This is a genomic window from Nonomuraea sp. bgisy101 (assembly GCF_057708945.1).
This window is the reverse complement of the sequence record NZ_JBYITD010000004.1, coordinates 1-55,489: the sequence shown is the minus strand read 5'-3', so window position 1 is coordinate 55,489 and position 55,489 is coordinate 1. Positions and strand designations below refer to the sequence as shown.

The 55,489-nt window shown below is 71.1% G+C and carries 55 protein-coding genes and 1 pseudogene (1 of these 56 cut by a window edge); 17 read left to right on the top strand and 39 right to left on the bottom strand.

The features are described from left to right. Positions 1–513 carry the start of an ATP-binding protein gene (locus AC3EO4_RS08845; protein WP_431894762.1) on the bottom strand. 1,857 nt of this gene lie to the left of the window's left edge, so only the first 513 of its 2,370 coding nucleotides appear in the window; the start codon lies at positions 511–513; its stop codon lies off the left edge, out of view. Positions 514–661: 148 nt separating this feature from the next. On the opposite strand from AC3EO4_RS08845, the gene AC3EO4_RS08840 reads away from it, so the two are divergent. Then, positions 662–1,024, top strand: a complete 363-nt coding sequence (locus tag AC3EO4_RS08840) for a metalloregulator ArsR/SmtB family transcription factor (RefSeq protein WP_431894760.1) — start codon at positions 662–664, stop codon at positions 1,022–1,024. Next, positions 1,021–1,527 carry an SRPBCC family protein gene (locus tag AC3EO4_RS08835; protein ID WP_431894758.1) on the top strand — a complete coding sequence of 169 codons (507 nt, stop codon included), beginning with the start codon at positions 1,021–1,023 and terminating at the stop codon, positions 1,525–1,527. The genes AC3EO4_RS08840 and AC3EO4_RS08835 overlap by 4 nt, the downstream gene beginning before the upstream one ends. A gap of 61 nt (positions 1,528–1,588) precedes the next feature. On the opposite strand, the gene AC3EO4_RS08830 is transcribed toward AC3EO4_RS08835, so the two are convergent. Continuing rightward, complete coding sequence (locus tag AC3EO4_RS08830) at positions 1,589–2,311, bottom strand: DUF4097 family beta strand repeat-containing protein (RefSeq protein ID WP_431894757.1); 723 nt, start codon at positions 2,309–2,311, stop codon at positions 1,589–1,591. A 111-nt stretch (positions 2,312–2,422) separates the two neighbouring features. Beyond that, positions 2,423–2,557 (bottom strand): hypothetical protein, encoded by a 135-nt coding sequence (locus tag AC3EO4_RS08825; protein ID WP_431894756.1) that lies wholly within the window; start codon positions 2,555–2,557, stop codon positions 2,423–2,425. A 255-nt stretch (positions 2,558–2,812) separates the two neighbouring features. On the opposite strand from AC3EO4_RS08825, the gene AC3EO4_RS08820 reads away from it, so the two are divergent. Further along, positions 2,813–5,059, top strand: a complete 2,247-nt coding sequence (locus tag AC3EO4_RS08820) for a M20/M25/M40 family metallo-hydrolase (RefSeq protein WP_431894754.1) — start codon at positions 2,813–2,815, stop codon at positions 5,057–5,059. 246 nt (positions 5,060–5,305) lie between these two features. Here AC3EO4_RS08820 and AC3EO4_RS08815 read toward each other — a convergent pair whose 3' ends face one another. Continuing rightward, complete coding sequence (locus AC3EO4_RS08815) at positions 5,306–5,797, bottom strand: MarR family winged helix-turn-helix transcriptional regulator (protein WP_379577552.1); 492 nt, start codon at positions 5,795–5,797, stop codon at positions 5,306–5,308. A gap of 81 nt (positions 5,798–5,878) precedes the next feature. Here AC3EO4_RS08815 and AC3EO4_RS08810 point away from each other — a divergent pair, with 81 nt between their 5' ends. The 4 genes from AC3EO4_RS08810 to AC3EO4_RS08795 all read left to right on the top strand — a co-directional run bounded on the left by AC3EO4_RS08810 (position 5,879) and on the right by AC3EO4_RS08795 (position 9,603). Beyond that, a complete protein-coding gene (locus AC3EO4_RS08810) occupies positions 5,879–6,907 on the top strand; it encodes a hypothetical protein (protein WP_431894753.1) in 1,029 nt (342 codons plus the stop codon). 261 nt (positions 6,908–7,168) lie between these two features. Continuing rightward, positions 7,169–8,005 (top strand): MEDS domain-containing protein, encoded by an 837-nt coding sequence (locus AC3EO4_RS08805; protein WP_379577548.1) that lies wholly within the window; start codon positions 7,169–7,171, stop codon positions 8,003–8,005. After that, on the top strand, positions 7,995–8,810 hold the full coding sequence (locus AC3EO4_RS08800) for an ATP-binding protein (protein ID WP_431894751.1): 816 nt from the start codon (positions 7,995–7,997) through the stop codon (positions 8,808–8,810). The genes AC3EO4_RS08805 and AC3EO4_RS08800 overlap by 11 nt, the downstream gene beginning before the upstream one ends. 343 nt (positions 8,811–9,153) lie before the next feature. Next, positions 9,154–9,603: a VOC family protein gene (locus AC3EO4_RS08795; protein WP_431894749.1), complete on the top strand. Its 450-nt coding sequence runs from the start codon at positions 9,154–9,156 to the stop codon at positions 9,601–9,603. Between the two features lie 89 nt (positions 9,604–9,692). On the opposite strand, the gene AC3EO4_RS08790 is transcribed toward AC3EO4_RS08795, so the two are convergent. Then, positions 9,693–10,109 carry an ester cyclase gene (locus tag AC3EO4_RS08790; protein WP_431894747.1) on the bottom strand — a complete coding sequence of 139 codons (417 nt, stop codon included), beginning with the start codon at positions 10,107–10,109 and terminating at the stop codon, positions 9,693–9,695. A 140-nt stretch (positions 10,110–10,249) separates the two neighbouring features. On the opposite strand from AC3EO4_RS08790, the gene AC3EO4_RS08785 reads away from it, so the two are divergent. Together AC3EO4_RS08785 and AC3EO4_RS08780 are read left to right on the top strand one after the other, a co-directional pair. Continuing rightward, complete coding sequence (locus tag AC3EO4_RS08785; RefSeq protein WP_379577541.1) at positions 10,250–11,491, top strand: ATP-binding protein; 1,242 nt, start codon at positions 10,250–10,252, stop codon at positions 11,489–11,491. Between the two features lie 94 nt (positions 11,492–11,585). Further along, the gene (locus AC3EO4_RS08780; RefSeq protein ID WP_379577539.1) at positions 11,586–12,554 is read left to right on the top strand and encodes a TIGR03557 family F420-dependent LLM class oxidoreductase; all 969 of its coding nucleotides are present in this window, start codon (positions 11,586–11,588) and stop codon (positions 12,552–12,554) included. On the opposite strand, the gene AC3EO4_RS08775 is transcribed toward AC3EO4_RS08780, so the two are convergent. The 9 genes from AC3EO4_RS08775 to AC3EO4_RS08735 all read right to left on the bottom strand — a co-directional run bounded on the left by AC3EO4_RS08775 (position 12,551) and on the right by AC3EO4_RS08735 (position 24,106). Next, the gene (locus AC3EO4_RS08775) at positions 12,551–13,873 is read right to left on the bottom strand and encodes a serine hydrolase domain-containing protein (protein ID WP_431894745.1); all 1,323 of its coding nucleotides are present in this window, start codon (positions 13,871–13,873) and stop codon (positions 12,551–12,553) included. The genes AC3EO4_RS08780 and AC3EO4_RS08775 overlap by 4 nt on opposite strands. Positions 13,874–14,203: 330 nt before the next feature. Further along, complete coding sequence (locus tag AC3EO4_RS08770) at positions 14,204–16,192, bottom strand: S9 family peptidase (protein WP_431894744.1); 1,989 nt, start codon at positions 16,190–16,192, stop codon at positions 14,204–14,206. Positions 16,193–16,231: 39 nt separating this feature from the next. Further along, positions 16,232–17,218 (bottom strand): ABC transporter ATP-binding protein, encoded by a 987-nt coding sequence (locus AC3EO4_RS08765; protein WP_379577534.1) that lies wholly within the window; start codon positions 17,216–17,218, stop codon positions 16,232–16,234. Next, a complete protein-coding gene (locus AC3EO4_RS08760; protein WP_379577532.1) occupies positions 17,215–17,946 on the bottom strand; it encodes an ABC transporter ATP-binding protein in 732 nt (243 codons plus the stop codon). The genes AC3EO4_RS08765 and AC3EO4_RS08760 overlap by 4 nt, the downstream gene beginning before the upstream one ends. Further along, positions 17,943–18,821 (bottom strand): ABC transporter permease, encoded by an 879-nt coding sequence (locus AC3EO4_RS08755; RefSeq protein WP_379577530.1) that lies wholly within the window; start codon positions 18,819–18,821, stop codon positions 17,943–17,945. Before AC3EO4_RS08755 ends, AC3EO4_RS08760 begins: the two co-directional genes overlap by 4 nt. Beyond that, positions 18,818–19,786 carry an ABC transporter permease gene (locus AC3EO4_RS08750; protein WP_379577528.1) on the bottom strand — a complete coding sequence of 323 codons (969 nt, stop codon included), beginning with the start codon at positions 19,784–19,786 and terminating at the stop codon, positions 18,818–18,820. Before AC3EO4_RS08750 ends, AC3EO4_RS08755 begins: the two co-directional genes overlap by 4 nt. A 1-nt stretch (position 19,787) precedes the next feature. Then, positions 19,788–21,440 (bottom strand): ABC transporter substrate-binding protein, encoded by a 1,653-nt coding sequence (locus tag AC3EO4_RS08745; protein WP_431894740.1) that lies wholly within the window; start codon positions 21,438–21,440, stop codon positions 19,788–19,790. 25 nt (positions 21,441–21,465) lie between these two features. Beyond that, positions 21,466–23,046 (bottom strand): hydantoinase/oxoprolinase N-terminal domain-containing protein, encoded by a 1,581-nt coding sequence (locus AC3EO4_RS08740; protein WP_431894738.1) that lies wholly within the window; start codon positions 23,044–23,046, stop codon positions 21,466–21,468. Next, the gene (locus AC3EO4_RS08735; protein WP_431894736.1) at positions 23,033–24,106 is read right to left on the bottom strand and encodes an S-methyl thiohydantoin desulfurase family protein; all 1,074 of its coding nucleotides are present in this window, start codon (positions 24,104–24,106) and stop codon (positions 23,033–23,035) included. Before AC3EO4_RS08735 ends, AC3EO4_RS08740 begins: the two co-directional genes overlap by 14 nt. A gap of 76 nt (positions 24,107–24,182) precedes the next feature. On the opposite strand from AC3EO4_RS08735, the gene AC3EO4_RS08730 reads away from it, so the two are divergent. Then, entirely contained in the window at positions 24,183–25,679 is a 1,497-nt protein-coding gene (locus AC3EO4_RS08730) for a PucR family transcriptional regulator (protein ID WP_379577522.1), read from the top strand. A gap of 6 nt (positions 25,680–25,685) precedes the next feature. Here the strand turns inward: AC3EO4_RS08730 and AC3EO4_RS08725 are convergent, their stop codons facing one another. The 15 genes from AC3EO4_RS08725 to AC3EO4_RS08655 all read right to left on the bottom strand — a co-directional run bounded on the left by AC3EO4_RS08725 (position 25,686) and on the right by AC3EO4_RS08655 (position 39,404). After that, positions 25,686–27,176 (bottom strand): amidohydrolase, encoded by a 1,491-nt coding sequence (locus AC3EO4_RS08725; protein ID WP_431894734.1) that lies wholly within the window; start codon positions 27,174–27,176, stop codon positions 25,686–25,688. Continuing rightward, a complete protein-coding gene (locus AC3EO4_RS08720; protein WP_379577518.1) occupies positions 27,173–27,793 on the bottom strand; it encodes an FMN-binding negative transcriptional regulator in 621 nt (206 codons plus the stop codon). Before AC3EO4_RS08720 ends, AC3EO4_RS08725 begins: the two co-directional genes overlap by 4 nt. Before the next feature lie 101 nt (positions 27,794–27,894). Then, positions 27,895–28,158 (bottom strand): styrene oxide isomerase, encoded by a 264-nt coding sequence (locus tag AC3EO4_RS08715; protein WP_431894732.1) that lies wholly within the window; start codon positions 28,156–28,158, stop codon positions 27,895–27,897. Between the two features lie 2 nt (positions 28,159–28,160). After that, positions 28,161–28,520, bottom strand: a complete 360-nt coding sequence (locus AC3EO4_RS08710; RefSeq protein ID WP_431894731.1) for a hypothetical protein — start codon at positions 28,518–28,520, stop codon at positions 28,161–28,163. Positions 28,521–28,693: 173 nt separating this feature from the next. Further along, on the bottom strand, positions 28,694–29,071 hold the full coding sequence (locus AC3EO4_RS08705; RefSeq protein WP_431894729.1) for an STAS domain-containing protein: 378 nt from the start codon (positions 29,069–29,071) through the stop codon (positions 28,694–28,696). After that, the gene (locus AC3EO4_RS08700) at positions 29,068–30,294 is read right to left on the bottom strand and encodes a SpoIIE family protein phosphatase (protein ID WP_431894728.1); all 1,227 of its coding nucleotides are present in this window, start codon (positions 30,292–30,294) and stop codon (positions 29,068–29,070) included. The genes AC3EO4_RS08705 and AC3EO4_RS08700 overlap by 4 nt, the downstream gene beginning before the upstream one ends. Then, positions 30,291–31,070: an alpha/beta fold hydrolase gene (locus AC3EO4_RS08695; protein ID WP_431894726.1), complete on the bottom strand. Its 780-nt coding sequence runs from the start codon at positions 31,068–31,070 to the stop codon at positions 30,291–30,293. The genes AC3EO4_RS08700 and AC3EO4_RS08695 overlap by 4 nt, the downstream gene beginning before the upstream one ends. A gap of 169 nt (positions 31,071–31,239) precedes the next feature. Further along, the gene (locus AC3EO4_RS08690; RefSeq protein WP_379577506.1) at positions 31,240–31,983 is read right to left on the bottom strand and encodes an SDR family NAD(P)-dependent oxidoreductase; all 744 of its coding nucleotides are present in this window, start codon (positions 31,981–31,983) and stop codon (positions 31,240–31,242) included. A gap of 123 nt (positions 31,984–32,106) precedes the next feature. Then, positions 32,107–33,057, bottom strand: coding sequence for a carbohydrate kinase family protein (locus AC3EO4_RS08685; RefSeq protein ID WP_431894724.1), 951 nt, complete (start codon positions 33,055–33,057; stop codon positions 32,107–32,109). Between the two features lie 30 nt (positions 33,058–33,087). Beyond that, positions 33,088–34,209, bottom strand: a complete 1,122-nt coding sequence (locus AC3EO4_RS08680) for an ABC transporter ATP-binding protein (RefSeq protein ID WP_379577502.1) — start codon at positions 34,207–34,209, stop codon at positions 33,088–33,090. A 10-nt stretch (positions 34,210–34,219) separates the two neighbouring features. Further along, the gene (locus AC3EO4_RS08675) at positions 34,220–35,059 is read right to left on the bottom strand and encodes a DeoR/GlpR family DNA-binding transcription regulator (protein WP_431894722.1); all 840 of its coding nucleotides are present in this window, start codon (positions 35,057–35,059) and stop codon (positions 34,220–34,222) included. Positions 35,060–35,063: 4 nt separating this feature from the next. Then, positions 35,064–36,077: an NAD(P)-dependent alcohol dehydrogenase gene (locus AC3EO4_RS08670; protein WP_431894720.1), complete on the bottom strand. Its 1,014-nt coding sequence runs from the start codon at positions 36,075–36,077 to the stop codon at positions 35,064–35,066. Positions 36,078–36,087: 10 nt separating this feature from the next. Next, the gene (locus AC3EO4_RS08665) at positions 36,088–36,996 is read right to left on the bottom strand and encodes a carbohydrate ABC transporter permease (RefSeq protein ID WP_379577496.1); all 909 of its coding nucleotides are present in this window, start codon (positions 36,994–36,996) and stop codon (positions 36,088–36,090) included. Further along, complete coding sequence (locus AC3EO4_RS08660) at positions 36,993–37,928, bottom strand: carbohydrate ABC transporter permease (RefSeq protein ID WP_379577494.1); 936 nt, start codon at positions 37,926–37,928, stop codon at positions 36,993–36,995. Before AC3EO4_RS08660 ends, AC3EO4_RS08665 begins: the two co-directional genes overlap by 4 nt. After that, on the bottom strand, positions 37,929–39,404 hold the full coding sequence (locus AC3EO4_RS08655) for an extracellular solute-binding protein (protein WP_431894718.1): 1,476 nt from the start codon (positions 39,402–39,404) through the stop codon (positions 37,929–37,931). A 170-nt stretch (positions 39,405–39,574) separates the two neighbouring features. Between AC3EO4_RS08655 and xylB the strand changes: the two genes are divergently transcribed. After that, a complete protein-coding gene (gene xylB / locus AC3EO4_RS08650) occupies positions 39,575–40,975 on the top strand; it encodes a xylulokinase (protein WP_379577490.1) in 1,401 nt (466 codons plus the stop codon). A gap of 105 nt (positions 40,976–41,080) precedes the next feature. Here the strand turns inward: xylB and AC3EO4_RS08645 are convergent, their stop codons facing one another. Both AC3EO4_RS08645 and AC3EO4_RS08640 read right to left on the bottom strand, forming a co-directional pair. Further along, the gene (locus AC3EO4_RS08645) at positions 41,081–42,562 is read right to left on the bottom strand and encodes a mannitol dehydrogenase family protein (RefSeq protein ID WP_431894717.1); all 1,482 of its coding nucleotides are present in this window, start codon (positions 42,560–42,562) and stop codon (positions 41,081–41,083) included. Between the two features lie 211 nt (positions 42,563–42,773). Next, complete coding sequence (locus AC3EO4_RS08640) at positions 42,774–43,700, bottom strand: TetR/AcrR family transcriptional regulator C-terminal domain-containing protein (protein ID WP_379577486.1); 927 nt, start codon at positions 43,698–43,700, stop codon at positions 42,774–42,776. A gap of 140 nt (positions 43,701–43,840) precedes the next feature. On the opposite strand from AC3EO4_RS08640, the gene AC3EO4_RS08635 reads away from it, so the two are divergent. Next, on the top strand, positions 43,841–45,046 hold the full coding sequence (locus AC3EO4_RS08635; RefSeq protein ID WP_379577484.1) for an FAD-dependent monooxygenase: 1,206 nt from the start codon (positions 43,841–43,843) through the stop codon (positions 45,044–45,046). A 180-nt stretch (positions 45,047–45,226) separates the two neighbouring features. Here the strand turns inward: AC3EO4_RS08635 and AC3EO4_RS08630 are convergent, their stop codons facing one another. The 3 genes from AC3EO4_RS08630 to AC3EO4_RS08620 form a co-directional block, all read right to left on the bottom strand. Then, entirely contained in the window at positions 45,227–45,583 is a 357-nt protein-coding gene (locus AC3EO4_RS08630; protein WP_431894714.1) for an isoamylase early set domain-containing protein, read from the bottom strand. Between the two features lie 230 nt (positions 45,584–45,813). Further along, positions 45,814–46,485: a haloacid dehalogenase type II gene (locus AC3EO4_RS08625; RefSeq protein ID WP_379577481.1), complete on the bottom strand. Its 672-nt coding sequence runs from the start codon at positions 46,483–46,485 to the stop codon at positions 45,814–45,816. 4 nt (positions 46,486–46,489) lie between these two features. After that, a complete protein-coding gene (locus tag AC3EO4_RS08620) occupies positions 46,490–47,083 on the bottom strand; it encodes a TetR/AcrR family transcriptional regulator (RefSeq protein ID WP_431894713.1) in 594 nt (197 codons plus the stop codon). 40 nt (positions 47,084–47,123) lie between these two features. On the opposite strand from AC3EO4_RS08620, the gene AC3EO4_RS08615 reads away from it, so the two are divergent. After that, positions 47,124–47,432 carry a hypothetical protein gene (locus tag AC3EO4_RS08615; RefSeq protein WP_431895123.1) on the top strand — a complete coding sequence of 103 codons (309 nt, stop codon included), beginning with the start codon at positions 47,124–47,126 and terminating at the stop codon, positions 47,430–47,432. A gap of 13 nt (positions 47,433–47,445) precedes the next feature. On the opposite strand, the pseudogene AC3EO4_RS08610 reads toward AC3EO4_RS08615, so the two are convergent. Both AC3EO4_RS08610 and AC3EO4_RS08605 read right to left on the bottom strand, forming a co-directional pair. After that, positions 47,446–47,640 (bottom strand): annotated as a pseudogene (locus AC3EO4_RS08610) (DUF998 domain-containing protein); the annotation flags it as partial. 96 nt (positions 47,641–47,736) lie between these two features. Further along, a complete protein-coding gene (locus AC3EO4_RS08605) occupies positions 47,737–48,225 on the bottom strand; it encodes a DUF3995 domain-containing protein (protein WP_379577476.1) in 489 nt (162 codons plus the stop codon). Positions 48,226–48,626: 401 nt separating this feature from the next. Here AC3EO4_RS08605 and AC3EO4_RS08600 point away from each other — a divergent pair, with 401 nt between their 5' ends. Together AC3EO4_RS08600 and AC3EO4_RS08595 are read left to right on the top strand one after the other, a co-directional pair. After that, the gene (locus AC3EO4_RS08600; protein WP_431894711.1) at positions 48,627–49,283 is read left to right on the top strand and encodes an RNA polymerase sigma factor; all 657 of its coding nucleotides are present in this window, start codon (positions 48,627–48,629) and stop codon (positions 49,281–49,283) included. Continuing rightward, positions 49,280–49,747, top strand: a complete 468-nt coding sequence (locus AC3EO4_RS08595) for a hypothetical protein (RefSeq protein WP_431894709.1) — start codon at positions 49,280–49,282, stop codon at positions 49,745–49,747. Before AC3EO4_RS08600 ends, AC3EO4_RS08595 begins: the two co-directional genes overlap by 4 nt. A gap of 219 nt (positions 49,748–49,966) precedes the next feature. On the opposite strand, the gene efeB is transcribed toward AC3EO4_RS08595, so the two are convergent. The 3 genes from efeB to efeU are packed head-to-tail and all read right to left on the bottom strand — an operon-like array spanning position 49,967 to position 53,234. Next, positions 49,967–51,241, bottom strand: coding sequence for an iron uptake transporter deferrochelatase/peroxidase subunit (gene efeB / locus AC3EO4_RS08590; protein WP_431894708.1), 1,275 nt, complete (start codon positions 51,239–51,241; stop codon positions 49,967–49,969). Between the two features lie 11 nt (positions 51,242–51,252). Beyond that, entirely contained in the window at positions 51,253–52,395 is a 1,143-nt protein-coding gene (efeO, locus tag AC3EO4_RS08585; RefSeq protein WP_431894707.1) for an iron uptake system protein EfeO, read from the bottom strand. Between the two features lie 14 nt (positions 52,396–52,409). Then, positions 52,410–53,234: an iron uptake transporter permease EfeU gene (gene efeU, locus AC3EO4_RS08580; RefSeq protein WP_431894706.1), complete on the bottom strand. Its 825-nt coding sequence runs from the start codon at positions 53,232–53,234 to the stop codon at positions 52,410–52,412. Positions 53,235–53,661: 427 nt separating this feature from the next. Between efeU and AC3EO4_RS08575 the strand changes: the two genes are divergently transcribed. Together AC3EO4_RS08575 and AC3EO4_RS08570 are read left to right on the top strand one after the other, a co-directional pair. After that, complete coding sequence (locus AC3EO4_RS08575; RefSeq protein ID WP_379577464.1) at positions 53,662–54,693, top strand: 2,5-dihydroxypyridine 5,6-dioxygenase NicX family protein; 1,032 nt, start codon at positions 53,662–53,664, stop codon at positions 54,691–54,693. A 17-nt stretch (positions 54,694–54,710) separates the two neighbouring features. Further along, the gene (locus tag AC3EO4_RS08570; protein WP_379577462.1) at positions 54,711–55,463 is read left to right on the top strand and encodes a maleate cis-trans isomerase family protein; all 753 of its coding nucleotides are present in this window, start codon (positions 54,711–54,713) and stop codon (positions 55,461–55,463) included. Positions 55,464–55,489 lie beyond the last annotated feature (26 nt).

Here is a 55,489-nt window from a genome sequence, read left to right as displayed (position 1 = left end):
CAGGGACAGCGGAGGTACGGCCAGCGTCTGCTCGCCGGTGAATCCGAGCACCTGCCGGCTGGTGGCGAGGATCCGCAGCTCGGAAGCGGAACGAACCAGGGTCTGGGCCAGCACGGCGCAGTCGTCCACGAGGTGCTCGCAGTTGTCCAGGACCACCAGCGCCTGCTTGTCGCGCAGGTGGTCGACGAGCACCTCGATCGCCGGCCGCGAGGAGCGATCCCCGATCTCCAGGGCGTCGATCAGGGATCGGACGAGCAGGTCGGGGTTCTGGAGCCCGGCGAGCTCCACCAGCCACACGCCGTCGGGGAAGGCCCTGCGCACGTCGGCGGCCACCCGCAGGGCCAGGCGGGTCTTGCCGACCCCGCCCACACCGGTGAGGGTCACGACCCTGCCTGTCGTGAGCAGGCGCTTGACCTCGGCGACCTCGTGGCGCCGCCCCACGAAACTGGTCACCTCGATGGGCAGCCGCGGCACCTCTCGCCGTCTCGAGCTGGTCGATGTCACCACATTCATCACCCCGAGCCGACTTCGACCGGCGGATCACCGGGATCGAGCCGACAGCCCCAGGTTATGCTCCGCCGTCCCGCACGTCGCCGACGGCATACAGGGCACGTCCGGTCTCCCCTTACGTAACGCGTAACCTGTAGGTTACGCTTTTCGTGTGGACGAGGTAGCCGGTGCGATCGCGGACCCCGTGCGACGGACCATCCTGACGATGCTGCGGAACTCGCGGCTCTCCGCCGGAGAGATCGCCGACCGCTTCATGATCAGCAGGCCCGCCGTGAGCCGCCACCTGCGCGTACTCAGGGAGAGCGGTCTGGTTCGCGACGAACTCGTCGGCAGGCGGCGGTTCTACGTGCTCGACGCCGGCCCGTTCACCGAACTCGTCGAATGGCTCGGCCAGTTCGTCCGGCCCTCGGGTCTGGAGCACCGACTCGACGCACTGGAGACAGAGGTCTACCGGACCCGCCGCGAACGCCGTACGCGGGACCTGGCGGAGCGAGAAGAGGAGAACACGGCATGAATCCCAGACCCACCGGTCGCCTGTTCCGCACCGGCGACGGAAGCGACCTCGTCATCACGCGGACGTTCCGCGCGCCCGCCGAGGACGTGTGGGCCAGCGTCACCGAGTCCGAACGCACCGCCCGCTGGTTCGGCCCGTGGGAGGGCGACGCCGCGCCGGGCCGCACCATCAAGGTGCAGCTGGTATTCGAGGAGCAGGCGCCCTGGACCGACGTGCTCATCGACGCGTGCGACCCGCCGCGCCGGCTGGCCCTGTCGACGAGCGACGAGTCCGGCACCTGGCGGATGGAGCTGCTGCTGTCCGAGTCGAACGGCTCGACGGAGCTGCGGCTGGTGCACCACCTCGAAACCGAGGACGGGATCGGCGAGGTCGGCCCCGGCTGGGAGTACTACCTCGACATGCTCGTGGCCTCGCGCGACGGCTCACCGCGGCCGGACTTCGACGACTACTACCCGTCGATGAGACCGTATTTCGTCGACCTGGGCACGCGAGCCGACGACTGACCACCCGCCCGGCCGCCTCCCCTCCACGAAGCCTGGCGGATCCGGGCTCCGGGCCTGCTCGCTAACGCGACGGGCCGGCAGCCAGTTGCTCAAGGATCAGGTCCCCGGAGTCGCTGGACACCTCGATCGTACGCTGGGCCGATGGTGCGCTCGCGGCCTTGATGTCCTTGTTGCCGGAGTCCGTCCTGGCCACGATGTTGTACGGCCCCTGTGGCACGTGGATCACGGTCCTACCTGAATCCGTGGTGGTCGTGACGTGGTCGGGTCGCGCGGCGAAGGCCAGGTCCATGTCACCCGAGCCGGTTTCCGTGACAACGCGCCTGCCCGTCAGCCCGGTGGCCTCGATCGCCCCGGAGTCGGTGACGGCTTCCACGTCGCCGGACAGGTTCTTCAGCGTCAGGGCCCCGGAGTCGGAGCCCACCCTGACACGGAGTCCCTCGGGCACCTCCACCCGGTAGCTCACGTCGCAGGACATGCCGATGGCGCCCCACCCCCACGTGGCGGGACAGGTGAACCTCAGCCGCAGCGTGTCACCCTGCGCCTCGTGCCTGGTCTCCGGCTTGTTCTTACGCCAGCTCAGCCGCTCCGTCACGCGGATGCCGCGACGGTCCGACTGGACCACCTCGACGGTCCCTGAGTCGGCTGCGACGTGCAGCGCCGCCACCTTGTCGGTGACGTCGTACGATACGGCGGCCTCATGCAGCGGTTCTCCGGTGCCGCACCCGGACAACACCGCCACGAGCCCGGCAAGGCCCGTGATCACCGCCGTTCTCCGCATGTTCATGATGTCCAATTCTGAGCGATCCGTCCGAACAAGACTTGATGATCCCTGGAATCGCCCCAGGGACCCCCTTCCTGGACCGGTTCCTGTGGTGAGACCAACGACGTGCCTCCGTCAGGCGGCGGCGAACTCCTTGGCCACCTGCGGCAGGGCCTTGCGCACCGACAGGTTGTGGTCGACGTCGCCGGCACCGCCTGCCCGGTCGAGGCGAACGGCAACGCCGGACGTCAACAGTCGTGCGATGTTCATGGGGAAGACCCTAGAAACCCGGGTGAGCGGCGACATTGCCGCTGGCACGCCACTCGTTGGTAGTGCCTGCCCCACCCTTACGGGATGTCCCCGAGGCCCGTTCCACTCCCAGCGTGCCAACGGTCCCATCCGGCGGTACGGCAGGATCCGGTCACGGCCAGGCGCGCGAGCGACGAACGGTAGTCCGTTCGATGTACGGGGAAGTCGTCCTGGGGAGCGAAAGGCGGGGCCGCATGGCGGCCTAGCGTGATGCGCATGGCACGGAACGCAGTGCTCGGGTTGCTCGCGCTCGCCGCGCTCATCGCCGTCACCCTCCTCGATCTCGCACCACCGGCCCCGCTGCCGAAGGACGCCCCCTCCGGCTCCTTCAGCGCGGCGCGGGCCTTCGCCCACGTCGAAGACATCGCCAGAGCGCCGCACCCGATCGGCTCCGCCGAGCACGACCGCGTGCGCGAGCACCTCGTGTCACGGCTGCGCGACCTCGGGCTCGACACCAGGGTCCAGGAGGCCGTCGGCGCGCTCCCGATCGCCTACGACGGCGTCGTCCCGGTGGGCAGGGTGCGCAACATCGTGGCCGTACGGCATGGCAGCGCCCCGACAGGTCGCGTGGTGCTGGCGGCCCACTACGACTCGGTGGCCGCGAGCCCCGGCGCCGCCGACGACGGAGCGGGCGTGGCCACGCTCCTGGAGGTGGCCAGGGCGCTGCCCGCTTCGACGAGGAACGACGTGGTCTTTCTCATCACCGACGGCGAGGAGCCTGGGCTGCTCGGCGCCGAGGCGTTCGTCCGCGAGGACCCGGCGGCGAAGGGCACGGTCGTCGTCCTGAACAACGAGGCGCGCGGCACCCGAGGCACCGTGACGGCGTTCAGGGCCTCCCCGGGCGACGGTCCGCTGATCGACGTGTACGGCTCGGCCGCCCCGCACCCGTCCGCCGACTCGGGCTTCGCCGCTCTGATGGGCCTGCTGCCCAACAACACCGATTTCCACGTCTTCGGCGCGGCGGGCTGGCTCGGTCTCGACGCCGCCTTCACCGGAGGCGGCGCCCATTACCACACGCCGCTCGACGACCCCGCCCATCTGGATCAGGGCACGCTCCAGCAGATGGGCGACAACACGCTGGCCGTCACCAGGGCGCTGGCCTCCGCCGACCTGGCCGCCCTCGGGCCGGGGGCGGAGTCCATCCACTTCACCGTCCCCGGCCTGCTGGTGCGCTACCCCGCCTGGCTCGAACTGCCGGTCGCGCTGGCCGGACTGGTCGTGGCAGGGTGGCTGGTCGCGACCCTGCGCGGGCGCTGCGGGATCGTCCGCCCTGGGTCGCTCGCCGCCGAGGGGGTGGCCTCACCGGATGCCGAGGTCGTCACCGTGCCGCGGGTTCTGGCCGCCGCGGGACTGGCGCTGCTGCCGGTGCTCGCCGCCGGGGCCGCAGGGTACGCGCTGTGGCCGCTGCTCGGCGTCCTGCGGCCTGAGTACACGCAGATGTTCACCGGCGACCCGTACCGCCCCTGGCTCTACCAGGCGGCGCTGGTGTCGGTCACGGCCGCTGTCGTGCCGGCCTGGCGGCTGCTCGCGGGGCGGCTGTCCGGGCGGCGCCTCGGGCCTGCCTCGCTCGGCGCGGGCGCGCTGCTGCTGGTGGCCGTGCTCGGGGTCGCCGCGGCGGTCGTCCTGCCGCGCGGCTCCCATCCGATGGCCTGGTCCGCGCTCCTGGCCGCGGCGGGCGGTGTGGCCGCGCGGCGCGTCCCCGCCGCATGGCGGCCCGTGGTGCTGACCGTGGGCCTCGCGCCCACGGCGATCCTGCTCGGCGCGAGCGCGATCAGCTCTCTCGACATCGGACTGCGGCTCGGCGGTCCGGCGTCCGCACTGAACCTCGCCCTGCTGATGCTGCTCCTGCTCCCGCTGGCCGAGCCACTGTGGTCGCGGCGGGCCGCGGCTCTGCTGCCTGCGGTGGCGGTGGTGGCGAGCGCGGCGCTCGTCGCGGGCGGTCTGGCCGCGGACCGGTTCGACGCCGCCCACCCCCGGCAGACACGCCTCGTCTACGCCATGGACGAGGCGACGGGCACGGCGGTGTGGGGTTCGGCCGACGGGGAGCCGAGCGCCGAGAGCGCGCACTACTTCGGCGAGCCCCACTGGGCGGTACGGCCGGCCCGCCCGGCCCCGATGCGGCCCCCGGGGCTGACGGTCGTCGACGACACGACCTCGGGCGCCCTGCGCACGCTGACCCTGCGCCTGACACCGACGGCGGGCGCGCCGATCACCGGACTCAGCGTGGAGGAGGGAGCCGTGCCGATCACGGTCGGTGGCAGGGACCTGGGGGAGAGGCGCGGGTTCGCCTTCCACGCTCCGCCGGGGGCGTTGACGGTCACGCTGGTCCTGCCCGGGGGCAGGGCGCGGATCCGCGTGTTCGAGCAGCGCCACGACCTGTCCGCGGTGCCGGGCTTCACTCCCGCCGCCGACACCGTCCACATGGGCCCGCTGGCCACGGTCTTCCGCGTCCACACGCTGTGAGCCGGCCGGCGGCCCGCGACGGGACCTGGAGCCGCGCGCGGGCCCCGGCGGTCAGCCGGTGAAGACGTCCCTGCGGGTGAACGGCGCGGCGGCGAAGCGGAAGGCGATCTTGGCGGGCGTGCCCGGGGCTGAGCAGCCCCGCCGTCACCCCCTCGGGAGCCTCCGCGGCCAGCGACCTGGTCAGGTGACCGACCGCGCGCTTGGTGGTGCCGTAGTCACCTCCACCGCCGGTGATGACGATCGAGGTCATGCGGGCTCGTCTCCTTGTCCGGCCGGGTGGTGCTCCTCGCGGGCGGCGACGGTGGCCTCGATGCTGCGCGTGAGGAATTCTCCGATGATCCGCCTCTCCTCCGGGCCGAACGCGTCGATCGTCGTGGTGAGGTGCCGGCCCAGCGGGGCGAAGAACCGCCCGGCCAGGTGGACGGCCTGCTCGTTCATGACCACCTCGATCTTGCGGCGGTCGGTCGCGCTGCGCCGCCGCTCGACATGCCCGGCCTGTTCGAGCCGGTCGATCAGGGCGGTCGTGGCGGGAGGGCTGAGGTTCAGCGCGGCACCGAGCCCGCCCGGCGTCAGCGGGCGGCCTGCGCCGAGGGCGTCAAGGATGACCACCAGGGCGTTCAGGTCCGTGCGGTGCAGTCCGTGCGTGGTGGCGAACCGCTCGACGAACCTGTCGCTCTCCACGTTCAGCCTGCGCATCAGGATCATCAATTCGTAGGCGCTCACGGTGTCCTGCGTCACGCTGCTCCCCGGCTTTGCGGCCCTCTGAGATGGTCGCATAATGTTTCCATGGTGGAATTATTCTACGATGGAAAAACTTCCTTGGAGAAGTTGAGGCCGGGAGCGGCGCTCGCCCTGGGGGTGGCGGCCGGTGCCGTCCTGACCGGGCTGATCTGGCTCCTCGGGCAGCGGCTCCACAGCGTCATCCTCCTGCCCGACCGGGGCGCCTCCTGGTACTACTGGAAGCTGCCCGAGCCGACGGTGTGGACCAGGCTGTCGGCCTGGGCGGGATACGCGGGTCACCAGCTCGCGTTCTGGTGGATGATCTACTACGCGCAGACCAGGGTCCGCCGGTACGCCAAGGGCCTGCACCCGATCAACATCGTCGCGCTGGCGGTGAACGCCGGATTCGTCGCCCTGCACACGCTGCAGACGCACCTGTTCTACGACGGCCTCGCCCAGGACGTGTCGATCTTCAGCTCGCAGGGTTCGGTCGTCATCCTGCTGGTCGCCGTCCTGCTGATGGAGAACAGGCGGCGCGGGTTGTTCCTCGGCAGGCCCGCGCCCATCAGCGGGCAGATCGTGGACGTCGCCCGCCGCTACCACGGCTACCTGTTCAGCTGGGCGGCGGTGTACACCTTCTGGTATCACCCGATGGAGTCCACCACCGGACACCTGATCGGTTTCTTCTACATGTTCCTCCTGCTGGTGCAGGGGAGCCTCTTCCTCACCAGGGCGCACACGAATCGATGGTGGACGCTGACCCTGGAGCTGACGGTCGCGGTGCACGGCACCCTGGTCGCCGTCATGACCTCAGGCCCCGACGGGGCGTGGCCGATGTTCCTGTTCGGCTTCCTCGGCGTCTTCGTCATCACCCAGATGCACGGTCTCGGGCTCTCGCGCGCCGTGCGCTGGATGCTGGCCGCCTGCTACGCAGGCTCCGTCCTGGCCGTGTATGGCATGCGGGACGACCTCGGCGGTGCGGCGGGCGAGGCCGTCAGGATCCCGGCGATCGAGTACGTCCTGGTAGGGGTGCTGGCCGTGTTGCTCTGGCTGGCGCTGCGGACCGCCAGGCTGTTCCGCGGACGCCCTGCGGCCGCCGAGGAGGCGGGGCCGGCGCCGCGACCGTGAAGGACGCCCTGCCTTCCCAGGTTCCCCGCAGGTGAGGCGGGCCGATTGAAGGGTAAGGAGCGGGTCTGCCCGCGAGTGCGGTCACGCGTTTCGGGGGGAGCCCGGAGGCCGAGGTGAGAGCACGTGGAACTGTGCGACATCGGTACTCTCACGGCGCCAGCTGATCACTATCCTTGGGTGTTCGACGGTGCGGCTCGCGGCCACGGCCGCGGTGGGGACGGTGGCGTGGTGACGTTGGATGCGGATACGCAGATCACGGACTTGAGACTCAACGATCACGCCTGCCTCACCTTCGGCGAGTCCGAGGAACTGCTCGATCTCACCGCCGCCTACATCCGGGACGGACTGGCCGCCGGCCTGAGGGTCGTATGGTTGAGCGAGGAGCCGCAGGGAGCGCTGATCGAGCTGAGCCGCCGGGGGATTGCCGTGGATTCCACAGCCGCCACGGGACGGATGGAGATCGCGGCCTGCCAGGACGGACTGCTCGCCGGCCAGAATTTCGCGGTCGATCACGCGATGGGATGGCTGCGCTCCCAGATGGCGGTGACCGAAAGGGAGGGATACTCCGGCCTGCGGGTCGCCCTCGACATGAGCTGGGCACTACGGCCGATCAGCGGGATCGAGCAACTCCCGGTGTTCGAGGAGGAGATCGCGGCGGCGCTGTCGGGTACCAGCGCGTCGGTCCTCTGCCAGTACGACCGCGACCGGTTCGACCCCGTGACGTTGGCGTCGGTGTCCGCGTTCCACACGCGCTCCGTCGCCGCGGCCACCTACCACTTCGACCCTCTCCTGCGGATCTGCCGCCAGTACGCGCCACCGGGCATCCGGCTGGCCGGCCAGATCGACCGGACGGCCGAGGACTCGCTGGCCCTGGCACTGGCCGAAGCCATCCGGGTCGACGGTGACATCATGGTCAACATGGTCGAGCTGTCGTTCATCGACCTTCCCTGCATCCGGATGATCGTTGACGCCGTCCGAAGCGTCGCCCCCGCCCGCAAGGTCGTCCTGCGCTGTAACAGCGCGGTGGCCGCGAGATTCGTCCTGCTCGGTGCCACCACCGTTCCCGGCGTCAGTCTGGTGACCGTTCATGACCGGTGACGAAGACCTGAACAGCCCACCGGTGACGACGGGCCGGCGGGGGGAGATCCCTGACGGCACGCCGCCGGTACTGGACCAGATGTTCGACGGCGATTCGCTGTACGCGCTACGGGCGACCCTGGAGGCGCACGCCTCGCAGGCCGGGCTGCCCGAGGGCCGAGCCGGTGATCTGGTCATCACCCTTCACGAACTGGCCACCAACGCCGTCCTGCACGGTGCGGGGGCCGGACGGGTGAGGATCTGGAAGCACGCCGCGGCGCTGCACTGCCGGGTCGAGGACAGCGGACCGCCCAGGTCGGACGCGCAGCCCGCGGCGAAGTGGCCGTACGAGCATGGGCACGGCCTGTGGATCGCGCGCTACCTGTCCGACGGGATGAGCGTGAGCTCCGGCCCGTCCGGGACCGCCGTCACGGTCGTCTTCGCCCTGCCCGTCAATGATCATTTCACCTCGTTCAGCCTGGTCCGGCACGCGAGGAACGCCCACGTCGTCCTCTCGCTGACCGGCGGCCTCGACCAGCCGGCGGCTCAGGAGCTCGGTGCCGCCGTCAGGGCCCTGCTGTCCGAGCATCCCGCGCCGCGGCTGGTCCTGGACCTGACCGGCGTCACCTTCTGGGACGCCATCGGCATCGCCGCCCTGGTGACGACACAGCAGCGCATCGACGAGACCTCGGCGGGAGTGATGTTCGTGACCGGGTTGTCCGACGAGTTCAGGAAGAGGCTGACCTCGCTCAGCCCGACTCCTTTCACTTTCAGCGACACCCTCGACCACGCGGTCCAGCAGCTTCCTCCCAGCACGGGCGCGTAGGGCCCTGCGCCGCCGAAAACGTCCTCGGACCGGCCCGGCCTGCGACGGCGCGGCGTGTCCCGTTTCCCGTGCGGGAGAGGCCACGAGTAGGGCGTATCGGCCGGTAGCGATGCTCGGAGGCTTGACGACGGTCGAGCCGGTTCTCGCGTCCACAGTGGAGCCGGACCGCACGGTTTCGGAGAACACCGTGGCGGGGAGGGCCACAGCAGCGGTTGTCATGAGGAGCGAGATCGGCCGCGTGCGGGCCAGGTCGATGCCGCCACCAGAGGCATCGTCACGACGCGGCACGCCTGGGGTCGGCATCGCTCCCTCGAAAACAGGAATCGAACGATGGGAGGCCGGCATGCGGCACGAAGATCTCCCGGCCCCGCAGACCGGGATCCTGCTCACGCACTTCCTCACCGTGGCCGACGTGGCCCGCTCGCGGGCCTTCTACACCGATGTACTCGGTGGCGAAACGGTACTCGACGAGAACCCGTGCATCGTCAAACTCGCCAACGCGTGGATCATCATGAACCCCGGCGGCGGTCCCACTCCGGACAAGCCCGATGTCACTTTGCATCCGCCCTCCGATCCTGGCACCGCGACCAGCTTCCTCAACATCCGCGTGGCCGACATCGACAGCTGCTACCAGGAGTGGAGCGCCAAAGGGGCCCGATTCCTCACTCCACCGATCGACCGCAAGGCCGAGTTGCGCTGCTACATGCGCGACCCCGACGGCTACCTCATCGAGGTCGGGCAGTCCACCGGCCTCCTTCACGGCATCCTGGCCGATCCGCCCGCCAAAGGCTGACTACGGCCCCGCCGCCCGTCAGCCCGCGGAAAGCTGGACCGCGACGCTCAGCCGCGATCCGCCATCGGCCCTGCCACGAGGCGCCGCTCCTAGAAGGCAGGGATCGGTTCGGGGACGAGACCCGCTTGACGGAGTAGCCCATACAAGTCGGTCTCGCCCCAGAACTCGACAATCTTGCCGTGTTGAAGTCGGTACGACTTGATCCCCGTCATTGTCAGGTCCCGGCCCGTGCGGTCGTGCGCATAGGTCAACGTGAAAGCCACGGTCACCCGGTCCCCGGCGGCGAACAGATCGTCGATGCGCACCCGGCAGTCCGACAAGCCAGGGGTCATCATCGCCCCTTCGGTGTGATGCCGTCCCCGCACGTGCCGGCCCGCTCCATGAATGAGTACATTCTCGGCCATAAGATTCTCAAGGTCGGCTATCTGGCAGGTCTCGAAGATCCGAAGATAGCGACGAACGACCTCGGCGTTGCGCTCGGCGATGGACTTGATCGCATCTGGCATGCGATGACTCTATTCGGCGGGTACACAGATCACTCGATCATTCGCCCCTGCCGGTGGTGCCTTTTCCGTGAGCCTGTCGCCGCCTAATCTGGGCATTTCTCGCATAAGGGGCGTATCCCAAGCAAAGGGGTGTGGGGGCGATGGGGCGATGGGTCGACTACGAGGTGGTGTTCAAGACCTGCCCGGCCCCCCTGTTGATACTGACACCCGACTTCGTCATGGTCGCGGCGAACGACGCCTATCTGAAGGTCGCCAAACGCACGCTGCAGGACGTGCTCGGCCGCTACCTCTTCACCGTTTTCCCCCCGAATCCGCACATGCCCAACGATCCGGAGACGCAGGGGGTGGAGGTCCTGCGCGCCTCGCTGGAACACGCGATGGCCACCGGCCAGCCCGACTGCATGCCCATGCAGAGGTATGACGTCGAAGTGGTCGGGCGTCCAGGGATGTTCGAGGAGCGGTACTGGAACACGGTCAACACGCCGATCCTCGGCGTGGGCGGCGCCGTGGAATGGATCATGCTCAGTATCGAGGACGTCACCGACTTCGTCCGGGCGATGAGACGCACCCCGCGAGCGGCCCACGGAAAGCTGGCACAACGCCAGGGCGTGGATGTCGATCTCTACTCCAGCGCCCGCGAGCTGCACATCCTCAGCGAGCAGCTCAAGCAGGCGCAAAGCCAGCACCGCGAGATCACCTCGACGCTGCAGGAGGCCATCCGGCGCCAGCGGCAGTTGGTCTTCGACGTGTCGCACGATCTGCGCAATCCGATCACCGGGCTCCTGACCGAGCTGGAGGTCGCCCTCTCGGAACCCGCCATCGACCTGCAGCAGATCCTGCGCAACCTGCTGCGCGACGCCGAGCGACTCAACGAGATCGTGGCCGACGTGCTCGACCTCGCCAGGGTGGACAGCGTCCCGCCCGGTACCGAGTTGGTCGACATGGGCCGTCTCGTCGCGGAGGAACTCCAGCGCCGCATCCCGGCCGCCGGCATCCACACCCGGCTCGACCAGGGGGTGGTGGTGCGCGCCTCGCGGATCCGCCTGGCCCGGCTGCTGGGCAACCTGCTGGCCAACGCCGAACGGCACACCTCCACCACGATCGAGATCATCGTCACCACTCGCCCCTCCGAGGCCGTCCTCGAGGTCATCGACGACGGGCCAGGCATCCCGCGGGCCGACCGCGAACGCGTCTTCGAGCGTCTGTACCGCCTCGAAGACGCCCGCAGCCGTGACCCCGGCGGTTCGGGGCTGGGACTGCCCATAGCGCGCGGAATCGCCCAGGCGTACGGCGGCCGGCTCTACGCCGCCGACCACCCCGCGGGGGCGCGTCTCGTCCTGCGGCTCCCTCTGTACCGGCCGGTGCACCAGGCGGCCACCTGAGCGGAACGAGCGCGCGGCGCGGGACGGCGAACCTTCATCATGAATCTTCGTACGCGGGCATCTAGCCTTGGCCGTGCGGGGTTATCACGACCTCATGGTGCAAATCGGGTACACCTTGATGTCCGAACAGACTCCGGCGCGCCAGCTCGTGGAGTACGCGGCCGCCGCGGAGCGCGTCGGCTTCGACTTCGCGGTCCTGTCCGACCACTACTTTCCGTGGCTGGAGGAGATGGGACATTCGCCCTATGCCTGGTCGGTGCTGGGAGCTGTCGCGCAGGTCACCAGGCGGCTACCCCTCATGACGTTCGTGACCTGCCCCATCATGCGCTACCACCCGGCCGTGGTCGCGCAGAAGGCCGCGACGATGGGCGTGCTGAGTGAGGGCAGGTTCACCCTCGGCCTCGGCGCGGGGGAGAACCTCAACGAGCATGTGATCGGAGAGGGGTGGCCGCCGGTCGACACGCGGCACCGCATGTTCGCCGAGGCCGTCCAGATCATCAGGCGGCTGTTCGGCGGCGACTACGTCACCTACCACGGCGAGTTCTACAACGTCGACTCGGCGAAGCTCTACGACCTGCCGGCCGAGCAGGTCCCCATCGCCATCGCGGCCTCCGGCGGCCGATCCGCCGCCCTCGCCGCAGAGTACGCCGACGTCCTGGTCGTCAACGACCCGATGCCCGACGTGGTCGGGCGGTTCCAGGCCGCCGGGGGCGCGGGCAAGCCCGTCTACGGTCAGCTCCCGATCTCCTACGACAGCGACCCGGAGGCCGCCAGGCAGCGGGCGCACCAGCTGTGGCGCTGGGCCGGCGTCGGCGGCTGGAAGGTCCTGGCCGAACTGCCGGGGCCGGTGAACTTCGCGGCGGCGGCCGGTACGGTCCGCCCTGAGGACGTGGCCAGGAGCGTCCCCTGCGGCGACGACGTGGACGCGGTCCTGCAGGCGCTACGCGCGTTCAGCGACGCCGGGTACACGCATGTGGCTCTGGTGCAGATCGGCGCCGACCAGCAGCATCCGTTCTTCGGCTGGGCGGAGAAGGAACTCATGCCCGCGCTGCGCGACCTCTAGTCCACGAGGCGGGGGAAGACCCGGCCCGCGATCCGCACCCCGAACACCTCGCCGCCGGGCGAGCGCACGAACTCGACGGGCATGTCCCGCCACGGCCCGGCGTCGACGGCGAACAGATCGTCGTGTTCCCGCGCGATGGGCAGGGCTGGAGGGTGGAAGCCGCCGGGCTCGCTCCTGATCACCAGCCGGCTGACCTCGGATTCGACGACGATCCGTTCGTACACCGTCGCCGGCTGCTCGATCGCGTAACTCCCGCTCAGCTCGGCGAGCGTGTCGGGAGCGAGGTCGGCGTGGAGCCTCTTTGCCGGCTTCCTGACGCCCGCGAGGTCGTCGAGCAGCCGGTCCACGATCCGGCGGTAGATCCGGCCGGCGTTCTCGGTGTTGACGAGCACCACGAGCCCGACTTCGGCCTGTGGCACGAACAGGTTGATCGCGCCGATTCCGGGCAGGGCTCCCTCGTGGTAGACCACGTCGCCACCCCCGCGGTGGTCGACGTGCCAGCCGAGACCGGTGGAGGCCGGGCCGAGGCCGACGGGGATCAGCTCGGTGATCATGCGGGTGCGGGTCTCCTCGCCGATCGGGCCGACCGGCCCGTACCCGAGCCACCAGCCCATCCAGCGCGCCAGATCCACCGCGTTGGAGTACTGCGCGCCCGCCCCACCCGCCGAGCGCGGGCCGAGCCACGCCTCCTGCACCGGCTTGCCGTCGCGATGCCCGCTGGCCGCGGGCGCGGAGATCACCCGCTCGGGGAAGTAGCCGGTGGCGTCCAGGCCGAGCGGCCGCAGGATCAGCCGCTCGACGACCGTTTCGAACGGCTCGCCGTACAGGACCTCGACCAGCCGGGCGGCAACGGTCATGGCGGTGTTGGAGTAGGAGAAGAGCCAGCCGGGCGGCAGGATCTGCCTGGCGGTGGCGATGTTGGCCACCTGGAGGGCGAGCGCGGCGTCGCCGCGGTCCTCGACCCACGGCACGTCGCCCGCCCAGCCGACGGCATGGGTGAGCAGGTTCCGCACGGTGACCGTCTCGCCGGCCGTCTCGTCGACCACTCCGAAGTCGCGCAGATAGGTGCGGACGGGGGCGTCGAGGTGGACGCGTCCCGCCTCCACCAGCGTCATCACCGCGGTGGCGGTGAAGGGCTTGCCCATCGAGGCGATCGGCAGCAGGGTGTCGGGGCGAAAGACGGTCGCGGGCTCGGTCCTGGCCAGCCCGTAGGCGCCGAACCTGGTCCCACGCCTGGTCACGATGGCGACCGAGCAGCCCGGTCCGCCGTGGTCGGCCAGGGCGCCGCGGGCGATCTCGTCGAGCGCGACCTCGTCCATCCTGCTCTCCGTCCGTCCGGCGACCGCCCGCGCTTCACGACCGGTCGTGCTGCGACTATGCCGAGGGAGGGAGCGCGAATCCATATGATCGCGCCACAGGAGAATGTTCTGAACTGTGGTCCCGTCACAGCAGGTTCCCGCCGTTCGAGCAGGAGGAAGCGATTGGCACCCGCAGGCGAGGTGCCGGGTCACGCCGCAGCGGCCTCCACGGCTCCTCCCCGCGGTCGCGGTCGTGGCTTCGGCCGGTCAGCGGGGCCGCCGTGACCGCGGTGGCGGTCGTGGCCTCAGCCGGTCAGCGGGGCCGCCGTGACCGCGGTGGCGGTCGTGGCTTCAGCCGGTCAGCGGGGCCGCCGTGCCGTCATCCGGTCGTCCTCCCGTCCTGGTGTGCTCCGTCACCCAGTCGATGATCCGGCGGCTGTAGTCGGCCCGGTGGGACGGTCTGCCGTCCACGATGAACTGGTGGGAGGCGCCGGGGTAGAGCACCATCCTGGCGCGCACGCCCTTGACCCGCAGCGCCGTGAACCACGCCTCGGCCTGCCCGACAGGGCACCGCTCGTCGTGAACGGCGTGCAGGACCAGCGTCGGGGTGGTGACGTGCTCGACGCGCTCGAACGGCGACTGGGACCTGACCAGGCCACGGTCCTCGTGCGGGTGCGCGCCGAACTCCAGCGCGGCGAAGACGCGGCTCAGGTCGGAGGTGCCCGAGGCGCTCACCAGGTCCGCCATCATGCCGGCGACCACGGCGGCGGCGAACCTGTCCGTCCTGGTGGTGAGGTGGCCGGTGAGGAACCCGCCATAGCTGTAGCCGCAGACCGCCAGCCGCTCGGGGTCGGCGATCCCCTCGGCCACCAGCCGGTCGACGGGGTCGAGCAGGTCGCCTTCGTCGCCGTGGCCCCACCGGTGGAGGTTGGCGGTGTAGAAGTCCTCGCCGTAGCCGTCGCTGGCACGCGGGTTGAGCAGGAGCACCGACCAGCCGAGTCCGGTGAGGATCTGGTGGTAGGGGTTGGCGGGTTCGAGCGCGGGCCCCCACGACAGGTGCGGTCCCCCGTGGACGTCGACGAGCAGCGGACCCGGCGTGGTGGCCGCGGGATCGCGCAGCAGCCAGCCGTGCACCGTCTTCCCATCGGCGGTGGTGAACTCGCGCTCCTGCGGCGCCGTGAACGCGACGTCGGGAAGGGACGTCGCGGTGTGCCGGGTGAGTGGCCTGGGTTCACCGCCCGCCAGGTCGACGGCGGCAAGCTCGCCGTACGACGTGGGTGTCATCACCAGCGCGGCGGCTCGGCCCACGCCTGCGGCGACCGACAGACCCGACACCACCCAGCCGGGGGTGGCCAGGAACGGTTTCGGTGAGCCGCCCGCGAGCTCGACGGCGTAGACGTGGGTGCTGCCCCTGTCGTTCACACCGAACAAGACGGTCGTGCCGTCGGAAGAGAACTGCGGGAAGGCCCCGTACCACCCGCCCTGGCCCGGCCTGACGTTGCGGTCGAGCGAGGCGGACAGCTCGACGGCCTCTCCGCCGTCCAGCGGCACCAGGAACAGTCCCAGGTGTCCGATGCGCACCGTGGGTGCGCTCACGACGACGAGCGCGTCCCCGCCGGGCGTCCACGTCACGGCGTCCACGAGAGCGCCCGCCGGGCCGACCGGCCGTGGCGGGGATCCCGCGGCGTCGACGACGTAGGCGGCCGAGGCCAGCGTGAGGTCCGCGTCGGGCCCCTGCGCGGCCGCGTAGGCGAGCCGGGTCCCGTTCGGCGACCAGGCAGGCTCGCCGGTGTCCCCGTCGCCGTCGGTGATCCGGCTCACCTCGCCGGTGGCCAGGTCGAGGACGTGCAGGTGCAGGCGCACCCCCCGGCGCAGGCCCACGCCGTCGGCCTTGAAGCCGAGCCGTTCGATGACCACCGGCGCCGCCGTCCCGTCCCCGGACTCACCGGCCGACAGGTCGACGGGCGCGGTGAAGGCGATGCGCGTGCCGTCCGGGCTCCAGATCGGGCGGCCCGCGCCGAGCGCCAGGTCCGTCGCCGGCCGAGGCTCGCCGCCGCCCATGGGCAGCGTCCAGATCTGCGCGGGCCCCTCACCCGCCCGCAGGAACGCGAGCGTGCCGCCGTCGGGCGACCAGGCGGGCGAGGTGTCGGCCGGCCCGTTGGTGAGCGGTACGGCCGGCCCGCCCTCCCACGGCACCAGCCAGATCGCGCGACGGTCTGCGTCGGCTGCCTTGTCGACGGTGCGCAGCACGTAGGCGACCCGCTCACCGTCGGGGGAGATGGCCGGCTCGCGAGGCAGGGCGAGGGAGTACAGGTCGTCGATGCCCAGCGGGCGGACCATGGTGTGACTCTTTCTGTCGGCGGTGGTGGGATGACGCGCTCACGAGAGCTGGAGCGAACAGGCCGCCCAGTGGCCCGGACCGTGCTCGTGGACGCGCGGCTCGTCCTCCGCGCACGACGGCACGCCGACGGGGCAGCGGGGGTGGAAGCGGCAGCCCGAGGGGATCGCGGCGGGGTCAGGGGCCTCGCCCGCCTTGATCTCGGGCCTTCTGCGCAAGCGGGGGTCGGCCTGAGGGATGGCGGAGACGAGCGCCTTGGTGTACGGGTGGACGGGGTGGCCTATCACGTCGGCGGCGGGCCCTTCCTCGACGATCCGGCCGAGGTACATGACCGCGATCCTGTCGGCGTGCCGGGCCGCGACGGACAGATCATGGGTGATCATGAGGATGCCGAGGCCGGAGCGGCGCAGCCCGTCGAGGAGGGCGAGGACGCCGTCGCGGACGTCGACGTCCAGCATCGAGACGGGCTCGTCGGCGATCAGCAGGTCGGGTTCGGGCGCGAGCGCGGCGGCGATCGCCACCCGCTGCCGCTGGCCGCCGGACAGCTGGTGGGGGAAGCGGTCGAGAAACCGTTCCGCCGGTGCCAGGCCCGCGCGCTCCAGGGCGGCGACGACGCGGGTGTCCCGCTCCTCCTGCGTGGCGCCGATCCGGTGGACGGCCAGCGGCTCGGCCACCGTGCGCCGGACGCGGAAGCGGGGGTCGAGCGACTCGTAGGGATCCTGGTAGATCATCTGCATCTGGCGCCTGATCGACTTCAGCTCCCCGTGCCCCAGCCGGGTGATGTCCCGTCCGCGGAACCTGACGGCCCCCGCCGCGGGCTCGGCCATCCGCATCAGGGTCTGCGCGGTGGTCGTCTTGCCGGAGCCTGACTCGCCGACCAGTGCCACCAGCTCGCCCTCGCCGACGCTGAACGAGATTCCGTCAACGGCTCTGACGACCCGTCTCGGCACCCCGCGCACGGTCTCGACCAGCCCGCGGGGCAGCGGGAACCGCGTGACCAGCCCCTCGATCTCCAGCAGCGGCGTCACGTCAACACCTCCTCGACCGCGCCGAGCCGTTCTATCCGGCCCGTGCGCATGACGGCGATCCGATCGCAGACCTGGGCCACGACCGGCAGGTCGTGCGAGACGAACACGACGGCGAGCCCGAGCTCATGGCGCAGCCGCTCGATCAGCTCCAGCACCTGCGCCTGCACGATCACGTCGAGCGCGGTGGTCGGCTCGTCGGCGAGCAGGATCTTGGGGTCACAGGCCAGCGCCATCGCGATCGCGGCGCGCTGCCGCATGCCGCCGGAGAACTCGTGCGGGTATCGACCGGCGCGGCCAGGCGCGATGCCCACGAGTTCGAGCAGCTCGCCAACCCTGCGTTCGGCGGCCTTCCTGGTGACCGTCCCGTGCAGCAGCATCGGTTCGGCGATCTGCCTGCCGATCGTGGCGACCGGGCTGAAGGCGTTCATCGCACCCTGGAAGACCATCGCGATGTCCTTCCACCGGTGCGGGCGGACGCTGTCCTCGCCGTGGGCGAGCAGGTTCTCGCCCTCGAGCAGGACCTCGCCGCTCACCGTCGCCGTCGGCGGCAGCAACCCCATCAGCGCGAGGATCGCGGTCGTCTTGCCCGATCCCGAGCCGCCCACCAGACCCAGCCCTTCGCCGCGCTCGACGGCGAAGCTCACCCCTCGCAGGGCGTGCATGCGGTCGCCGCGCTCCAGGTCGAACCACACGTGCAGGTCACGGACGTCGAGCAGCGGGGAGTTCACGGCTTCACCCTGAACGTCCGCACCGACAGGTGACCGCCGCGCAGCCTCGGGTTGAGCCGCTCCTCCAGCGCCCTGCCGACGAGGGTGCAGGACACGATCAGCACACCGACGGCCAGCCCCGGCGGGACGACGGCCCACCACGCCCCTCGGGAGAGGGCCTGGCCGTCGAAGGCGTTCTGAATCAGCCGGCCCCACGAGACCGCCGTCGGGTCGCCGAGGCCGAGGAAGGCGATCGCGGTCTCGGTGAGGATCGCGTTGCCGACCGCGAAGATGGTCAGCGTCGACAGCAGCGGCACGGTCTGCGGCAGCACGTGATGGAGGATGACGCGCAGGCTGCCGGCGCCGATCGAGCGGGCCCGCTTGACGTAGACGCGTTCTCTGATGCCGCGCGCCTGCGTCCTGACCACCCGCGCGGTCCTGGTCCACGACAGCAGCCCGATGATCAGGATCACGCTGGTCAGACTCCTTCCCCACACCGCCGCCACGATGAGCAGCAGTGGGATGTCGGGGATCACTAGCAGGTAGTCGGTGATCCGCATGGTGATCGCGTCGACGCGACCGCCGAAGTATCCGGCGACCAGGCCGATCGCGCCGCCGATCACCATGGCGATGAGGGCCGCGCTGAAGCCCACGAGCAGCGAGGTCCGCGCGCCCCAGAGCAGCAGCGTGGTCATGTCGGCGCCGGCGTCGTCGAGACCGAGCAGGTGCTCGGGCGAGGGCGGCTGGTAGACGGCGCCCGCCTTCTCCCAGATGTCGTAGGGCGCGATCTGCGGGGCGAGCAGGGCGAACAGCACGATGAGGGCGAGGGTGACCGTACCGACCGCGCCGCCCGGCTGGGCACGCGCGGCGCGCAACGCCGCGTTGACGGCGCTCATGCCGTGACCCTCGGGTCGAGCCGCTGGTGCAGCAGATCGGAGATCAGGTTGGCAAGCACGATCGCGACCGTCAGCAGCAGGAAGCCGCCCTGCAGCATCGGGTAGTCCCTGTTGCGCACCGCCTGGTAGAGCTCTAGGCCGATGCCGGGATAGGAGAACACCGTCTCCACCAGCAGCGCCCCGGCGACCAGGTAGCCGGCGTTGAGGCAGATGAGCGTCACGACGGGCGGCAGCGAGTTGCGCAGCGCGTACCTGTTCATGATCCGCCAGCTCGGCAGGCCCTTGGCCCTGGCGGTGAGGATGAAGTCCTCGCCGAGCGAGTCCAGCAGGGAGGAGCGCACGATGAGCGCCCAGATGCCCCACCAGACCAGGCCGATCGCGGCGGCGGGAAGGATCATGTGGGCGCTCCTGTCGGCGACCATGTCCCACCACGAAGGGTCACGGAAGCGGAGGTAGGGGTCGGAGACGCCGACGGCCGGGAGGACGTCGCCGAACAGCAGGAGCAGCACCAGGGCCACCCACTGGATGGGCAGCGCCGACAGAAACAGCGAGGCGGACACGGGCGCCCAGTCGGCGGCGGTACCTCTGCGCCAGGCCGACACGATGCCCGTCAGCAGACCGAGGAGCAGTCCGGCGGTCATGCCGGCCAGCACCATCGGCAGGGTGTTCAGCAGCGGGGTCGCCAGTTGGTCCCAGACCGGCTGGCGCGTCTGGAAGGACGTGCCCAGATCCCCCCTGAGCAGCCCTTGCAGGTAGAGAAGGTACTGCTCGGGGAGAGATCTGTTCAGCCCCAGCTCCTCTCTGAGGTGCTCGCGGAACGAGGCGCTGCAGGTGCTGCAGGCCTCGTACTGCGAGGAGGCGTCGCCAGGCGCCAGCCTGAAGATGACGAAGTTGATCGTCGCGGCGATCCACACCGTCACCAGGGCGAAGCCGAGGCGCCTGACGACGTGCTCGCTGCGGCTCACCTCAGCCCTCGTTCCTGCGAGCCCGGGTCCAGAGGTCGGCGCCGTAGCGAAGCGGCTCGATTCCCGCCCACTTGGCGGAGATGACGTGAACGCCGTCGGGATGGTAGAGCGGCAACGTCGCCCTGGCGTCGCGCAGCACCATCTGCTGCATCTGGGCGATCATCGTCTTGCGCTCCGCCACGTCGAGCGTGACCCTCTGCTGAGCGTAGAGCTTGTCGTACTTCGGGTCGCAGTAGCCGGCGAAATTCGTGCTTCCCCACGCGTCGCACATGTAGATCCGCAACGACAGGCTGGGGTCGGGCTCCAGGTAGCTCCAGTAGGAGAACGCCAGGTCGAAGTCGAGGTACTTGCCGTCCGGGGCGGCGACCGTGGCCGTGTACTCCTCGGTGATCTCCGGCTTCAGCGCGATGCCGACGGCCTTCAGGTTCTTCTGCAGGATTTCGGCCACCCTGCCGAGCTCCCACACCACCAACTCGTACTCCATGCGGGAGCCGTCCTTGGCGACCCTGATCCCGTCGGCGCCGCGCTTGTGGCCGAGCTCGTCGAGGATCGCGTTGGCACGAACGGGGTCGAAGGCGTCGGCGGCGATCGTGCCGGGAACGTAGGAGTCCTGGGAGGGCACGAGGATACTGCGTCCCGGCTGACCGAAGCCGTTGAGCTCGACCTCGATGAGTTCCTTGCGGTCGATGGCCAGCGACATGGCCTCGCGGACCTTGACGTCCTTGAGCTCGGGATGGTCCTTCTTCTTCGGGTTGGTGTTGATGTTCAGCATGGCCACCGCCTGCGCGGGGGTCCGCTGGATGGTGACGCCCTTGGATCCCTCGACCGACTTGGCGATCGCGGGGCCGTCGGTGTAGCCCCACGCGAGGGTGTCGCCCGACTTGAGCGCCCGCGCGAGCCCCTCCGCGTTCTCGAAGACCTCCAGGCCGACCGCGTCGACCTTGGGCGGCTCGCCGTAGTAGCCTTTGTTCGGTTCGAAGATCGTTGTGCCGTTGGGATTGAACTCGGTGACCGTGAAGGGGCCACCGGACACCATGGGGAGCTTGTCCTCGGGGTGGAAGCTCATCAGGTCCTTGCCGCCGTTGCCCGTGTGACTCGACCACACGTGCTTGGGCAGGACGCTGAAGTAGGCGAGGGAGCTGAGCGCGGTCGGAGGCAGGGGGTCGGCGTAGGTGACGACGAACGTGTCGGGGTCGGGCGCGGCCACGGACTTCACGCCGTCGAGGGCGGAGGCGACGAGTCCCGCGGCGCCGTCCTTGTGCTTGAGGATGATCTCTGCGGTCCACAGCGCGTCATCCGAGGTCAGCGGCTTGCCATCGGACCAGGCTCCCTTCTTCAGCTTGAAGGTGTAGGTCCGCCCGTCGGACGAGGCCGTCCAGCTCTCCGCCCAGGCAGGTTTCACGTCGGCGCCGTTGAGCTGGATCAGGGACGGGTAGACCATCTGGCGGGCGAGCCAGGAGCCGAACAGGTTGGTGGCCATCGGGTTGAGCGACTCCAGGCGGCCCAGGTCGCCGGTGACGCCGACCCTCAGCACGCCGCCCGTGGCGGCCTGGAGGGGCCCCTGGTCGGCACTCTGACAGGCGACCGTCAGCGTCGCGAGGACGGCGATCGTACCGATCGCGCGGGTGGGTCCCCGCCGCAGCCGTGTGAGCATGATGTTCCTCCTGCAGTACGGGCCGCTACCACGCGGCCAGCGGCCCAGCCGCCTTGACGTTGATCCGGATCATGGGTTCGAGGAGATAGGACAGAGGGGTCTCGGTGATCTCCACGACGCTGACGGACTCGGGGTCGGCCCCCGCCTGTACGGCCCTGCGGACCGCCATGTCGCACGCCTCGTCGACGGCGGCGCGCCGCCCGTCACCGGCGGGCGTGAGCGTCTCCCATCGCCCGCTGGCCAGCGCGATGGCCGCGCCGACGGCGTTGGCGACGTCGGCGTGTTCGGGCCGCAGCACCTCGGCCGCGCCCGCCACCACGTCGGGGATGAGGAAGGCGCCACCGCCGACCGCGACCAGAGGCCTGTCGGTCCTGCCGAGCGACATCCGCTCGACGGCGGCGCTGATCATCGCGTCGGATTCGACGAGCGCCGCGTCGAGCAGCGCTCTGGTCTTGGCCGAGCGCTGCGCGGGGGTGACCCGGCCGACCTCACCCCGGCCGGCGAGTACGGCGGCGTCGGTCAGCGTCGGCGTGCGCCCGCCGAACACCAGGCCCTCGGTGGCGATGCGGTAGCCGACCGAGGCGGGTCCGACCTCAGGCGACTCCTTCGTGCCCGCGACGATCGTGCCGCCGCCGACGGCGACGCTCAGGATGTCGGGCATCCGGAAGTTCGTCCTGATGCCGCCGATGTCGACCGCGAGCGCGGACTCGCGGGGGAAGCCGCGCACCAGCACGCCGAAGTCGGTCGACGTGCCGCCCACGTCGGCGACGATCGCCTCCTCGACCCCTGCGAGGAAGGCGGCGCCGCGGATGGAGTTGGCGGGTCCCGAGCCGATGGTCAGGACCGGGTAGCGCGCGGCGTAGTCCAGCGACATCAGCGTGCCGTCGTTCTGGGCGAAGAAGGCGGCGGCGTCCAGGCCGCGGTCGGCCAGGACCGCGGTGAGCGCGTTGGTGACGTCGCCCGCCGCGCCGTACAGAGCGGCGTTCAGCACGGTGGCGTTCTCGCGCTCGATCAGGCCGAGCGCCCCGATCTCGTGGCTCATCGAGACGGGCAGGTCCGGGCTGAGCTCGGCGGCGACCATCGCGGCGACGGCGAGTTCCTGGTCGGCGACCGCGGGGCTGAACACTCCCGTCACCGCCACCGCGTCGACCCGTCCGGCCACCGAGCCGAGGAAGCGGCGCACGCCCGCCTCGTCGAGCGGGGCGATGGGCCATCCGTCGACGAAGTGCCCGCCCTCGACGATGACGGACCCTGCGACGACGGCCTCGGCGAGGTCGGCGGGCCAGGTCGTGAGCGGCGGGACCGCGGTCGTGGCGGGCGCGCCGATGCGGATGACGGCCACCCTGCCGAGGCCCCTGCGCTGCAGGATGGCGTTCGTGGCGTGGGTCGTGCCGAGCATGACCCTGCCGACGCGGCCGCTGTCGTCGCCGAGCTGGGCCAGCACGTCGGCCAGCGCGGCGCGCATGCCGCCCGCGACGTCGACGCTCGTGGGCCGCTTGGTCCAGGCGAGGATCTTGTCAGACCTGTCGAGGACGACGGCGTCGGTGTTGGTGCCGCCGACGTCCACTCCCACCTTCAGGTCACGCGAGAAATCAGCGGCCGACATGGGCGAGCTCCTCCACGGGGCGATAGGCGATGTCGTAACCGAACGCGGCGGGGCCGGCGATCTCAAGGCCGCGGGGCGTGCGCCAGAGAGGGTCGCACGACCAGGCCAGGACGCTGACCCGCTGGCCGAAGCGGAGCATCTCGGTGGAGATGGCACCCGCGGTCTGCGTGTCGACGATCGTGATCAGGTCCGGCACGCTGGCGAGGATCTCACCGTCTTCCAGGGCCAGCAGGTTCTCGTTCTGCAGCTCGACCCTGAGCATCCGCCCGCGGCAGCTGTCGGTGCCCTGCACCACGACCGAGCCGTGGACGAAGCCGCCGCCCGTGCGCCGCTCGACATCGACGATCTTCCCGTGGATCAGTTCGCGGGCCCCGAGGCAGTCGCGAAGCGCCGCCAGCGGGTCAGTCGCGCCCTCCACGCTGCGGCCGATGTCCATGGCCGCCGAGACGCTGCCCTCGATCAGCCCGCCGCGGGCCTGCCCCGCCGTCATGACGTAGCTGGACAGCAACGAGGACGCGCCGCTCGCGACGCAGACCGCGCGGGCCAGCCGTTCGGCCCACACCGCGCTCACCGGGCGCAGAGTGGCGACGTTGCCCACCACGTCGGACATCACGACGAGGTCGAGAGGGAGTCCCGCGACGTTCATGGAGACCATCTGGACTTCGGGAAAGGCCCTGCCCATACCGTCGGCGTCGAGCAGCGGCAGTCCGACCTGCGCCGCCCACGCGACGGGTTCGACCCCGTTGCTGCCGCCGATCTCCGCAGGCATGATCGCGGCCGGCCGCCGACCGAGGATCCGCTCGATCTCCTCGCACAGCCGCTGGGGCTGTTCGAGGCTCATGAGCATCTCGTGTCCGACCGTGGGGGCGCCGATCCCGGACAGCGGGACGATCAGGTCGTCATCGCCGAGTTCGTCCAAGCGCACCACGGGGACGGGTCCGTGTCGCCGGATGGCCTGCATCGCGCTGGGGATGGCGGTCTCGACGGCACCGCCGCCCCCTGTCCCCAGCACGGCACATCCGCGAGCGAGCGCGGGCAGTTCTGCCTCGTTCAGCTGCATGCCGACGACTATGCGCGGTGCCGGTTCGTGAAGCCAATATGACCAGAAGCCAACAGTATGCGGTCATACTGTGGCGATGACACAAACGCCGCCGACAGTGGCCGACCTGCTGGCGCATCCGGTGCGCTTCGGGCTCACCCTGCTCGCGGGGCCCGGGGCGGGCCGTCCCATCGAGAAGGTCACCGCCGTGAGCACCCTTCCCGGGGTGGTGCACGCGGCCGAGGGCAGCCTGGTGGTGATCCTGGAGCCGCCCGGCTCGGCGCTGACCGGCTACGAGGCGGACGTGGCGATCAGGCACGCGGCCGACAGGGGGCTGGTGGCGCTCGTCCTGACCGGGCCCGTGCGGTTGCCGGTGACCTCGCAACACCTGGCGAAGCGGGCCCAGGTTCCGGTGCTGGGCTCCGAGACGGCGCAGGACGGCGCCGAGCTGCTGCTGCGGATCGACCGCTACGCGCGCGGCGGCGCGTCAGACGCGCTGGCCAGGGCGGCCGCGGCCATCGAGGCGGCCCAGAACGCGGCGGACGCGGCCTCCGACGACCCCGTCGCGGCCGTGCTCGCCGCCGCGGGCGACGCGCTCGGATGCACTGTCGACCTGCTGGAGTACGCGCCGACGGCCCCGAACTCCCCTGGCGCGGTCGTGATCGGCGACCAGGCGGTCGCCGAGGTGGTCGCGGGCACGCACGACGAGGCCGCCCACGTGGCGCTTCCCGCCGTGGCCGCGGTGGTGTCCAGGGTGCGGCAGAACGAGCTCAACCGGCGCTTCGCCGCGACGATGACCAGGGCGGAGCTGATCGTGCAGATCGCCCTGGCGGAGCGGGCCCAGCTCCCGCAGCTCAGCGCGCAGGCGCAGCGGGCCGGGCTGCCCGTCCAGCAGACGCACGTCGTGGCCTGGGTGCGCGTGGAGGCGGCCGAGGGCGCGCCCGCGGGCCTGTTCCAGCAGCGGCAGCTGCTGGCCGCGCTGGAGCTGGCGGCGCTGCAGGCGCTGGACGGCCGCCCCGGCATGTGGCACGTGGCGAGCTTCAGCGGCGACCTGATCGTGGTCTTCACCGATCCGGTCGCGGGCGCGCACCTCTACGGGCGGGTCAGGCAGGAGATGCAGGCGCTGCTTGCCACCCTGGCCGAGCGCGGGGACGCGCTCGTCACGGTCGGGATGGGCACGCCCCAGGCCGGGCCCGACGGCATCAGGCAGTCGGCGGCCGAGGCCAGGGTGGCGGCCGACTCGGCGGCGGTCAGGGGCAGGAGGGGGACGATCGCCGACACCGACGCCAGCGGGCTACGGCGCATCCTCGCCGACCTCTACTCCTCGCCGCTGTCTCGCGGCCTGCTGGCCGAACTGCTGGCGCCCCTGGACGCGCTGGGTCCCGAACGGTCCTGGATCGGCGTCGTCACGCTCTCGGCGTTCCTCGACTCCCAGGGCTCGCCCACCAAGACCGGGCGAGCCCTGCACCTGCACGCGAACGCCGTGTCCTACCGGCTGCGCTGGATCACCGAGGCGCTGGACGCCGACCTCGACGACCCCGACGTGAGGTTCGCCCTCCAGATGGCCTGCAGGGTCAGGCTGCTGGGAGCGTGAGCGGGGTCAGATCCCTTCGCGCCAGGTCCACCGGCCCGCGAGCATGGTGGCGGCGACGGGCATCCGTCTGAGCAGGTCGGTCGAGGCGGTGTAGAGGTCGGCGTCGAGCACGACCAGGTCGGCCGGATCCCCCACGGCGGGCGTGACCCGGCCGGTGCGGGTGGAGGCGGCCAGGGCGGCCGCCACCGGGATGGCCTGCTCCTCGTGCCACGGCTTCCTGCCGTCCCTGCTCCTGTCGACGGCCGCGGCCAGCGAGATCCACGGGTCGAGCGGGGCGACGGGGGCGTCGGAGCCGAGGGCCAGTCCGGCTCCCGCGGACAGCAGCGCGCCGAAGGGGAAGGCCCTGCCGGTCCTGCCTGCCCAGTGATGATCGGCCACGTCCCTGTCGTCCATCGCGTGCTCGGGCTGGACGCTGGCGACCACGCCGAGCTCGGCGAACCTGGGCAGATCGGAGTCGCTGAGCAGCTGCGCGTGCTCGATGGTGCCGTGCGCGCCGAGCTCCTCGAACGCGTCCAGGGCGAGGGTGTTGGCGTGGTCGCCGATCGCGTGGACCGCCGGGCGCAGGCCGTTCGACCAGGCCCTGCGCATCAGCGGGATGAGGTCGTGCGGCGGCACGAGCAGCATGCCGCGCGGGTGCTCGGCGTTCTCGAGCCCCGGGTAGGGGTCGTGGCAGTAGGCGGTACGGGTGTTGAGCGATCCGTCGGTGATCACCTTGAACGGGCCCATCTCGACCAGCCCGCCGGTCCCCGGGATGACATCGCCGGTGCGCAGCCCTCTGGCGATCGCCTCCTCCAACCGGCCCGGCCAGACGCCGCACGCCACCCTCAGCGAGACGGTGCCCGCGCGCACCCTGCGCACCCACGCGTCGAGGTGCCAGGGCGCCTCCAGCTCGACCACGCCGACGACGCCGCGGGCGGCGGCCGCCGTGGCGGCCTCGTCGGCCCAGGCGTCCAGCAGATGCTCGGGGAGCCTGGCGACGTCCTCGCCCACTGCCTGCCACTCGGTCTCACGCAGGATGCCGGTGGGGTGACCGGCGTGGCCGTACTTCTCCGCCGCGGCGGCGTTGACCCAGCAGCAGTGCAGATCCCCGCTGACCAGCACGATCGGCACGTCCGTCGGGGCGGCGGCGTCCAGCAGGTCGCGATGCGGCCTGTCGGGCCACATCGCGTCCCTGAATCCGTAGCCGACCAGCGGCAGGCCGGGCTCGGGCGGCCTGGTCCTCAGTCTCTCGGCCACCAGGCTCGCCGCCTCGGCCGCCGACGTGGCGGACGACAGGTCGAGCCGTTGCCTGGCCAGGGTCCACTGGTCGAAGTGGACGTGGTGGTCCCACAGTCCCGGCACGACGGTGCGGCCCTCGACGTCGAGGACGTTCCAGCCGCTCTCGGGCGTGATCCGCTCCTCGACTCGCGCCACCCGGCCCTCGCCGAGCAGGATGTCGACCGGCGTCGCCGCCTGGCCGAGCCTGGCCGAGCGCAGCAGCGTCCATCCGTCGTTCATCGGCTCTCCCCGGAGGTCAGGACCTGGCGCATGTGCCTGGCGAGCTCGGGGTTGCGATAGCCGGCGTCGGTCTCCAGCGCCTGAATGATGCGCCACGCGATCTCGGCAGGCTTGTCCTGGCTGAGTTTGGCCTTGGCCAGCACGCGGGTCGGTCGCAGCCGGAACCCGGTCACACCGCGCGCGACCTTGCGCCCGTGATCGTCCTCGACCCTGAACGGCGTGGGCCGCACGCTCTCGTACCGGTCGACGGTGTCGGTGAGCACCCGGTAGGTCTCGGCGGCGTCGAGCGGTTCGGGGCGGCCGTAGAGGTGCGCGACCAGGTAGTTGTAGGTGGGTACGGCGGGCCCGCCGCCGCCGTACCATCCGGGCGAGATGTAGCCGTGCGGACCCGCGATGATCAGCAGGACCTCGTGCTCGCCGAGCTCATGCGCCTCGTCGTCGGGCCTGCCGAGATGGCCGACGATCGAGAGCGCAGGGCCTTCCTCGACCAGAACCGGCAGGTGGGAGCCGACGAGGCCGCGCGGCGTGCCGCTGAGGAGCGTCGCCCACGGATTGTCCTGGACGAGGGCCCTGATCCTCTCCTTGTCGTCGAGCAGGTAGTCACTGTTGTGTCGCACGGTCACATCCGTAGGTCTGGGTCCACATGACCACGACTATCTCCCGCCTCCGAACGTCGGCCAAGATGGTCATGGCACAACGCACCCGCTTCCGGTTGTGGTCAGGCCACAATCATGGTCGGACTCCTCGCCCCGGGTCGGCGAGCCAGCGCCGGCATCGGAACGGACGGCACTGCCGCGCCGATGGCGATGAGCATGGTCCCCATCATGAGCAGCTCGAGGTGCCGCTGCCGCACTCTGCGAGGATCGCGCAGGCCGCGACGGATCCGCTCGGCCCGAGGCGTGCGGGTGATGTAGACCATGAACCAGCCCGTCAGCACCCCGCAGGTCAGCTCGACGACGCCTATCTTGACCAGCGACGGCATGGTCAGCCCTCCACGTTGGCGAAGAAGTCACGGACGTGATCGAGCACGTCGAAGCCGTTGTGCGCGGCCCCTGGCACGACGTCGAGCCGTACCGGAATGCCTGCCGCCTCGAAGCTGCGGCGCAGGCTCTGGATGCGGTCGAGCCTGGTGGCGCCGGCCGCGTCGGCGCCCTCGACCCACAGCGGGTCCTTCTCGGTCACGGTGAGGGTGCAGGTAGAGGAAGCGGTGGGCGAACTGTCCGCCTCCGGGAAGCCGTGCATCATCATCCGCGGACCCGCCAGCCGGTACTTGGCGGCGACCTCGTCGACCATCGACAGCAGGATCCGGTCGAACCTGCTCGGGGCGGATGAGCGTGGCGTCATACTGGCCCGACCGCACGCCGTTGAGCCGGGTGTCGTCCTCGTTGACGAACGACATCTCCAGGCCCGCTCATCCCCGCCACGTTGCGGCCTCGCCTGTCGAGCACGCGTGCCGTCCCCGAGCACGCCGCACGCGGGTGAGGTCGAGGCGACGCGATCTCCTGCCGTGCGGTTGATCACTGGCGGTGGTCGCGGTGCCGGTGGGCGGTGCGAGTCCACTCCTCGGACGCGGCCTGGGCGGTGGGGTAGGCGGACAGGACCCGGTCGAGGCCGATCAGGCGCAAGACGCGGGCGACCTGGGCGGGCACGGCGGCCATCGCGATGGTCGCGTCCGCGGCCGTGGCGTGGTTGCGGGCGGCGACGAAGGCGGCGATGCCGCTGGAGTCGCAGAACGTGAGCCCCGACAGGTCGATGATGAGCAGTTGGCCCGCCGTCAGAGGGATGTCCGCCAGCGTCCGGCGGACCTCGGGAGCGGTGTGGTGGTCCAGCCTTCCGGCGAGTTCGAACACGACGCCGCTGTCGACGCCTCGCACGGTGCTGGTCAGGCCGGTCATGGTGGGTCTTCCGCGGGCAGGGGCACGCCGAGCGCCAGGATGGCGGTGTCGTCGTCCAGACCGTTGCCGAAGCCGTCGACGAGGTCGGCCAGCGCGCTGATGGCCCCGGCCGCGGTGGTGGGGGCGAGGCGCGTGGCGAAGGCGCGCAGGGCTTCGTCTCCGTACCGCTCGCCGCCGGCCCCCGTACGGGCCTCGGTCAGCCCGTCGGTGTACAGCAGAAGGGTGTCACCGGGCGCCAGGCGGATCGTCCTGGTGGTGAACGTGGCGCCGGGCAGGATGCCGATGAGCATGCCGTTCGTGGTGGGCTGGTAGTCGGCGGTGCCGTCGGCGCTCAGCAGCAGGCACGGGGGATGGCCGCCGCCGGCCAGCGTGACGGAGAAGGCGTCGCCGTCCGGGGTGAGGATGCCGAAGATGGCGGTGCAGTAGTGGGGGTTGTCGGCGCTGTACTCGCTGTGCAGGGCGGCGTTGAGGGTGTCCAGTACGGTGTCCGGGTCGGGATCGTAGGCGGCGGCGGCACGAAGGGTGTAGCGGATCAGGGAGGTCACCGCCGCGGCCTCGGCGCCCTTGCCGCACACGTCGCCCAGGAAGAAGCCCCACCGGTCGCGGGTGAGCGGGAACAGATCGTAGAAGTCGCCGCCGACCTCGTCGCGAGAGGCGATGTGGTAGTGGGCGACGGCCTCCAGCCCGGGCACGTCCGGCAGCGAGGGGGGCAGCAGGCTGCGCTGCAGCGTGGTGACCAGGCGCTGGAGCCGCTCGCGTTCGCGCTCGGCCTCGTGTCGCGCGCGCAGCAGTTCCCGCTCGTATGCGCGGCGGTCGGAGGCGTCGAAGATCGTGGTGCGGATGAGCTGGGGCTGTCCGTCGGTGCCGGTCTTGACCGTGGAGGTGACCAGGACCGGCAGGCTGGTGCCGTCGGCGGCCCGCAGTTCCAGGGCCACACCGCCGATCTCGCCCTGCATGGCCAGCAAGGGCGCGAAGTGGGTCTCGTGGTAGAGCCTGCCGCCGACGGTGAGCAGGTCGGCGAACGACCGGCGGCCGACCAGCTCCTCGCGGGTGTAGCCGAGCCAGGTCAGCAGCGTGGCGTTGACCTTGGCGATCCGGCCGTCCAGGAGCGTGGACAGGTAGCCGCAGGGCGCGTTGTCGTACAGGTCCTCGGCGCTGTCCTCCAGCAGCGAGGCGAACATGGCCGCCTCGCCAGGACCGTCGCCGGGGTCGTGCCCGTTCATGTCCGACGATCGCCGGCGGCGAAGGAGGCGATCGCCTCGCTGGTGGCCTCCGGGGCGCTGAGTTGCGGGCAGTGGCCGGTCGCGGGCAGCGTGATCAGGTGGCTTCCCCTGATCCGGGCATGGACGAACCTGCCGACCTCGGGGGGAGCGATCACGTCGTGGGCGCAGTCGAGAACCAGCGTGGGCACGCGCACGTGGGCGAGGTCGGCGCGATTGTCGGACAGGAACGTCGCGCGGGCGAAGGCACTGGCGATCCGCGGGTCGGTCCGGCAGAAACTGTTGGTGAGCTCCTCGCCGAGCTCGGGGCGGTCCGGATTGCCCATGATCACCGGGGCCATGGCAGCCGACCAGCCGAGGTAGTTGCTGTCCAGCGACTCCAGCAGCTCCTCGATGTCGGCCCGGCTGAACCCACCCCGGTAGCCGTCGTCGTCGATGTAGCAGGGCGAGGGAACCAGCAGCACCAGCTTCGCGAACCGCTCCGGCTCCCGGATGGCCGCGAGCACCCCGATCATCGCGCTGACCGAGTGCCCCACGAACACCACCTGTGACAGCTCCAGCTCCCGGCAGATCCGCAGCACGTCGTCGGCGTAGCCGTCCAGGGTGGCGTACCGCTCCTCCTGCCAGGCCGACAGGTCCGACCGGCCAGACCCCACATGATCGAACAACACCACCCGGAAGTCCCGGGCCAGCGACGGTGCCACCAGGCGCCACAGGTTCTGGTCGCAGCCGAAGCCATGGGACAGCATCACCGTCGGCCCGTCCGCCCGCCCGGTCACCACCACATGATTTCTGGCATTGACTCCCATACTGCCCATATCACCTCATTCTCCCACCGTCCATGTCCGGGGCGGGGGAAGGCCGGAAGCAGGCGGCCGCGTTCCACGCTGGACCCGCGGCCGCGGATCCCGATCCGGCCGCGCGCCCGCGCCGGATCGGGGCGGGGCGTCAGGCGGTGACGCCGCCGTCCACCGCGATGGAGGCGCCCGTGATGTACCGGCCTCCCTCGCCGGCCAGGTGGGCGACGGTCGAGGCGATGTCCGCCGGCTGCCCGTAGTGTCCGAGGGCGGTGTAGGCGCTCTGAGCGTCGGCGCCCGGCCCGTCCGCCGGGTTCATGTCCGTGTCGATCGGGCCGGGGTGGATCACGTTGGCGGTGATGCCACGCGGGCCCAGGTCGCGGGCGAGCCCCTTGGTCAGCCCGGTGAGGGCGGTCTTGCTCAAGGCGTAGAGGGTGACGCCGGGGAAGGGCGTACGCCCGGCCAGGCAGCTGCCGATGTTGATGATCCGCCCGCCTTCGGTCATGTGCCCTGCCGCGATCTGGGCGGCGATGAACGGCGCGCGCACGTTGACGGCGAGCACCCGGTCGAAGTCCTCGGGCCGCACGTCCTGAAGAGGACCGAAGGGGAACACAGCCGCGTTGTTGACCAGGACGTCCAACCGGCCGAACTCGGCTGCCACCCGGCTCACCGTGTCCGTCACGGCCTCGGGGTCGCCGGCGTCCGCCTGGAAGGCCACGGCGCGGCGTCCCAGCGCCTCGACCCGCTTCACGACGGCGCGGGCCTGGTCATGGCTGTGCTGGTAGGTCACCGCCACGTCCGCACCGTCCTCGGCCAGCCGGAGCGCGACGGCCTCGCCGATACCGCGGCTGCCGCCGGTCACCAGCGCCGCCTTGCCGTTCAAAACCGCAGTCATGCCGGGCTCCTGTCCTGAGTGAGCTTCAAGGGAGAGGCGACTTCCGCCCTCCACGCCTCCCTTGAACCCCGCTCCGCTTCACCCGGTTGCACGAGAGCGCCACGACCGGAGGGCTCCACCCCGTCAATGGCCTGACCAGCGGGCGGGCTCCGCGTCCATCTCGTGTCGCCAGGGCGGTTCGGCGCCCACGCGGGTGCAGGTGAGGGCGGCGACGCGCTGGGCGTAGGTGAGCGCCGCGGTCAGCGTGTCGACAGGAATGGTGGCGAGCCGGTCCCTGGCCAGCCTGTCGTCCCGGAAGAGGGCGGCCAGCAGGCCGGACATGAACGCGTCCCCCGCGCCGACGGTGTCGGCGACCCGCACCTGCCGCGCGGGCAGGTCGATCGGCCCATCGGGGCCGAGCGCGTGGACGCCCGCGGCCCCGCGGGTCACGACGACGAGGGCGGGTCCGCGCTCCCGCCAGCGGGCCGCGACGGTCTCGACCGGCTCGCTGGGCGTAAGCCATGCGAGGTCGTCGGAACTCACCTTGACCAGGTCCACCAGCCCGATCCAGCGATCCAGCCGCGCGCGCAGGAGGGCGGGATCGCGGGCGAGCCGAGGTCTCAGGTTCGGGTCGAGGGTGAGCGTGCGCCGCGCTCGCTCCCGCAGCAGCAGCGACTCCAGGGTGTCGCCCATGGCCGGTACGGCCAGCGCGAGCGACCCGCTCACGTGCACGCAGCAGGCACTGCCGGGCAGTTCAGGCGGCAGTTGGTCAGGCCTCCAGGCGCCGTCGGCGCTGCCTTCGACGTAGAAGGCGTACTCGGCCGCGCCCTGGGCGCCGAGCGTGACGACGGCCAGTGTCGTCGGCTCGTCGGCGCGGACGGCGATGCTCAGATCGACGCGCGAGTCCGTCAGGTGCGCGCGCAGGAGCCGGCCGAACCCGTCGTCCGCGATCCGGGCGAGCAGCGCGACCTCGACGCCGAGCCGGCCGAGACCGGCGGCGACGTTGGCCGGGCTCCCTCCGGGCCTGGCGGCGTAGCTCTCGCCGTCCTGCCGCGGGACCAGGTCGACCAGAGCCTCACCACAGGACACGATCATGTGCTGGGCTCCCTGTCGTGGTGGCGGCGGTCAGGTGGACAGCCGCTGGCCGGTGACCGCGGAGAACAGCCGTTCCTTGCCGGGCTGGATGCGCAGCCGGACCTGCTCGCCCTTGGCCGGGGGCGCGTTGGGGTCGACGCGTGCGATGACCGTCTGGTCGCGCAGCGCCGGGTCGGTCGTGCCGGCGTACTGGCCGTAGAGGAAGGCGTCCGAGCCGAGTTCCTCGACCACCGTGACGGTGATCGGGAAGGTCGAGCCGTCCGTGCCGGCGTCTCCCTCGCCGACCACGTCGACGCCCTCGGGCCGGAAGCCGAGGATGACGCGGTCGCTGCCCTCCTCCTTGAGCGCCTTGAGCGTCTCGCGGCTCAGCCGGACGCGCATGTCGCCGAGGACGGCCTCGTCGCCTTCGACCCGGTACTCGGCCAGGTTCATCGACGGCGAGCCGATGAAGCCGGCGACGAACACGTTGGCCGGGTGCTGGTAGAGCCGCAACGGCGTGTCGACCTGCTGAAGGATCCCGTCCTTGAGGACGGCCACCCTGTCGCCCATCGTCATGGCCTCGACCTGGTCGTGGGTCACGTAGACCGTCGTCACCCCGAGCCTGCGCTGGAGAGCGGCGATCTGGGTGCGGGTCTGCACTCTCAGCTTGGCGTCCAGGTTGGACAGCGGCTCGTCCATGAGGAACACCTTCGGCTCGCGCACGATCGCCCGGCCCATGGCCACGCGTTGCCGCTGCCCGCCGGACAGGGCCTTGGGCTTGCGGTCGAGGAACTCCTCGAGGTCCAGCAGGCGGGCGGCCTCACGTACCCGCCGGTCGCGCTCCTCCTTGGGCGCCTTCATCACCCGCAGGGCGAAGCCCATGTTGTCGGCCACCGACATGTGCGGGTAGAGCGCGTAGTTCTGGAACACCATCGCGATGTCCCTGTCGCGCGGCGGCAGGTGGGTGACGTCGCGCTCGCCGATGCTGATGTGCCCGCCGTCGACTCGCTCGAGGCCCGCGAGCATGCGCAGGGAGGTGGACTTCCCGCAGCCGGACGGACCCACGAGGACCAGGAACTCGCCGTCGGTGATGTCGAGGTCGAGGGCGTCCACCGCGGGCCGTGCGGATCCGGGGTAGACGCGGGTCGCCTCGTCGTAGAGAACTCTGGCCATCGGTTTCTCCTCACGAGTTGGCTGGAAGCGGTTCTGTGACGGCGGCCGTCGGCCGGCCGTCGTGGACGGAGACGAGAAGCAGTCGGGCACCCAGCTTGCGCAGGGTTCGCTCCTCGTCCTGCGGGACACCCTGATCAGTGATCACGGTGTCGTAGGCGCTGACGTCGCGGTGACTGAAGGGGGCGTGGCGGCCGAATTTGGAGGAGTCGACGAGCAGCAGACGCCGCTGGGCCGCGTCGAGCATCGCCTCCTTCACCGCGGCGTAGCCCTGAACCGGGTGGTAGAGCCGGCCGCCGGTGACCGCCACCGCCGACATGAGCGCGAGGTCGGCGTGGACGCGCTGCAGGGCGCGTGACACCTCTGGTCCGATCGTGGAGTCGAAGGCGCCCTGGTAGTCGCCGCCGAGCAGGATCGCGTCGCTGTGCTCGGTGGCGGCGACGATGCGGGCGATCTCCACAGAGTTCGTGATCACCGTGTAGCTGCCGCGCTCGTCGAGGCGCTGGGCCAGCGGGAACAGCGTGGTCGAGTCGTCCATGAGGATCACTCCCCTGGGCGGCAGTTCGCGCAGGGCGGCCTCGGCTATGGCCTCCTTCTCCGCCAGGCGCGCGTACCTGCGCACCTCGGGGGAGACCTCCACCAGGACGGCCGCGACGGTGGCCACCTGTCCGCGGGACTTGCGCAGCAGCGCACGGCCGACGAGGGCGTCCAGGTCCCGATGCATGGTCATCAGGCTGACGTCGAACTCCTCCGCGAGCTCCGCGATTCCCATCCGTCCCGCCTCCGTGACACGGGCGAGCACCGCCCGCCGCCTCTGCTCGAGGCCGGCGGTCGTGGTGCGCGCCCTGGCCATGTCTTCACTCCTGCGGCCGGACGACTGCCTTGACCAGTTCGGGATCGCGGGCGCCCGCCGTGAGCGCCTTCTCGACCTCGGCCAGGCCGTAGTGACCGGTGACCAGGGCGTCCAGTTCGACTCTTCCCGAGGCGGCCAGCGCGATGGCCTGTGGCCAGGTGTTGGCGTAGCGGAACGTGCCCGTCACCTCGAGTTCGCGCGTCTGCACATGGGACAGCGGCAGCGGGATCTCGTCCCCGCCCATACCGATGAGGACGACCCGCCCCGCCCGTCCCACCGCGCGGACGGCCTCTCCGATCGCCGCCGGATGGCCCGAGCATTCGAGCAGAACGTCCGGCTCGAACCCGGCGTCCCGCAGGCCGCTCTCGCGAACGTCGAGGGTCTCGCTCGCGCCCAGGCCGCGGGCCATCGCCAGCCGGGCGGGATTGACGTCGGTGACCAGGACGTCAGTCGCGCCGAAGGCGAGCGCGGACTGCAGGCACAGCAGCCCGATCGGGCCGGCGCCGGTGACGAGCACGCGGGTGCCGGGCCCGACCCTGGCCTTCCTGCAGGCCCACACGCCCACCGACAGCGGTTCGATCAGGGCGGCGGCGTCATCGGAGACGGAGTCGGGCACCGGGTAGGCGAACTCCTCGTGCACGACGACGTACTCGCAGAAGGCGCCGTCGATCGGAGGCGTGCCGAAGAAGCGCATCCGCGGGCACAGGTTGTACCGGCCCGCCCTGCACTCGGGGCAGGTGAAGTCGGGCACCCCTGGCTCCAGCGAGACACGTTGCCCGGGGTGGTGGCGGCCGGCTCCGGGCCCGGTGGCCACCACCGTCCCCGACGGCTCGTGGCCGAGCACCAGCGGCGAGGTCACCACGAAGTCGCCGATCCGCCCGTGTTCGTAGTAGTGCACGTCGGAGCCGCACGTCCCCACTGAGGAGACCTGCACGAGCACCTCCCGGGGACCCGGCTCCGGCCGGGGCCGCTCCTCCAGCAGGACCCTGCCTACGGCGTGCAGTACGGCCGCGCGCATGGCTTTCCTCCTATTCGCCGGTGACGGCGCCGAGGGTGAGTCCGGTGACCAGCCAGCGGCGCACGGCGAGCCCCGCGAGCATCATCGGCACGACCACGATCGTGCCGATCGCGGTGAGCTGCCCCCAGTCGACGCCCGTCTGGGTGACCAGCTGGGAGGCGGCGATGGGCAGCGTCTGGGAGTTCGGTCCGGAGAACACCACGGCGAACGCGTAGTCGTTCCAGGCGAACACGAGACACAGGACGAAGGTGGTCACCAGCCCCGACTTCGTCAGCGGGAGCACGACCGTGCGGAAGGCCTGCCACCGGGTGCAGCCGGCGACGAGCGCGGACTCCTCCAGCGACGGCGGCACCTCGGCGAAGAACGCGCTCATCAGCCAGATGGCGAACGGCAGGTTGAAGGTCAGGTAGGCCAGCACCAACCCGGGAATCGAGTCGATCAGGCCGATCCCGCGGAAGATGATGAACAGCGGGACCACGACCGCCGCGATGGGCGCCATGCGGGTCGAGATGATCCAGAAGGCCAGGTGCCGCTTGCCGCGCATCTGGGTCCTGGCCAGGCCGTACCCAGCGAGCGCTCCCAGGCCGACCGCGAGCACCGCGGAGATCCCGGCGGCGAGCACGCTGTGCAGGATGTACGGCCAGAGGTTGTTGGAGCCGGTGAACAGGTTGCGGTAGTTGTCCAGGGTCGGTGCGAACACGAACTGCGGCGTGGGCGCGGTGACGTCCGTCGGGTTCTTGAACGACGACAGCAGCATCCACGCCAGCGGGATCAGCGTCCATAGCATGGCCACGACGAGGAGCAGCGCCACCACCCACCGGGTGCTCTTGGTGCTCGCCTCGAGCGGCGACTGCGGCACCCCGCGAGGGGCGGCGGTGACCGCCCCGCCGTTCGTCTGCGCGACCTGTGCGGTGCTCATCGGGTCAACCCCCTGACGTCCAGCAGGCGCACGAAGGTGCGGGCGATGAAGATCGAGAAGGCCAGCATCGCCAGGCCGATGGCGGCGGCGTAGCCGAGGTCGAAGAAGCGGAACGCCGTCTCGTACAGCCGGACCGGGACGATCTTGGTCGCGTCCGCGGGGCCGCCGTTGGTGGTGACCCAGATGATGTCGAAGTAGCGGATGGCGTCCATCGAGCGGATCAGCAGCGCGACGAGCAGCACGTTGGAGATCGCAGGGAAGATGATGTAGCGCAGGGTCATCCACCCTGGGGCGCCGTCGACGGCGGCGGCCTCCCGCACCGACTGCGGCACGCTCGACAGTCCCGCGAGCGTGATGAGGGCGATCAGCGGAGTCCACTCCCAGACGTCCATCAGCACGACGGCGGCGAAGGCGCTGATGGGACTGCCGAGGATGTCGCCGGTGTAGCCGAGGGAGCGCAGCACCCACGCGTACAGCCCGAAGGTCGAGTCGGTGAGGTAGCGGCCCAGCAGCCCGACGATCGAGGGCGCGGCGAACATCGGCAGCAGCAGCAGGCTGAGCAGGATGTTCCGGCCGTGCAGCACCCGGAACAGGCACAGCGCGATGCCCACGCCCAGAGCCATCTCCAGACCGACGGTGAGGACGAAGTAGACGATCGTGCGAAGCCATGACATCCACATGTCCGCGTCGGTGAAGAAGCGCACCCAGTTGGTCAGGCCCACCAGGTCGAGCCGGACTCCGCCGAGCAGCCGGACATGGGAGAAGCTCATCGCGATGAGGGCGAGGAACGGCACGATCGACAGCGCGGCCAGCAGGAGCAGGCCGGGTGACATCATCTTGCCCTCGAAGCCGATGCGCGGCTCCCTGGGAGCGGTGGCCTTCGGCTGCCTCGGCCGGTCGATCGCCGATGAGTAGTCCGCGGCGTGCGTCATCTAGGCCACCCACCCTCGGGCCACGATCTGGTCCACCCGTGACTTGATCGAACGCATCGCCTCCTCCGGAGAGGCTCCTCCGGTGAGCATGCGCGACAGCTGGGTGAAGATCGCGGTGTTGCACTCGTTCCACATCGGGATCTTCGGCCGCAGGCCGATCCTGTCGGCCTGCCATGCCTCGCGAACGGCGGCGGCCGTGAGCATGTTGGGCATCGGCGAAGGCCGTTTCTCGGCCGCGCGCACCTCCGGGAGCTCGTACACCGAGGTACGCGTGGGAGTGCCGCCGCCGGCCTTGCTCTTGAGGTTGGCCAGCTGCGTGCCCGGCGAGGTGGCCCACACCAGGAACAGCCAGGCCGCGCCGCGCTCGTGGGGCAGCGTGTTCGCGCTGATCCCCAGGCCCGTGCCGCCGTACATGTTGGCCGTGCTGACCGGTCCCCTGGGCAGCGCGGAGTAGCTGACCTTGCCGGGCATGACCTGCTCGTTGCTGGCCGCGAACTCATGCCAGTTCGGGCACATCGCCAGCCGGCCGCCGCGGAAGGCGGCGCCCACGCCGTCCCAGTCCCACGTCGTGGAAGCGGGATCGGCGATGCTGAGCAGCCGCTGGTAGAACTCGGCGCCCGCGATCGCGGCGGCGGAGTCGAGGCGGCACGGCCCGGGGTCGCGAGAGCCCAGCCGTCCCACCTGCTTGCCGTTGTCGAAGTAGTCCCCGCCGTAGGACCACAGCACGTTGCTGAAGTCGTTCATCAGGGAGTCGTGCTGGCGGGCCTGGTGGCCGGTGCCGTACCTGACGTCCGAGGTCGCGTTCTTGTTGAACCACTGGGCGATCCCGAAGTACTCCTCCCACGTCCGCGCACTGCTCGGGGTGGGGTCGAATCCGAGGTCGTCGGCCATGCGGTCGCGGTACTTGTCGAACAGGTCGCGCCGGTACTGCCAGATCATCGTCGGCGCGTCGTACGGCAGGGCGTAGACCGCCTGAGGATCGACGAACCGGCCGGCGGCGTCCATCTGGGCGGGGATGAAGTCCGCCACGCCGCCGGGCAGGTCGGGCAGGTTCGGGTCGGCCTGCAACGTCCGCAGGTCCACCAGCCCCCGCTGGTACGGCGCGAGCACCTGGTAGGGGTCGGCGTAGATCACCTGATACTGCGCGCGTCCCGAGGCCAGGTCCAGGGCGACTCGCTGGACCAGCGCGGTCAGCTCCAGGGTGACGATCCTGACCTCGATGCCCGTCAGATCGCTGAACGGGCGGGTGTTCGCGGCGATGGCCGCGGTCGGAGCGGTGTTCTCCGAGATGAAGTTCAGCGTGGCGCCCTGGAACTGGCGCCACTGGTCGCCGGCGGCCGTTCGGGGCGCGTCTTCGCGTGATCCACAGGAGCTCACGCCCCCGGACACGGCGAGCGCCGCCCCTGCGGCCAGCGCGCCACGAAGGACGGCACGCCTACTCGGCTCGGGCGGATAGCGGTCCACTGTCCACTTCACCCCCGTACTCCAGCAGGTAAGGGCATTGAGGCCGGTTTACTCCGCGTAAAAAGGGTGTGTAAACATATATGTGAGAAAATCTCGCAATAAATATGATATTTTGACTCCATTAGCCGCATAAGCCGTCGTCTGCTTGGATCGCGGCTCTGAGCTCAGCGAATGAGGCGGCAATGACACTCGTCGCGGGCGTCGACTCGTCCACCCAGAACTGCAAGGTCGTGATCCGCGATGCCGCGACCGGAGATCTCGTCCGCTCCGGCAGGGCGGGCCACCCGCACGGCACCGAGGTGGATCCAGAGCACTGGTGGCAGGCGCTGCGGACCGCCATCAGCCGGGCGGAGGGACTCGACGGCGTCGCGGCGATCGCGATAGCGGGACAGCAGCACGGCCTCATCGCCCTGGACATCGACGGCCGAGTCATCCGGCCCGCGCTGCTCTGGAACGACACGCGATCGGCCGCCGCCGCGCGCGACCTCGTGTCCGAGACGGGCGCCGAGACCTATGCCGGGAGGACGGGGACCGTACCGGTGGCCTCCTTCACCGCCGCCAAACTGCGCTGGCTGCGCGACAACGAACCCGACAACGCCGCCAAGGTCGCCGCCGTCGCGCTGCCGCACGACTGGCTGACCTGGCGCCTGCGCGGATACGGCCCGGCCGCCTCGAGCCCGCTCGGACCGGAGCTCGGGGAACTCGTCACAGACCGGTCCGACGCGAGCGGCACCGCGTACTGGAACCCGTCCACCGGCGAGTACGACCTCGAGCTCTTCGAGCGGGCCCTCGGGCACGCGGCGACCCTGCCGCGGATCCTCGGGCCGTCCGAACGCGCGGGCACCGCCGCGGGAACCTCGATCGTCGTCGGCGCGGGCGCCGGTGACAACGCGGGGGCAGCCCTCGGCCTCGGCGCGGCCCGCGGCGACGTCGTCGTGTCGATCGGGACCAGCGGCACCGTCTTCGCCGTGACCGGCCGTCCGACCAGCGACAGCACGGGCACCGTCGCCGGATTCGCGGACGCCACCGGCCTGTTCCTGCCGCTGGTCGCCACACTGAACGCGGCCCGCGTGCTGGACGCCGTGGCGGGCGTCCTCGACGTCGATCACGATCGGCTCGGCCTGCTGGCGCTTGAGGCTCCTCCCGGCTCGCACGGCCTGGTGCTCCTGCCGTACTTCGAGGGAGAGCGCACGCCCAATCTGCCCGACGCCACGGCCACGCTGTTCGGGCTGACGCTGCGATCCACGACGCGACCGGCCCTGGCACGCGCGGCCATCGAGGGCATGCTGTGCGGGCTCGCCGACGGTCTGGAAGCCGTCCGCGGGCAGGGCGTCGAAACCGGCCGCATCCTGCTGATCGGCGGGGCGGCCCAGAACGCCGCCGTTCAGGCCATCGCCGCCCAGACGTTCGAGCCGCCGGTCGTCGTGCCGCGGCCCGGCGAGTACGTCGCGGACGGGGCGGCGACCCAGGCGGCGTGGGCGCTGACCGGCACGCGTCCGCGGTGGCCGCTGTCCATCGCGGCCGAACCGGCGCCCGACCACCGTCCCGTCATCAGGGAGCAGTACACCCGGCACGCGCCCTGACCCGGCCCGCCCTGCGGCCGACGACGCCCCGCTCGACCCGCCTGCCCGCGCACGCCGGCACGACACGGCACGCTCACGGCCGCTCGGCGGCGCGGCCCCGCGCGCTCACGCGGGCATTCCCGCGAGCGCCCGGACCGTCGCACGGGCACCCCGCTCGTGCAGCGATTCGAGCGCGCGCAGATACGGTTCGACGAACCGCTCGTCACCCGCGAGATCGCCGAAGAGTTCCCGGTTGTCGATGAAGGCGGTGGGCCGTTCGCGCTGTGTCTTCGCGATCACCGTCAGCCGGTCCCTCAGCCGGTCGACGATCGTGATCGGCTCGCCTGATTCGTCGGCGCCCTCCGCGTAGCGCGCCCAGCTGGCCACCACGGCGGCCGCGCGCGTGATCTCGCCGCCGCGGGCAAGCTGCTCGCGTACGACGGGGAGCACCCACTTCGGGATCCGGTCCGACGACTCGGCGCACAGCCTCGCCAGTGTGTCGCGCACCTCGGGGTTGGCGAACCGTTCGATGAGGGTCCGCTTGTACAGGTCCAGGTCGACCCCCGGCACCGGCCGGAGCGTCGGCGTGGCCTCGATGTCCATGTAGTCGAGCACGAACCGCGCGAGCGCGGGGTCGGTGGCCGCCTCGTGGACGTAGCGGTGGCCCATGAGATGGCCGAAGTAGCCCAACGCCTGGTGCCCGGCGTTCAGCAGGCGCAGCTTCATCAGCTCGTACGGCTCCACGTCCGCGACGACCTGGACCCCGGCCTCCTCCAAGGGGGGACGTCCGGCGGCGAACCGGTCCTCGAGCACCCACTGCGTGAACGGCTCGCAGGTGACCGGCCACGTGTCGCGGACACCGAACCGCCCGGCCACGGACGCGCGGTCCTCGTCGGTGGTCACAGGAGTGATGCGGTCGACCATGGAGTTGGGGAACGCGACGGCGTCCTCCATCCAGGCCGCCAGATCGGGGTCGGCGAGCCTGGCGAACGCGGTGAAGCTGCGGCGCGCGACATCCCCGTTGCCCTGGATGTTGTCGCATGACATGACCGTGAACGGCGCGACTCCTCGGGTACGCCTGCGGCGCAGTGCCTCGGTGACGAGCGCGAAGACCGTCGAGGGGACCGCGCCCGGCTCCAGGTCGGCGCGGATCGCCGGGGCGTCAGCGTCGAACTCCCCGGTGACCGGGTGGATGTTGTAGCCGCCTTCGGTGACCGTGAGCGACACGATGCGCACCGCCGGGTCGGCCATCTTCTCGATGACCGCCTCAGGATCGTCGGGCGCGAGGAGGAACTCGGTGATCGAACCGATGACGCGGGCCTCGCGTGATCCGTCGGGATGCTTGAGCACGAGCGTGTAGAGGCCGTCCTGCGCGGCCAGCGCGTCTCGCATCCGCGCGTCTCCGGGGAGGACCCCGACACCGCAGATCGCCCAGTCGTGCGCCTTGCCCTCGTTCATCAGCCGGTCGAGGTACATCGCCTGGTGCGCACGGTGGAACCCGCCCACCCCGACGTGGACGATGCCGGCGGTGAGCCCCGACCGGTCATAGGCGGGGACCGCCACCTCCTCGGGAAGAGCAGCCAGCGTCTCCTGCGTCAGTGCTGTCACCGCGATCAAGTCCTCTCTCGAACGACCTCCCCCTAGCTGAGCATGGCCGTCTCCCACGGCTTCAAACCGAGGTCCTCGGCCGGTCGTCCCAGGTCGGCGGGCAGGGGCGCCGGTCCAGGGGAAGGGCAGGGTCCGCGCGAGGAGCGTGACCAGGACGGCTGTTGTCTTCTCCCTCGGTCACGGGGCGAAACGCGCTCGATCCACGGGACGCTCAGCTCGCGTGCGGGGTGGCTCCAACCCCCGGCTGGGATCGTGCCTCGGCCATGAGCGTGGCGATGCCGTCCAGCAGACGCTGGAGTCCGAATTCGAATAGCGTGTCCAGGTCGAGGCAGTCGGGAGGGATCCGCGACAGCAGTGGGAACTCCCGCATCCGCGGGAGCACCTCTGCCTCGAGCCACTCGTCGTCGGTTGTCCCGGTCTGCTGGACGGCCTCGGCTTCGGCCTCCAGGTTGGTCGCGGTGCCGCGCACGTAGGTGGCCATGGTCGCGTAGATGTGGATCATGGTGGCGGGCGTGAGCCCGAGGCCGTCCAGCGCGCGCATGGCCGCCTCGGCCTGAGCCATGGCGTTCGGGGTGGGTGCGGGGCGGGTGAAGGAGACGGTCTGCGCCAGCCACGGGTGGCGGTGGTAGAGGGCCCAGTGGGTACGGGCGGTCAGTTCGAGGCGCGCCCGCCAGCCGTCGGGCAACGGCCCGGTCGGCGAGCTTTCGGCCAGGACCGTGTCGGCCATCAGCGTGAGCAGTTCCTCCTTGCCGGCCACGTAGCGGTAGAGGGCCATGACCGACGTCCGCAGGCCCCCGGCGATCCGGCGCATGGACAGCGTCGCCAGCCCCTCGGCGTCGGCCATGGCGATCGCGGCGCGCACGATGCGTTCCCTGCTGAGCTCCGGAGACGGGCGGCGCGAAGGGCCGGCGCCCCTCGCCGCATCGGCCACCACGGTGCCGACCCCCGGGACCGGCCGGATGAGTCCCTCCTGGCGCAGGGTCGTCAGCGCCTTGGTGGCGGTGGCCATGGCCACCTGCCAGTCCTGGGTGATCTGCCGGGTCGAGGGCACCCGGTCTCCGGGCCTGAGCCGGCCTGTCGTGATGCGCTGCCGCAGGTCGGCGGCGATCCGCAGGTAAGGAGGCTGGCTTTCGTCCACGGTCCACGCTCCCACTGTCCTAGTGCGGCAGGCTGTCTGAAGCCTGGGCTCCACCAGCATAAAGTAGTGCACTAGTGCTTTCTTACGGTGTACGCGCATCAGGGGTACGGTGGCGAGCGCTACAGCGAAGGGAGCTACTGATGACAGATGTCTTGATCTGCGGTGCCGGCGTCGGGGGATCCGCCCTGGCCCACTGGCTGGGCCGGTACGGCTTCGCCGTGACCGTGGTCGAGCGGGCGCCCGCCCCGCGTCTCGGCGGGCACGCGGTCGACCTGCGCGGCGCCTCTCGCGAGGTGGTGGAGCGCATGGGGTTGCTCCAGGACGCCCGTCAGGTGTCCGTCGGCTCCAAGGGCATGTCGTACGTCGATGCCTCCGGCCGGAGCGTCGCCGACATGCCCGCCTCCTTCCTGGGCGGAAACGGGGTCGTCGGGGAGGTGGAGATCCTGCGCGGCGACCTCGTCGACCTCCTGCACCGGGTGACCAGGGACGGGACGGAGTACGTCTTCGACGACAGGGTCGTCGCGGTCGAGCAGACGCCGGAGCGCGTGCGCGCCACCTTCGCCCGGTCCGAGCCACGCGACTTCGACCTGGTGGTGGCGGCCGACGGCGTGCACTCGCAGACGCGCTCGCTGGTCTTCGGCCCCGAGTCGCGCTTCAGCCGCGACCTCGGCTGCTATACGGCGTCCTTCACCGTGCCCAACCACTTCGGCGTCCAGGACTGGGAGTGGTTCCACAACATGCCGGGCGGCAAGGTGGCGGCCCTGCGCCCGTCCCGGCGGCCTGAGGAGGTCAAGGTCCTGTTCGGTTTCGCGTCGGCGCCGCTCGACTACGACCATCGTGACACCCGCGCGCAGAAGCGCATCGTGGCGGAGGTCTTCGCCGGGGCGGGCTGGCACGTTCCCGCGATGCTCAGGCAGATGGACGGGGCGGCCGACTTCTTCTTCGACTCCGCCACCCAGATCGTCATGGACGGCTGGTCATCCGGCAGGATCGTCCTCCTCGGCGACGCGGGGTACGGTCCCTCGCCGCTGGCCGGCAACGGCACCGGTCTGGCCCTCGTCGGCGCCTACGTCCTCGCCGGAGAACTGGCCGCGGCAGGAGGGGACCACGGGGCGGCCTTCGCTGCCTACGAGCGGGAGATGCGCGCATTCGTCAAGCAGTGCCAGAAGCTCCCGCCAGGTGGCGTCAGCGGCTTCGTGCCCGCGTCGCAGCTGGCCATCGACCTGCGCAACCTGTCGATCAGGCTGCTGCCCCGCCTGCCGTGGGCGGGGCTGATCGAGAAGATGGCGAGCAGGACCGACGCCATCGTCCTCAAGGACTACTCGAGCAGCCGGGCCCGAGCCTGAGCAGGCGCCGGGTCCAGGGGCGCGGGGACCCGGCACGACCGCGACGCTCACGGCATCGAGGGCAGCGCCGTCATGGTCGCCGGCCCGCCGCGGGTCGTCCCCGCCGGGCCTGTTCTCGCTGCGGAGGCGCGGTGACCGCGAGCCGGTGCGACGGCGCCCCCGCATGAGGAGAAGGACAGGTCAGGCCGTCGTGGCGGCGGCGGAGTTCTTCGCCGTGCCGCCGCTCCGGGCGGGCTTGCCGTTCTGGGCGTCGAGGGCGGCGACGTGCACGATCGAGCCGTGCTCGTCGTGGCCGTCGGCGTCCGGCTCGTCCAGCCACACCCCTCCCTCGGCCAGGTAGCGGAAGCAGATGCTGGTGCCCTGCGGGAGGGCGATGACGGCGCTGTGGGCGCCCTGGGGAGTGCGCGTCATGGGGTGGGCGTACGGGTCCCACTGGTTGAAGTCGCCCACGACGGAGATCGGTCCGGGGATGTCGGCGGGCATGGTGAAGGTGAGCTGGACGAGTCCGTCCTTGGTCGGCTTGTCTTGCCTGATCATGGAGAGTCCCCTGTCTGTGCGTGCTCTGCGGCCCGTGGGATCGGATGGCGTCGCGCCGGACAGCCCGTGCCACGAAGGACGGGTGGCGAGTGGTGTGGCCGGCGCGCTTTCGGCCATTGCAGGACGTGGGAGGTGATGGCGGCAATTCGCCACGACGCAGGGCAAGGGCATCTTGATCCGCTTTTGCCGGGCCCCTTAGGGTCGGCCGCCGCGAGCCCGTTCCGAACTCCTCACCCGGCCTGCCACTGAGCGGCCAGCGCCGTGAGGTCGGGCGCGGTCACGCGCGGGGTGCTCATCACACTCGGGTACGGCGCGCCACGACGGTTCAGCCATGCCCCGACCAGGCCGGCCCGCTGGGCGCCGTCGATGTCCCACGGGTGCACCGCGACCAGCGCCGCCTCGCCCGGCCGGACACCCGCCCTGTCGACCGCGTAGTCGTAGGCGGCGCGGCCGGGCTTCCACACCCGGGGACCGCTCACGTCCAGCCTCGCCTCCACCAGGTCGAGGAGCCCCTCGCGGGCCAGGATCCGCTCGGTCATCGCCGCCGCGCCGTTGGTCATGGTGAACAGGCGGGCACCGCTCTCGCGCAGCATCCGCATCCCGCCGGGCACGTCGGGGTGTACGCGGAGTTCGGTGAAGGCGCGCAGCACGTGGCCCACCGCCTCGTCGGCGTCGCTCCTCCTGCCGGTGAACAGGCCTCGGAGCACGTCCGCGGCGATGGCGGCGAACTCGGCGTACCCGCCGGCCGCCGCGAGCGCGAACCCGTCGCGCAGCACGCTCGCGAACCAGGTGTCCATCAGCTCCCCTGACAGCCCGACGTCTTCGAACCGGGCACGCAGGGGCTCCATGTCGGTGAGCGTCTCGTTCACATCGAAGATCACTACACGCGGTCGCTGGATCATGGCCTCACCTCTGGGATCGAAGGGGGTTCAGCGCCGCGGACGCGGCGGCGCGCAGGCGGGCGGCGTCGGCGCCGGCTCGCGAGCGCACGTTCACGCCGTAGGCGAGCAGGGCGAGCAGTTCGGCGGTCGCGTCCAGGTCGAGGCCGGCTCGAAGCTGTCCCTTGGCGAGGGCGGCGCCGAGGGCCGCGCGCATGGCCGTACGGAGCTGCTCCTGGTGGAGGTCCAGCACGTGCAGGACCTCCGGATCGGCGCCCTCGGCCTCGGCGTGGGCGTTGGCGACCATGCAACCCCAGCGCGCGTGCCGGCCCGCGCACCGGGCCAGGATCAGCCGGTGGAAGAAGTCCTCCACCGCGGGCAGCCCCCGCTCGTCGCCGGACAGGCGCTCGAACACCGGCCGCGACCGCTGCTCGACGTAGCGCCGCAGCGCCTTGACGTACAGCTCCTGTTTTCCGCCGAAGGTCGCGTACAGGCTGGACCGGCTGAGCCCGGTCGTGGCCACGACCTCCGCCATCCCGGTCGAGGCGGGGCCGCGCCGCCAGAACAGGTGCTCCACCTGTTCCAGCACCGCGTCGGGATCGAAATGCTTCACGTCCGGCATCGGCACTCCCTAACTTGGAATGACTGTTCCAAGATAGCGTATGCCCCGCACGTGCCCCTACCGGCGGATCCGTGTCGCTCCTGTGGTCGTGGGAGCCGCCGGCGGCGAGGGCCGCATCATCCGTACGGCCAGGGCCGCCGTGAACGCGAACTGGATCGCCGACCCGACCACCAACCGGACGCTGAGGCTGTCGAGGTCAGGCCAGGCGACCACGGCGAGCACGGCGATGGGGGCCGCCCCGCAGGTCGCGGCCCAAGCCCGCCGTCCGAGGGCCGCGAAGCGGCGCGCGAGCGCGAAGCAGGCCGCGATCCACGACAGGGACGCCACCGGCCACCGGCGAACGCCATGAACAGCAGACCCGAGACGACGAAGTCGGCGATCTGGATCCATCCGAGATCCCCGAGGCTCAGCAGGCTGAGCGGATGGCGGGTCAGGTCGAAACCTTCCCTGGTGAGCGCCTGGACCAGCCACACCGTGAGGAACAGCGGCCCTGCGACGACGCCGCACGCCAGCAGGCCTGCGGTCCGAGTGGTTGTGAGTGCGGTCTGCTCTGACATCGCCCTCTCCTGTGTGCCGGGCACCGTTGGCGTGCCGTTCACCGGAGACGTCGGAGCCGCCGGCCGATCTCGGACACCCACCGGCGGATGCGCGGCTCAGCGGCCGTGGGTGCCGCGACTCGCCGGACGGTTCGCGCGGTAAGGCCCGGTCGCGATGACCGCGCCGGCGAAGAGTGCCAGGCACACCGGCGTGTAGGCGAGGAGATTGAGCCAGTAGAACGGGGTGGCGGGGCTCGCTCCGATCCCCAGCGCCCAGACCAGGCCCGCGACGGCGCGGACCAGCAGTCCGGCGGCGACCAGCCGCCCGCCGAGCCTGGTGACGACCACGGGCAGCCTGCCGCTGAGCCGGGCAGGTCTGCCGACGGCCAGGAGGATCGTCGTCGACGCGGCCAGAAGCAGCCCCAGCGGCAGCAGAAGCCCCCGCGGTGTGAACGGGAGCACGACGTTGAGCACGGCCAGGGACAGCGCTTCGGCATCCCCCGCCGGCCAGGTGCTGCCGGTCATCCAGTACACGTGCACCAAGGCGTCCGTCGCCAGCACCGCGACCACCGCGATCCCCGCGCGTTCCCGTGTCCGATCGTTCATCGCTTCCGCCTCCTGATGATGTGAACTGCCGGCACGACAGAGGAGGTCTGGAGCGCGCCCCGCGTTCCCTGTGACATGCACCACGGGCGGCCGGCGCGATGTGACGCAGAACACGGGAACGTCCGGTCTGTCCGCGTGCTCTCCCTTTCTGACGCACCGTCAGAGGAGGAAGCCGTGACATCCCCACGGACCCGTTCGACCAGGTTTCCGGCCTGCCCCGTGATCGCCGGTCGTACGCCGGCCGCCCCGCGGCCGGCGTCGCGGCTGTGGGACACTCGCCGGGTGAGCGTGCCGCCGTACTCCTTGCGGAACGGCCGGACGCGCGGCGGCGCCGTGACGTGGGTGGTGGCGCACCGGCTCCCGACCACGGTGGCACCGTTCCTCTCCCGGTCGAGGGAGCGGTGAGCACCGCCCCCGGCGGCCCGGCGGCCCCCGGCACGGCGGCCCTCTGTGCTGCGGTTCCCGGCACGGCGGGCTCCGGCACGGTGGGGTCCGGCGCGGCGGGCTCCGGCACGGTGGGGTCCGGCGCGGCGGGCACCGGGTTGGCGGCCTCTGGTACGGGCGGGGCCGAACTGGCGGCGCTCGTGCGGTCGGCCCAGCAAGGCGACACCCTCGCGGTGCAGGAACTGCTCGACCTGCTCACCCCCTACATCGGCCGGTTGTGCGGGCCGATCGCCCTGCAGGACGGCCAGGACGCCACGCAGGAGGCGCTGATCGTGATCTTCCGCCGGCTCGGCCAGCTGCGGGAACCGGCGGCCCTGTTCGGCTGGGCACGGGTGATCGCCGTCCGTGAGGCGGTGCGGGTGGCCCGAGCGGCCGGCCGTGCCGTACCCGAGCCGCTCGACGACGTGCCCGCCCGCGACGATCCTCAGCTCGCCGCCGACGTGCGGGACGTGCTGGAACGGCTGTCGCCGGCGCACCGTGCCGTGCTCGTCCTTCGCGATCTCGAAGGGCTGGACGAGCACGCCGTCAGCGCCCTGCTCGGCGTGCCCGAGCCCACCGTGAGGACCCGGCTGTTCCGGGCTCGCCGCAACTTCAGGAAGGCGTGGGAACGGTGAACGACTCCTGGCCGGTGGCCGAGCTCGACAGCGTCCGCAGGCTGCGGGTGATCGCCCGGAGCACCCCTGGCGTGGCCTACGCCGAGCAGGTGATCGACGCCCCGTACGACCGGGTGTGGGCCGCGGCGGCCGACCTCGAGAGCCAGATGCCCATGCTGATCACCGACATCAGGTCCTTCACGGTGACCTCGGCGTCGGAGGAGCGCCTCGAAGCGCTGGCCCGCAGCCCCCTGGGCCTGCGAGCGCGTTTCGACGTGCGGTTGCGCCCGGGCTGGTGCCTCATGCGGAGCCGCTTCCTGCTCGGCGGCATGGCCGCCGTACCGGAGGGGGAGGGGACCAGGTTCGCCTTCTTCGGCGGCCTGCGCCTGCCTGGCATCCGCCTGGTCGACACGGCGCTGCGCCCGTTGACGGAGCCGCTGGCCGCCAGGGCGCTCAAGCGGTTCGCCGACCGCCTGCGCCCGTGAGACACGGCCGCGCGGCCTTCCCACGCCGGTGAGACGGCCCGTGCTGCCCACGTGCGGCGCCGCACGTCCGGCCCGCACGTCCGGCCCGGGCGTGCTGCCCACATGCCGCCCGGGCGTGCTGCCCACATGCCGCCTGGGCGTGCTGCCCACATGCCGCCCGGGCGCGCGCCCGGGCGGACCCGGCTCCACCTGGGGGGAAGGCCCGGCCGGGCGCGAGGGTCAGGGCTCGAGCAGGGCACGGCCCCAGTAGTCGCCGGCGTCCCTGACTCCGGGAGGGACGGCGAACAGCCCGCTGGAGACGTGCTTGATGTACTCGTTGAGCGAATCCTGCCGGGCCAGCGCCATCTGTACGGGCACGAACTGCGTGCGCGGGTCGCGCTGGTAGGCCATGAAGAACAGCCCGGCGTCCAGGCGGCCCAGGCCGTCGGACCCGTCGACGAAGTTGTAGCCCCGTCGCAGCAGCCGGGCGCCCTTGTTGTTGGACGGGTGCGCGAGCCGTACGTGAGCGTCGTCGGCGATCAGCGCCGTCCCGTCGGGACCCTTCCTCGTGAAGTCGATCTCGTCGAACTCCTTCTGGTGGCCGAGCGCCGCGCCCTCGCCCTTGTTCCGGCCGAAGATCGCCTCCTGCTCGGTCAGCGACGTGCGGTCCCAGGTCTCGATGTGCATCCTGATCTTGCGGGTGACCAGGTAACTGCCGCCGGTCAGCCAGTCCGCGCCGTCCCCGTCCGCCACCCACAGGTGGTCGCGCAGCATCGCGGTGTCCTCCAGCTTCAGGTTGGCGGTGCCGTCCTTGAAGCCCATCAGGTTGCGCGGCGTCGCCTGGGCGCGCGAGGTCGAGGAGGTACGGCCGAAGCCGAGTTGGGAGTAGCGGACCGAGACCCGGCCGAAGCCGATCCTGGCCAGGTTGCGGATCGCGTGGACGGCCACCTGCGGATCGTGTGCGCACGCCTGGATGCACAGGTCGCCGCCTGAGATCTCCGGCAGGAGCGCCTCGCCGGGGAACCTCGGCAGGCCGGCGAGGCCGGCGGGCTTCTTCGCGGCCAGCCCGAACCGGTCGTCGAACAGCGTCGGGCCGAATCCGATCGTCAGCGTCAGCCCAGAGGCGGGCAGGCCGAGGGCCTCGCCGGTGTCGTCCGGCGGCGCCTCGGGTGCGCCGCCGACGGCGCCGAAGGCACCCGCCTCGCGCCCCTGCGTCATCCTGGCGGCGGCGGCCGTCCATTCCTGGAGCAGGTCCGCGAGCTCCTCGCGCTTGGTGGTGGTCACGTCGAACGCGACGAAGTGGAGCCGGTCCTGGGCGGGGGTGACGATCCCTGCCTGGTGGACGCCGTAGAAGGGGACCGCGTCCGAGGTGGCCGCGGACACGGGTGCGGCGTTCGCGACGAGCTCGGCGGTCGGCTCGCCGGCCGTCGCGCTGACCGCGAGGGCTCCCGCCCCTGCGGCGGCCACGCCCGCCGCGCCGATGCCGAACAGCTTCCTGCGGCTGATCTCGCCCACGATTCCCCCTTCTACTTCGCGACGACGGCGGCGATCTTGCTGATCGGCTCCGCCAGCGCGTTGATCGTGTCGGACAGGACCTTCAGCTCGTCCTTCGACAGGTCGGTGTGGAGCTTCCAGCCGTCGCCGTCGCGGTGGGCCTCCAGTGCGGCCTCGGCCGCGGCGAACTTCTCGTCCAGCGTCGTGACCAGTTCGGGGGCGCGCGCCTCCAGGGCAGGGCGGAGGGACTGGACGGCCGCCTTGGCGCCGGCCAGGTTGGCGGCGAAGTCCCACAGGTCGGTGTGGGAGTAGCGGTCCTCCTCACCGGTGATCTTGCCGGTGGCGACCTCGTCGAGGAGCTCCTTGGCCCCGTTGCCGAGCTGCAGCGGCGACAGCTTCTCCGCGTTGGCCTTCTCGACGATCAGCTTCACGTTGTCCATCAGCTGGTCGGCCATGGGGCCGGACTTGCTGATGTCCTTCGTCTGCCACAGGTCCTTCTCCAGCCGGTGGAAGCCGGTGAACTCCATCCCCTCCTCGACGACCTCCTCACGGCCGTCGATCTTCGGGTCGAGGTCGCCGAAGATCTCCGCGACGGGCTCGATGCGCTCCCAGTAGGTGCGGGCGACCGGGTACAGCCCCTTGGCCTTCTCCACCTCGCCGGCCTTCACGGCGTCGACGAACTCCTGGGTCTTGTCCAGCAGCGCGGCGGTCTGGCTCTTCACGTAGCGCTGGTAGCTCGTCGCGGCGTCGGCCAGCGCGGCGTCGTCGGTCAGCGGCTTGTGCTCGCCGGTGACCTTGAGCGCGCCGCGGATGCCCTTGCCGATCATGCCGGGCTTGCAGGCCGTCTCGTACGTCCCCGCGGGGAGTTCGACGACCAGTTCACGGGTCAGGCCGGGCACGATGTTCTCGATCTCGCCCATGACGCGGTCGCCGGCCGCGTACACGTAGAACTCGGTGACCTTGCTGCCGCTGTTGGTGATGGAGAACGTCGAGGTGCCGGCCGCGACCTCGGCGACGCCGACCTTGCAGTCGGTGTCACCGGCCGTCACCGTCACCTTGCCCGGCGCCGCCGCCGTGCTCCGGCCGCCGGGAGCCGCGGTCGTGGGGCCTTCCGTGCCACCGCAGGCGGTGAGCGTGGCCAGCGCGAGGACGCCGACGAGAAGGGGGGTGCGCATGAAGTTCTCCTGTGTTACGAAGCGGGCTGCGGGGCCACCTTGGCGGTGACCGGCCTGAGGAAGAGGAAGAGGACGGGCACGACGTACACGGCCCACGCCGCGACTTCCAGCACGGTCGGCTGCGGAGTGATGTTGAACATGCCGGCGAGCAGGGCCGAGTACCACGCGCCCGGGTCGAGCACGCCGCTGAGGTCGAAGGCCTGGCTGGTCAGGCCGGGAAGGACGCCCGCCTCCTGGAGGTCGTGCACGCCGTATTTGAGGATGCCTCCCGCGACCAGGACGAGCAGCAGGCCGGTCCAGGTGAAGAACCTGGTCAGGTTGACCCTGATGGCGCTGGCGTACAGGCCCCAGCCGATGACGATCGAGGTGAGCACGCCGAGGCTGATGCCGATCAGCGGGCTGGCGGTGGCGGCGGCGCCCTGGGCGGAGGCGAAGAACAGCAGCGAGGTCTCCAGGCCCTCCCTGATGACCGACAGGAAGGCCATGACCGCCACCGCGACCGAGCCGACCTCGAGCGCCTCGCCCAGCCTGGCCTTCAGGTCGGCCGAGATCCTCCTGGCGGCCCCACGCATCCAGAAGATCATCCAGGTGACGAACACCGTGGCGCTGATCGACGCGACCGCCTCGAACAGCTCCTGGTGCTCGTACTGCAGCCGGGCCGCGGTGAACGACAGCAGCGCGCCGAACCCGATCGAGAGTGCCACCGCGGCTGCGACGCCGGTCCAGACGAGCGGCAGCTTGGCCCGCCGGTCGCTCTTGACCAGGAAAGCGACCAGGATGGACACGACGAGGGTCGCCTCCAGTCCTTCGCGGAGGCCGATGAGGTAGCTGGCGAACACGTGATGCTCCCAAGGTGAGCCTTGCCTAATTTAGGTGTGCTTTACCTTACTCGGATGCACTCCTGACGTCACTGCGGGGTCGTCGCGGCGTGCGCCGACGGTCCTGGCGAGGTCATGCGGCGGCGCTGAGCCGCGACTCGAGAACGCGCGGGAACCGCAAGGAGCATGGTGGCCCGGTCGAGGAGTGCGCCCACGCCGTGGTCCGGATCGGCGACGAGAGGGGGCGTCGCGCGGCCCCGGCGAGAGGGGGCGGCGCTGCCGATCCTGGTGACCTGTTCGGGTCGGGTGTACCAGTCTGCCGCTCCCTCTTGCGCCGACAGACTAGTCCGTGTTCGGATTAATTCGGTCACCGGCTCGGAGCTTCCGGGCTCACTGTGGCCGAGATCGTCCGTGTTCGGACTAACTTGACGTGATCATGGGAGGGTCGATGGACCAGAACCTGCTGAACGAGATCTGCCTGCGGCAGCTGACGCTCAGCGGCGTGCACGAGGGCGAGACGGTGGCGGTGCTCTCCGAGGGCGCCGAACGTCTCGACTACGCCGACGCGTTCCTCTACGCGGCCCGGCGCCTCGGGGCCTCCGCCTACCACCTGCGGCTGCCCGCCCCCACGACCGCGTCGGGGGCGTGGGCGGTGGGCGCGTCCGAACTGGCCGCGAACCCCCAGGCGGTGGAGGCGCTCAAGCAGGCCGACATGCTCGTCGACCTGAAGTTCCTGCTGTTCAGCAAGGAGCAGTTCGCCATCCAGGAGGCGGGCACGCGGATCCTCACCGCCGTCGAGCCCGCCCCGCTCCTCGCCCGCCTCATGCCCACCCCCGAACTGCGCGAACGGGTGGAGGTCGGCGCCGAACTGCTGGGCAAGGCGGGTGCCATGCGCATCACCAGCCCGGGCGGGACCGACGTCACCTACCGCCTCGGGGTCTACCCCACGATGAGCGAGTACGGATACACCGACCAGCCTGGACGCTGGGACCACTGGCCGGCTGCGTTCGTCTTCACCGGAGGCGCCGACGACGGCGTGGACGGCAGGATCGTGCTCTCGCCCGGCGACGTGCTGCTGCCGTTCAACACCTACGTTCAGACCCCCGTCACGCTCACCGTCGAACAGGGGTTCATCACCGACATCCGCGGCGGCCTCGACGCCGAGCTGCTGTCGTCCTACATCAGGTCGTTCGACGACCCGCGCGGCTACGGCATGTCCCACGTCGGGTGGGGGCTGGACGAGCGGGCCCACTGGCACGGCCTCACCCAGTTCCCCGGCGGGATGGGCATGGAGCTGCGCTCGTTCTACGGCAACGTCATGTTCTCCATCGGTCCCAACAACGAGCTGGGCGGGCCGAACGACACTCCCTGCCACTTCGACATCCCGATGCGCGGCTGCAGCCTCTTCCTCGACGACGAGCCCGTGGTCGTGGACGGCGACGTCGTCGTCCCGGAGATGCGCCCTGCCGGACGCCGCTGACCCGCCTGGAGGATTCCGTGACCGACCACCACATCGGCCTGATCGTGCCGAGTTCCAACCTGACCATGGAGACGGAACTGCCGCGGATGCTGCGCGCCCGCGAGGAGGCCGAGCCGGGCGACAGGTTCGTCTTCCACAGCAGCAGGGCGCGGATGCGGCAGGTGACGCCCGAGCAGCTGGTCGCCATGAACGCGCAGGCGGAGCGCGCCGCGCGCGAGCTCGCCGACGCCCGCCCCGACGTGGTCACCACCGCCTGCCTGGTGGCGATCATGGCACAGGGGCCCGGCTACCACTGCAGCGCCGAGGACTCCATCCGTGACGCCCTGCGCGCCGAGGGCGCCGAGGCGCCCGTCGTCTCCAGCGCGGGGGCGCTCCTGGCGGGGCTCGCCGCGCTCAAGGCCGGCAGGGTCGCCGTCATCACCCCCTACATGAGACCGCTGACCGAGAAGGTCGTGGAGTACATCGAGGACGCGGGCGTCGAGGTCGTCGACGCGCTGAGCCTGGAGGTGGCCGACAACCTGGCCGTCGGCCGCCTCGACCCGCAGGGCCTGCGGGAGCACTGGCGCAGGCTGGACCTGAGCCGCGCGGACGCGCTGGTCCTGTCGGCGTGCGTGCAGATGCCGTCGCTGCCGGTCGTCCAGGCCGTCGAGGACGAGGCCGGGCTGCCCGTCCTGACGGCGGCGACGGCGACCACGTACCGCATCCTGTCCGAGCTGGGTCTCGCGACCACCGTCCCCCAGGCCGGAAGCCTGCTCAACGGCACGTACTGACGCGGGGTGGGGGGGGGTGGGGGGGA

Excerpts from the sequence above, each read along its gene's own strand:
- AC3EO4_RS08670 (WP_431894720.1), bottom strand. The coding sequence starts at position 36,077 with ATGCGCGCGGCCGTACTGCACGCCGTAGGCAGGGTCCTGCTGGAGGAG.
- AC3EO4_RS08820 (WP_431894754.1), top strand. The coding sequence starts at position 2,813 with ATGGCACGGAACGCAGTGCTCGGGTTGCTCGCGCTCGCCGCGCTCATC.
- AC3EO4_RS08690 (WP_379577506.1), bottom strand. The coding sequence starts at position 31,983 with ATGACTGCGGTTTTGAACGGCAAGGCGGCGCTGGTGACCGGCGGCAGC.
- efeO (WP_431894707.1), bottom strand. The coding sequence starts at position 52,395 with ATGCGCACCCCCCTTCTCGTCGGCGTCCTCGCGCTGGCCACGCTCACC.
- AC3EO4_RS08665 (WP_379577496.1), bottom strand. The coding sequence starts at position 36,996 with ATGAGCACCGCACAGGTCGCGCAGACGAACGGCGGGGCGGTCACCGCC.
- AC3EO4_RS08735 (WP_431894736.1), bottom strand. The coding sequence starts at position 24,106 with ATGCAGCTGAACGAGGCAGAACTGCCCGCGCTCGCTCGCGGATGTGCC.
- AC3EO4_RS08710 (WP_431894731.1), bottom strand. The coding sequence starts at position 28,520 with ATGACGCCACGCTCATCCGCCCCGAGCAGGTTCGACCGGATCCTGCTG.
- AC3EO4_RS08825 (WP_431894756.1), bottom strand. The coding sequence starts at position 2,557 with ATGAACATCGCACGACTGTTGACGTCCGGCGTTGCCGTTCGCCTCGAC.
- AC3EO4_RS08620 (WP_431894713.1), bottom strand. The coding sequence starts at position 47,083 with ATGCCGGACGTGAAGCATTTCGATCCCGACGCGGTGCTGGAACAGGTG.
- xylB (WP_379577490.1), top strand. The coding sequence starts at position 39,575 with ATGACACTCGTCGCGGGCGTCGACTCGTCCACCCAGAACTGCAAGGTC.
- AC3EO4_RS08780 (WP_379577539.1), top strand. The coding sequence starts at position 11,586 with ATGGTGCAAATCGGGTACACCTTGATGTCCGAACAGACTCCGGCGCGC.
- AC3EO4_RS08675 (WP_431894722.1), bottom strand. The coding sequence starts at position 35,059 with ATGGCCAGGGCGCGCACCACGACCGCCGGCCTCGAGCAGAGGCGGCGG.
- AC3EO4_RS08715 (WP_431894732.1), bottom strand. The coding sequence starts at position 28,158 with ATGCCGTCGCTGGTCAAGATAGGCGTCGTCGAGCTGACCTGCGGGGTG.
- AC3EO4_RS08605 (WP_379577476.1), bottom strand. The coding sequence starts at position 48,225 with ATGAACGATCGGACACGGGAACGCGCGGGGATCGCGGTGGTCGCGGTG.
- AC3EO4_RS08795 (WP_431894749.1), top strand. The coding sequence starts at position 9,154 with ATGCGGCACGAAGATCTCCCGGCCCCGCAGACCGGGATCCTGCTCACG.
- AC3EO4_RS08745 (WP_431894740.1), bottom strand. The coding sequence starts at position 21,440 with ATGCTCACACGGCTGCGGCGGGGACCCACCCGCGCGATCGGTACGATC.
- AC3EO4_RS08700 (WP_431894728.1), bottom strand. The coding sequence starts at position 30,294 with ATGAACGGGCACGACCCCGGCGACGGTCCTGGCGAGGCGGCCATGTTC.
- AC3EO4_RS08615 (WP_431895123.1), top strand. The coding sequence starts at position 47,124 with ATGCCCCGCACGTGCCCCTACCGGCGGATCCGTGTCGCTCCTGTGGTC.
- AC3EO4_RS08835 (WP_431894758.1), top strand. The coding sequence starts at position 1,021 with ATGAATCCCAGACCCACCGGTCGCCTGTTCCGCACCGGCGACGGAAGC.
- AC3EO4_RS08680 (WP_379577502.1), bottom strand. The coding sequence starts at position 34,209 with ATGGCCAGAGTTCTCTACGACGAGGCGACCCGCGTCTACCCCGGATCC.
- AC3EO4_RS08725 (WP_431894734.1), bottom strand. The coding sequence starts at position 27,176 with ATGAACGACGGATGGACGCTGCTGCGCTCGGCCAGGCTCGGCCAGGCG.
- AC3EO4_RS08770 (WP_431894744.1), bottom strand. The coding sequence starts at position 16,192 with ATGGTCCGCCCGCTGGGCATCGACGACCTGTACTCCCTCGCCCTGCCT.
- AC3EO4_RS08800 (WP_431894751.1), top strand. The coding sequence starts at position 7,995 with ATGACCGGTGACGAAGACCTGAACAGCCCACCGGTGACGACGGGCCGG.
- AC3EO4_RS08575 (WP_379577464.1), top strand. The coding sequence starts at position 53,662 with ATGGACCAGAACCTGCTGAACGAGATCTGCCTGCGGCAGCTGACGCTC.
- AC3EO4_RS08685 (WP_431894724.1), bottom strand. The coding sequence starts at position 33,057 with ATGATCGTGTCCTGTGGTGAGGCTCTGGTCGACCTGGTCCCGCGGCAG.
- AC3EO4_RS08755 (WP_379577530.1), bottom strand. The coding sequence starts at position 18,821 with ATGAGCGCCGTCAACGCGGCGTTGCGCGCCGCGCGTGCCCAGCCGGGC.
- AC3EO4_RS08775 (WP_431894745.1), bottom strand. The coding sequence starts at position 13,873 with ATGGACGAGGTCGCGCTCGACGAGATCGCCCGCGGCGCCCTGGCCGAC.
- AC3EO4_RS08740 (WP_431894738.1), bottom strand. The coding sequence starts at position 23,046 with ATGTCGGCCGCTGATTTCTCGCGTGACCTGAAGGTGGGAGTGGACGTC.
- AC3EO4_RS08730 (WP_379577522.1), top strand. The coding sequence starts at position 24,183 with ATGACACAAACGCCGCCGACAGTGGCCGACCTGCTGGCGCATCCGGTG.
- AC3EO4_RS08785 (WP_379577541.1), top strand. The coding sequence starts at position 10,250 with ATGGGGCGATGGGTCGACTACGAGGTGGTGTTCAAGACCTGCCCGGCC.
- AC3EO4_RS08790 (WP_431894747.1), bottom strand. The coding sequence starts at position 10,109 with ATGCCAGATGCGATCAAGTCCATCGCCGAGCGCAACGCCGAGGTCGTT.
- AC3EO4_RS08705 (WP_431894729.1), bottom strand. The coding sequence starts at position 29,071 with ATGACCGGCCTGACCAGCACCGTGCGAGGCGTCGACAGCGGCGTCGTG.
- AC3EO4_RS08660 (WP_379577494.1), bottom strand. The coding sequence starts at position 37,928 with ATGACGCACGCCGCGGACTACTCATCGGCGATCGACCGGCCGAGGCAG.
- AC3EO4_RS08625 (WP_379577481.1), bottom strand. The coding sequence starts at position 46,485 with ATGATCCAGCGACCGCGTGTAGTGATCTTCGATGTGAACGAGACGCTC.
- AC3EO4_RS08630 (WP_431894714.1), bottom strand. The coding sequence starts at position 45,583 with ATGATCAGGCAAGACAAGCCGACCAAGGACGGACTCGTCCAGCTCACC.
- AC3EO4_RS08635 (WP_379577484.1), top strand. The coding sequence starts at position 43,841 with ATGACAGATGTCTTGATCTGCGGTGCCGGCGTCGGGGGATCCGCCCTG.
- AC3EO4_RS08830 (WP_431894757.1), bottom strand. The coding sequence starts at position 2,311 with ATGAACATGCGGAGAACGGCGGTGATCACGGGCCTTGCCGGGCTCGTG.